This window comes from Streptomyces sp. NPDC006743 (assembly GCF_040703815.1).
GTDB lineage: Bacteria > Actinomycetota > Actinomycetes > Streptomycetales > Streptomycetaceae > Streptomyces.
In genome coordinates, this window is sequence record NZ_JBEYJA010000002.1 from 57,090 (window position 1) to 114,760 (window position 57,671).

Sequence of the window (57,671 nt, forward strand, 5' to 3'; positions counted from 1 at the left end):
ACTGACCGCGGACAGCCCCTGAGCCCGCGCGCCCCGGCCTCCTGAGCCCCGGACGCCCGCTCCGCTCCCCGCCCCTCGAGCGGAACCCGGCGCGCCTCAGCCGCCCTGCGCCGACGTCATGCCCTGCACACGGCCCACGACCGACACCTTCTTGCCGCCCGCACCCGCACCCGCGCCGGTGCCCGTGGCCGGGTCGAGAGCCACTTCGCTGGAGACGAACTCCATCGTCAGCGACTGCTTGATCTCACCCCTGGTGAGCGCCCGCACCCCCTTGTTCGGGGTAGGCACCGAGGCGCCGGAGGCGGCCGTCTGCTTCTGGTAGTGGTGCGTGGCGAAGAACACCAGGGCCCCGCCGTCGGCCGTGCGCAGCGCCAGCGGGGCGTAGTCGCCGCCGGTCAGCGGCTCGTCGATGTACTGCGTGGCCAGCCCAGGACGCACCGCGTTCTTCGCGCGCAGCGCACGCCAGCCCGAGGTGTGCACCCCCGCGGCGAACGTGTCACCGCCGTCCTTCAGGTACGTCGCGTAGCCGCGGCTCAGTCCGCCCGGAGCGGCGGCCAGCCCGGCGGCGCCGGCGGGTACGGCCTCCGCCCAGCCGTCCTCGTCCTCGCGGAACTTCGGCACCTCTTCGGGAGCCACCAGCGTCAGGTACGCCACCTGCCACTTCTCGGTGAGCGCGTGCCGGGTGAAGACCAGCAGCCAGCGTGCGCCGCCGCCCTTGTTGGCCTTCGCGTCGGCGAGGAACCAGCGCGGCCAGCCGGCCTTCTTGGGGATCGTGAACTTCGGGTCCGTCAGCTTCAGCGGCGCGTGGGCGGTGTTGCCGCCCGGGCTGTTGATGTGGCCCGCCTTCAGCCGGGCCGCGTCGATCGCGCCGAACGCGCCGGTGACGTGACCGGCGTCCAGCGAACTGTCGTACGCCTTGTCGGCCTTGTTGTACGCGGCCGTGAACTGCGCCAGCGCCGTCGCGGCCTCGGCCCGGGTGGCCGAGGGGAGCACCTCGCGCTCCCCGTGCACCACCACGCACCCGCCGGCGGTCAGCGCCAGCGCGGTCACCGAGGCCGCCAGCGCGGCCGTGCGCTCAAGCCTGCGAAGCCTTCGAGGGCCGCGACCCCTGCTCATCAGCTACCGTCACCTTCCCCTTCCCGGAGGCGAACCCTACCGGGGCGAAGAACACGGTGAGCGTCGGGACCAGGTACAGCAGCCACACCGTGACCTGGAGGACGGTCGGGTCCGGCTGGAAGTTGAACACGCCCTTCAGGAGGGTGCCGTACCAGCTGTCCGGCGGGATGGTGCCGGAGACGTCGAAGGCCAGGTTCGTCAGCCCCGGCAGCCAGTCCGCCTCCTGGAGGTCGTGGAAGCCGTACGCGAGCACGCCCGCCGCGACCACGACCAGCATGGCGCCGGTCCAGGTGAAGAACTTGGCCAGGTTGATCTTCAGCGCGCCCCGGTAGAACAGCCAGCCGAGCAGGACCGCGCTGGCGATGCCGAGGGCCACGCCGATCAGCGGGCGCGGGGTGCCGTCGGAGGCGGCGTGCACGGACGCCCACACGAACAGCGCCGTCTCCAGACCCTCGCGGCCCACCGCCAGGAACGCGGTGGCGACCAGCGCGCCGGTGCCCATCGCGAGGGCCGCGTCCAGCTTTCCGTGCAGCTCGGACTTCAGGTGCCGGGCGGTGCGCCGCATCCAGAACACCATCCACGTCACCAGGCCGACCGCGATGACGGACAGCGAACCGCCCAGCGCCTCCTGCGCCTCGAACGTCAGCTCCTGCGAGCCGAACTCGAGGACGCAGCCGAAGCCCATCGCGATGGCGACCGCGATGCCGATGCCGGTCCAGATCGGCCGCAGCGCGTCCCTGCGGCCGGTCTTGACCAGATAGGCGATGAGGATGCACACGACGAGGCTGGCCTCCAGCCCCTCGCGCAGACCGATCAGATAGTTGGAGAACACGGACCTACGCCTCCTCGGACAGCAGTGTGCGGCCCCACCAGTCGTCCGCGTCGCGGACGCCGGGCGGGATCGCGAAGACCGCCGAACCCACGTGCTGGATGTATTCGTTGAGCGCGTCGTGCGCGGCCAGCCTGCGCTGGAGCGGGATGAACCCCGTGCGGGGGTCGCGCTGGTAGGCCAGGAAGAACAGGCCCGCGTCGAGGCGGCCCAGGCCGTCGGTGCCGTCGGTGAAGGAGTAGCCCCGGCGCAGGATCGTGATCCCGCCGTTGGCGTCGGGGTGCGCGAGCCGGACGTGCGCGCCGGGCTTCATCGCCTTCAGGAACGGCTCGTCGTGCTCCTTGGCCTTGCCGGCCGGCGCGCCCTCGCCCTTGTCCCGGCCGAAGACGTCCTCCTGCTCCTGCAGCGAGGTCCGGTCCCAGGTCTCGATGTTCATCCGGATGCGCCGGGCGACGAGGTACGAACCCCCGCTCATCCAGGCGTCCTGGGCGCCGCCGTCCCCGTCCCCGGCCCACACGAACTTCTCCAGCCGGTCCGTCTCGGTCCCGGCGATGTTGCGCGTGCCGTCCTTGAAACCGAAGAGGTTGCGCGGGGTCTGGGAGCCGGGGGTGGTCGAGGAGGTCTTGCCGAAGCCGAGCTGGGACCAGCGGATGGCGACCTTGCCGAAGCCGATGCGGGCCAGGTTGCGGATGGCGTGCACGGCGACCTGCGGGTCGTCCGCGCAGGCCTGGATGCACAGGTCGCCGCCGGTGCGGGTCCGGTCGAGGTTGTCGCCGGGGAACTTGGGCAGGTCGACGAGGGCCGCCGGGCGCTTGTGTGGCAGCGCGAACTTCTCGAACAGGGAGGGCCCGAAGCCGAGGGTGAGGGTGAGCCGGGAGGGCGGCAGACCGAGCGCCTCGCCGGTGTCGTCCGGGGGCGCCTCGGCGAGCCCGCCGTAGGCGCCCTCGCCGACCGCCTTGCCCGCGGTCATCCGGCGCGCGGCGGCCGTCCAGTCCTTCAGCAACTGGACGAACTCGGCGCGGTCGTCGGTCTTCACGTCGAACGCGGCGAAGTGCAGCCGGTCCTGGACGGGCGTGGCGATGCCCGCCTGGTGGGCGCCGTGGAACTCCACCGCGCCGGACTCGTCGGGGCCGGAGCCGTCCGCGCCGTCCCCGTTCTTCGCCAGCGCCACCGCGCCGCCGGCCGCGACGGCGCCGAGCGCGAGGCCGGCCCCGCCCCAGCCGATCAGCGCCCGCCGGGAGGGCGCGGTGCCCTGCGTCTGTTCCTCTGCCATGACCCCGGCCCCTACTTCTTCACCACGGCGGCGGCGAGCTTGGACAGCGGCTCGGCGAGCGCGTTCACCGCGTCCGACAGGTCCTTGCGGCCGTCCTTGCCGACCGTGTCGTAGGAGACGAAGTCGTACTGCGTCTTGTCCGAGCCCTTGGTGCGGTAGCTGTCGAGGAGGGTGTCCAGCGCGCCGAACTGTTTGTCGAGTTCCTTGGTGAGCGCCGGGTCGTTCTTCGCCGCGACCGGCTTGAGCAGGTCGTACGCCTTCTGCGCGCCCTCGACGTTGCCCTTGAAGTCGACCAGGTCGGTGTGGGCGTAACGGTCCTCCTCGCCGGTCACCTTGCCGGTGGCGACCTCGTCGAGGAGTTCCTTGGCGCCGTTGGCCATGGAGGTCGGGGTGATCTCGGCGGTGCCGACCCGCTTCTGCCAGTCCTTGAGGTCGCTGACGAGCCGGTCGGCGAGGGTCTTCTCCTCGGCGCCGATCTTCCCGTCCTTGAACAGCGACTTCTCCAGCCGGTGCCAGCCCGTCCACTGCTGGCCGTCCTCCAGGCCGTCCTCGCGCACGTCGACCTTGGGGTCGATGTCGCCGAAGGACTCGGCGACCGGCTCGGTGCGCTCCCAGCCCAGGCGCGAGGGGGCGTAGGCCTTCTTGGCGGCGGCCAGGTCCCCCGCCTTGACGGCCTTCACGAACGCCTCGACCCGGGGCAGGGTCTCGTCGGCCTGGTCCTGCGCGTACTGGCGGTAGTCGGCGACGGCCTTGTCCAGCCGGGGGTCGCGCGCGGCGGCGGCGCCCTTGCCGGTCACGGTGAGCTTCTGCCGTACGCCGTGGCCCTTCATGCCGGGACGGCAGGCGATCTCGTACGAGCCCGCCTTGACCTCGGCGGTCAGCGTGTACTTGGTGCCGGGGCCGATGTTCTCCTTCTCGGAGACGATCCGGTCGTCCGGGAAGACGATCTCCACCTCGGTCGCCCGGGACCCCTTGTTCTCTATCTTCAGCGTGACCTGGCCGGCCGGGACGCTCTTCGCGGACGTCTCGCACGTGGAGTCGGCCGCGGTCACCTGGATCGCGTCGCCGTCGGAGGCGTCGCTCTTGGCGGTGCAGGCCGTCACGGCGGTCAGAGCGGCCGCGGTGGCGGCGGCGGTGACGACGGAGAGTCGGACGGCTCGCATGCAGGCTCCAGGTGAGAACAGTTGGTGAGGCTGCCCTAACTTACCCGAGGCTTACCTCACCTCCACCCGTCCGGTCCGTGATTCAGCTCGCATCGGCCGCCCGGAAAGATCACAGGCACGGCTTGGTCTCGCCCCGGCAAAGGGAAGGTCACGCCAGGGCAAACCGCCGGTAACGCCGGTCCGGCGCCGGGCCCCCGGCCATGCTGGTGCTTCAATTCCCCGGTGACTGACTACGACGTGCTGCGCGTCTTCTGCGGCCCGCGCGGCGGCTACGGCAACGAACTGGGCGTGGTCCGCGACGGCGCCCTGCTCCCCGGCCGCGCCGACCGCCAGGCGTTCGCCGCCAAACTCGGCTTCAGCGAGACGGTGTTCGTCGACGACCCCGAGCGCGGCGTCATCGACATCTACACCCCCACCCTGCGCCTGCCCTTCGCCGGCCACCCCTGCGTCGGCACCGCCTGGCTGCTGGACGTACCGGAACTGGTCACCCCGGCAGGCCGGGTCGGCGCCCGCATGGACGGCGAGTTCACCTGGATCGAGGCCCGCCCCGAGTGGGCCCCGCCCCGCACCCTGCGCCAGTACGCCACCCCCGCCGAGGTCGACGACCTTCCCGTCCCGCCGCCCGGCGAGTGGATCTACGCCTGGTCCTGGGAGGACGAACCGGCCGGCCGCGTCCGCGCCCGCGCCTTCCCCGGCCGCGACGACGGCATCGACGAGGACGAGGCCACGGGCGCGGCGGCCCTCCTCCTGACGGCCCGCCTCGGCCGCGCCCTGAACATCACCCAGGGCTCCGGCTCCCAGATCCTGACGGCACCCCAGCCGGAGGGGTGGGTGGAGGTGGGGGGACGGGTGTCCCTGGAAGGGCAGGAACGCTGAGGGGCACGGGCGGCGCCTGACGACCCGACTGCATCGGCTGCCGCCGTCGCGCTGCGGGGCGGACGGGTCCGCGGGCGGACGTCAGATGTCGAGCAGGTCGGTCACGTATTCCCGAAGCTCGCCCGGCACTCCGGCGAGATCGACCTCACGCAGCTGCAGGTCCAGCGCCACCCCGCACGGCACGCCGGCGGCCGGTACGGCAGCCTTCCGGATGCCGGTCGCCTACTCTCCGGGCGGCCTGCGACAAGTGGGGGGATTACGGCAGCGTCAGGATGTCCGCGCCCGTCTCCGTGACGACCAGGGTGTGTTCGAACTGGGCCGTGCGCCTGCGGTCCTTGGTGACGACCGTCCAGCCGTCGTCCCAGACGTCGTACTCGATGGTGCCCAGCGTCAGCATCGGCTCGATGGTGAACGTCATGCCGGGCCGCATGACCGTGGTGGCGTGCGGGCTGTCGTAGTGCGGGACGATCAGGCCGGAGTGGAAGGACGTGCTGATGCCGTGGCCGGTGAAGTCGCGGACCACCCCGTAGCCGAAGCGCTTGGCGTAGGACTCGATGACCCGGCCGATGATGTTGAGCTGCCGGCCCGGCCTGACCGCCTTGATCGCCCGGTTCAGGGCCTCGCGGGTGCGCTCCACCAGCAGGCGGCTCTCCTCGTCGACGTCACCGACGAGGTACGTGGCGTTGTTGTCGCCGTGCACGCCGCCGATGTACGCCGTCACGTCCAGGTTGACGATGTCGCCGTCGCGCAGCACCGTCGAGTCGGGGATGCCGTGGCAGATCACCTCGTTGACCGACGTGCACAGCGACTTGGGGAAGCCGCGATAGCCCAGGGTGGACGGATAGGCGCCGTGGTCGCACATGTACGCGTGGGCCACCCGGTCCAGTTCGTCGGTGGTGACGCCCGGCGCGATGTGCTTCGCCGCCTCCTCCATCGCCTGCGCGGCGATCCGCCCGGCGACCCGCATCGCCTCGACGGTCTCCGGGGTCTGCACCTCCGGCCCGGTGTACGGCTTCGGCGCGGGCCTGCCGACGTACTCGGGGCGGCGAATGTTTCCGGGCACGGAACGGGCGGGGGACAGCTCCCCGGGGACGAGCAGCGACTGGCCAGACATGCCGGTGAGTCTATCGAGCGCCGATGGGGGAACATGTCGGTGGCGAGAGGAGCTGGTCATGGCCCTGTTCAAGAAGCGCACCGCGGGCAAGCCGGGCGAGTGGTTCTACTGCCTGGAGCACCAGAAGGTCGAGGAGGGGCCCGAGTGCCCGGCCAAGGACCGGTTCGGCCCGTACGCCTCCCGGCAGGAGGCGCAGCACGCGATGGACACCGCCCGCGAGCGCAACCTCCAGTGGGAGACCGACCCCCGCTGGCACGACGCGCCGGCCGGCGGCGAGGGGGAGGACGGCGGGCGGGGCCCGCAGAGCTGACCGGACGGCACCGGGGCGGGCCCCCGGCGGCACCGGTGGTGACGGCGGCGGGGCGCGCCTGGCGGGGGCGGTCGCTCAGGCCGGTGCCCGTACGGCGGCCGCGCGGTCCTCGCGCAGCCGCACCGCGTGCTCGTCGGTGCGCGCGTCGTACCTCATCAGCCCCGGCAGGCACAGCGCCAGCAGCCCCACCGCCCCCGCGCACAGCACCCCGCCGGACCACACGGACGCCCGTACGCCCCACCAGGCGGCGACCGAGCCGGAACGGACCTGGCCGAGCTGCGGTCCCACTGAGTACGACAGCAGTTCGATCCCGGCCAGCCGGCCGCGCAGCGCGTCCGGGATGGTCTGGTTCCACATGGCGCCCCGGAAGATCCCGCTCACCATGTCGCAGCCGCCCGCCACCGTGAGACACAGCAGCACCAGCCAGACGTCGCCGGCGAGGCCGGCGGCGGCCACGGAAAGCCCCCACAGCAGCGCCGCCAGCACCACCGTCCGGCCGTGCCGGTGCACGCGTGAGGTCCAGCCGCTGGTCACGCTGACCAGCAGCGACCCCAGCGGCACCGCCGCGTACATCAGGCCCAGCGACCAGCGGGCGTGCAGTTCGTCCGCGAGGAACGGCAGCACCGCCAGTGGCATCGCCAGGAACATCGCGGCCAGGTCGACCGCGTACGTCCCGAGCAGTTCCTTGCGGCCCCACGCGTAGCGGGCGCCCTCGGCGATCGCCCGCAGCGACGGCTTCGCGGCCTCGTGCGCGGCGGGCTGGGCGGCGATCCGGACCACGAGGACCACCGAGACGACGAAGGTCGCCAGGTCGGCCGCGTAGGCCGGGGCGAGGCCCGCGTACGCCACGATCACGCCCGCCACCGCCGGGCCCGCCACCCCGCCCACGGTCCAGCGCAGCGAGTTCAGTGCGGTCGCGGCGGGCAGATGGTCGTGGGCCACGATCCGCGGCCACAGGGAGTCCAGCGCGGGCCGCTGCACGGCGGTCAGCGCGGAGGACAGGGCGGCGACCGCGTACAGCGGCCACACCGCCGGGTGCGGCAGCAGCGCGTCGAACAGCAGTCCGGCGCTGAGCACGCCGAGTCCCGCCTCGGTCCACAGGATCAGCCGCCGCTTGTCCGCCGCGTCGGCGAGCGCCCCGCCGTAGAGCCCGAACACGATCAGGGGCACCAGTTCCACGGCCCCGATCGCGCCCACCGCGGCAGCGGACCCGGTCAGCTCCTTCATCTGCACGGGCAGCGCGACGAAGGTCAGGAACGTGCCGAAGTTGGAGACCAGCCCCGACACCCACAGCCTGCGGAAGTCCCGGGAGGCCCGCCAGGGCGTGAGATCGGGCAACAGCGCCCGGAGACCGGCGGGCGGGGCGGGGGCGTCGGTGACGGCGTCCACGGGGACGTCGGCGGGTGGTGCGAGGGGTGGCCCGGCGGGCGACGCGTCACAGGGCGGTGCGGGGGACGCCGCGGCGGGCGCGGCCGGGGAGGAGGCGGGGGAGGGCGCGGGGCCGTGGTCGGTCACGTCGGGTCATGCTCGGGCGGACGCCGGACGAGGGGCAACCGGTTTTCCGGCAGGCGTACGGGACCCGTGCCTGGCGCGCCGGCCGGCCCCTCACGAGGGGGGCGCTGCCCTCGCCTGCCTTCGCCTGCCCTGACGGACGCGCCGGCCGGCCACGTGCCGGATGTGTCACCCGGCTCCTGTCGGCGCCCGCATCAGCGTGCGGGTGGCGCCCCGTCTCCCGTCCCGATGCCGGTCGTCCCCTCGGCTCGGTCACCAGCGCGCGGGTGGTGGGGCCGTCAGGGTCTCCGCCAGGCTCGACAGGCGGTCCCGCCACCGGCCGCGTCCCCGGGGTCCGGGCAGCGGGTTCTCCCCGGTCGCCGCGCTGACCAGGTGCTGCACGGTGTCCAGGTCCAGCTCCGCGTCGTCCGGCACCGCCAGTGTCTCGTGGGCCATCGCCGCCAGCTCGCCCCCGCCCGTGCCCAGCGTCAGCACCGTCGCCCCGGCCCGCCGCGCCGCGTGCACCCGGGGCAGCAGCGGCCCGGGCTCCCCGGGCGCCACGACGAGCAGCGTCTCGCCGCGCCGGGCGGCCTCCAGCCGGCCGAGCCCGACCGCGAGGTGCGCCGGATCAGCGGGGCACGCGCCGTGCCGCACCAGGGTGGGGACCAGCTCGGGCGTGCCCGACCAGGCGGCCTCGTCCACCAGGTGCGCCGCCAGGTGCCACGGCTCGTGGTCCGGGGTGCCGACCAGCAGCAGCCCGCCCCCGTGCGACACCACCGAGCCGCGCAGCGCCCTCGCGAAACGCCAGGTGGCCTCCAGCCACTCGGTCCCGGCGAGCACCTCGCGCAGCAACGCGACCCGTACGGCGTCCATACGAGCGCATGGTGCCCCAAGCCACCGCGCGGGATGCGGAGTTCGGCCGGGATTCGCCCGCACCGGGGACACCGGCGCTGGGCGCGGTGACGCGGCTCACCTGAGCGGGTGGGGCCCCGGCCACGGACGTAGAGTCGGCCCATGACCTCTAGCGACAGTGCACAGAAGGCCCCCGCCAAGGACCCCTGGGACCTGCCCGACGTCTCCGGGCTGGTCGTCGGCGTGCTCGGCGGGACCGGCCCGCAGGGCAAGGGCCTGGCCTACCGGCTCGCCCGGGCCGGCCAGAAGGTGATCATCGGCTCCCGGGCCGCCGAGCGGGCGCGGGCCGCGGCGGAGGAGATCGGACACGGCGTCGAGGGCGCGGACAACGCCGACACCGCCCGCCGCAGCGACATCGTGATCGTCGCGGTGCCCTGGGAGGGCCACGGCAAGACCCTGGAGGCGCTGCGCGGGGAACTGGCCGGCAAGCTCGTCGTGGACTGCGTCAACCCGCTCGGCTTCGACAAGAAGGGCGCCTACGCGCTCAAGCCCGAGGAGGGCAGCGCCGCCGAGCAGGCCGCCGCACTGCTCCCGGACTCGCGGGTCACCGCCGCCTTCCACCACCTGTCGGCCGTCCTCCTGCAGGACCCGGAGATCGAGCGGATCGACACCGACGTGATGGTCCTCGGCGAGGAGCGCGCCGACGTGGAGACCGTCCAGGCGCTGGCCGGCCGTGTCCCCGGCATGCGCGGTATCTTCGCCGGCCGGCTGCGCAACGCGCACCAGGTGGAGTCGCTCGTCGCCAACCTGATCTCGGTCAACCGCCGCTACAAGGCGCACGCGGGTCTGCGGCTCACGGACGTCTGAGCCGTCCCCGCGCGCCCCGGCACGCCCCCGCACCGGTCCCGGGTACGGATGGGGGACACTGGTCGGCGAAGCAGTCCCGAGCAGTGTCCCCGTGTTCCCGACAGGAGCCCACCGTCATGCCCCGCCTCGCCCTCTACGCCCTGATCGTCTGCGTGCTCGCCGTGGCCGCGGCCGTCGTCTCCTTCGTGCAGGGCAGCTGGCTGGGGGTCGTGTGGATCCTGCTGGCGGGCCTGTCGTCCAACATGACCTGGTACTACGCGCGCCGGGGCCGGGCGGCCCGCGGCGGCTCCGTCACCGGCTGACCGACGGGCCCCCACCGGTCGGCCGGGCATCAGCGGACCGGCGGCAAGGCATCAGCAGTACCGGCCGACCGGGGGCGTACGCAGCACCGGCCGACGGGGGACGTACGCAGCACCGGGCGCCCGCGGCACCCACCCCCCGAAGTCGGCCGTCGCTCGCTGCCCCGCCGTCCGCCGTCCGACGTCCGCCGTCACCCACTGACCGAGCAGAAGTCGCTCGGGCCCTCCCAGAAGCGGTACAGGTCCTGGCCGCAGTACTGCTCCAGGTCCCCGACGCCGAGATGGCGCATGACCGCGTGGATCACGTCGAAGAACGCGCCGTTGACCGCCGGCACCCACAGCAGCGCGAAGACGAACAGCAGTCCGAACGGCGCGAAGGGCTCCACCTGCCGCTTCACCCCGTACGACAGCCACGGCTCGATCACGCCGTAGCCGTCCAGGCCCGGGACCGGCAGGAAGTTCAGGATCGCGGCCGTGACCTGGAGCAGCGCGAGGAAGGCGAGCGCGTAGCGGAAGGCGGCCGGCACGCCGTCCAGCGCGTGCAGCCAGAACGGGGCCGTGCACACCACGGCGAACAGCACGTTCGTCAGCGGGCCCGCCGCCGAGATCACGCTGTGCCGCCAGCGGCCCGGGATCCGGCCCCGCTCGATGAAGACCGCGCCGCCCGGCAGACCGAACCCGCCCATGATCACGAAGATCACCGGCAGCACGATGCTCAGGAGCGCGTGCGTGTACTTCAGCGGGTTCAGCGTGAGGTAGCCCTTCGCCCCGACCGTGATGTCCCCGCCGTGCAGCGCGGTGCGGGCGTGCGCGTACTCGTGCAGGCACAGGGAGACGATCCAGGCGGCCGTCACGAACAGGAACACCGCGACGCCGGGCCGCTCGGCGAACCCGGTCCAGGTGGCCCACCCGGTGACGGCGGTGACGGCCAGGATCCCCACGAAGACGGGACTGATCCGGCGGTCGCTGCGGCGGGCGGTGGCGGTGGTCATGGGCGGGGCGCTCCTGGGGCGGTGTGGGTGCCGCCGTGCTCGGCGGGTGGGATCGACCGTACCGGTGGTGCGGGGGAAACGTCCGGCGGAGAGCGGATCCCCGTCGCCGGCCAGGCCCTGGCGTTCGATTCCTCCCAGTCTGTACGGGTATGGGTCAGGCGCGCCCGGTCGCGGGGAAACCCGGGGCGGCGTTCCGGCGTTCCCGGGGACAATGGACCCCGTGCGCTACCGCATCCTCGGCACCACCCAGGCGTTCCGCCCCGACGGCACCCCCGTCCCGGTCGGCGGGGCGCGGCTGCGTGCCCTGCTGACCGTGCTCGCCCTGCGGCCCGGCCGGACGGTCACGGTGTCCGTGCTCGTCGACGAGGTGTGGCTGGACGAGCCGCCCGCAGACGCCCCGGCCGCGCTGCAGGCACTCGTCGGGCGGCTGCGGCGGGCGATCGGCGCGGACGCGGTGGCCTCCGCGGAGGGCGGGTACCGGCTCACCGCGGCGCCCGACGACATCGACCTGCACCGTTTCGAACGGCTGGCCGACGAGGGTCTGTCCGCGCTGGCCGACGGCGACCCGGCGAAGGCGGCCGTCGTCCTCGACGACGCCCTCGCCCTGTGGCACGGCCCGGCCCTCGCCGACCTGCCCGACCGCACCGCCGAGGCGGCCCGCTGGGAGACCCGCCGGCTGGACGCGCGCCGGGCGCGGCTCGCCGCCGCTCTCGCCCTCGGCGACGCCGAGCGCGCGCTGCCCGAGCTGACCGCCCTGTGCGACACCCACCCGCTGGACGAACCCCTCCAGGCCCTGCGGCTGCGCGCCCTGCACGAGGCGGGCCGCACGGCCCAGGCACTGGCCGCCTACGCGGACGTACGGCAGCTGCTGGCCGACCGGCTCGGCTCCGACCCCGGGCCCGAACTGCGCGCGCTGCACGAGCGGTTGCTGAACCCGGAGGAACCCGCCGGGAGCGGCCGGCGGTACGGCCCCCCGGCCCGCACCGCCCCTGCCGCAGCCGCCGTGCCCGCCGCGAGCACCGCCCCCGGCGCCCCCGCCGCATCCACCCCGTCGGCGCCGCCCGTCGCGTCCACGCCACGACCTCCCGAGTCCACGACGCCCGACGCATCCCCCGCGTCCACCGCCTCCGCCGTGCCCCCGAGCAACCTCCGCGCCCGGCTCACCTCCTTCGTGGGCCGCGAAACCGACATCGAGGCGCTCGGCGCGGACCTCGGCGCCGCCCGCCTGGTCACGCTGCTCGGGCCCGGCGGGGCCGGCAAGACCCGGCTGTCGCAGGAGACCGCCGAGGCCCTGCGGCCGGCCCCGCGCGACGGGGTGTGGCTGGCCGAACTGGCCCCCGTCGACGACCCGGCCGCCGTCCCCGAGGCCGTACTGACCGCGCTGGGTGCCCGCGAGACCGTGCTCTACGGCGCCGGCGCGGAGGAGATGCGGGCCGCCGTCGCCGACCGCCACGACGACCCGGTCGAACGGCTCGTCGAACATTGTTCCCGGCGCCGGATGCTCCTGCTCCTGGACAACTGCGAACACGTCGTCGACGCCGCCGCCCGCCTCGTCGCCGAACTCCTCGCCCGCTGCCCGGGCCTCACCGTCCTCGCCACCAGCCGCGAACCCCTGGGCGTGCCCGGCGAGGTGCTGCGGCCGGTGGACCCGCTGCCCGAGCCGGTCGCGCTGCGCCTGCTCGCCGAGCGCGGCGCGGCCGTACGCCCCGGGTTCCGCGTGGACGCCGACGAGGAGACCGCCGCCGCCTGCGCCGAGATCTGCCGCCGCCTGGACGGCCTGCCGCTGGCCATCGAACTCGCCGCGGCCCGGCTGCGGATGCTCACCCCCCGGCAGATCGCCGACCGGCTCGACGACCGCTTCCGGCTGCTCACCTCCGGCAGCCGCACCGTCCTTCCCCGCCAGCAGACCCTGCGCGCCGTCGTCGACTGGTCCTGGGACCTGCTGGACGCGGACGAGCGGGACGTGCTGAGCCGCCTGTCCCTCTTCGCCGGCGGCTGCGACCTCGCCGCCGCCGAGGCCGTGTGCGGGCCCGCCGCCTTCGACGCGCTCGGCTCCCTCGTCGACAAGTCGCTGGTGGTGGCCGCGCCCGCCGCCGACGGCGAGATGCGCTACCGGCTCCTGGAGACCGTCGCCGAGTACGCCGGTGAGCGGCTGGAGGAGGCCGGCGGGCGCGCGCCCGCCCGGCGCGCCCACCTCGTGCACTACCGCGAACTCGCCCGCACCACCGACCCGCTGCTGCGCGGCCCCTCCCAGCGCGCCGCCATCGCCCGCTTCGAGCTGGAGTACGAGAACCTGCGCACCGCCCTGCGGCACGCCGTCGCCGCCCGCGACGAGCAGGAGGCGCTGTGCCTGATCCACTCCCTGTGCCGGTACTGGCAGATGCGGGACGTGCGCATCGAGACCCGCAACTGGTGCGCCGAGGTGATGGAGTTCAGCCCCGACCCGTTCACCGAGCCGGTGCGCCGCGCCGGCCCCGTGTGGGAGCGGTGCACGGACGCCCCGCCGCCGATGTCCGACGACGTCCTCGCCGAGGCCCGCCGCGGCCTGCACCTCCTCCACCTCGCCTGCATGGACACCGAGATGGAGGCGTGGCAGACCCCCGAGGCGCAACAGAAGCTGCGCGTCATCGCCCAGGTCTACGAGCCCGGCCTGCCCCAGACCTGCCGCCACCCCGGCATGCTGTGGTTCCTCGCCGTGGTGCTGAGCGGCGACATGCCACGGCTGCGGGCCGTCCTCGACGCCTGCGTGGACACCTGCCGCAACGCCCCGGGATTCGACTGGGAACTGGCCGGCGCCCTGCAGATGCGGGCCAATCTGCTGGCCAACCGCAGCGACTGGACGGGTGACGCCGTCCGCGACGCCGACGAGTCGCTGGAGATCTTCCAGCGGCTCGGGGACGCCTGGGGCACCGCCGAGGCGCTCTCCGCACGCGGCGAGGCCCACGAACGCGCCGGGCACCACCGCAGGGCCGCGGCCGACTACGAGACGGCCGTGCGGCACGCCGACCGGCTCAGCGCCTGGGCGCAGGTGGCGGTGTTGCGGGCCCGGCTCGGCAGCTGCCTGATCGAGGTGGGCGACAGCGAGCGGGGCGAGCGCCTGCTGCGCGAGGTGATCGAGGGGAAGCAGGGAGCCTTGAACGAGGCGATGCCCGCCGCCCGGCTCTTCCTGGCGGGCTGGCTCGGCATGACCGGCCGCCTGTCCGAGGCGCGCGAGCAACTGCGGGAGCTGCGCGGGGAGTTCGGTATCTCGCATTTCGTCCTGTTCGACGCCTTCATCCTCGGCGCCGAGGCCTGGCTCGACGCCGTCGACGGGCAGGCGGAGGAGGCCCTGGCCAAGGTGCGCCAGGCGCTGCGGCACGCCGACGACCCGCTGTCCCGGGCCATCGCGCCGCACATGCGCTCGGCGTACCTGACCACCGGTGCGATGGCCCTGGCCGGGCTGGACGGCGGCGGCCGGGTCCGCGACGCCGCCCGCTGCCTGGCCGTCGCCGACGCCCTGCTGCCGGCCGGTCACCCGTCCTCCGGCCTGGAGCGCCACGTCCGCGACCTGGTCGTGGAGCGGATCAGGAGCGTCCTCGGCGAGGCGGAGTTCGCGGTGGTGTACGCCGAGGGCGGCGGCCTGACCCCGGAGGAGGCCGCCGCCCTGGTCTGAGACCCCGTTCCCGGGTCGCGGTGCGGACGCTCAGGTCTTGGTGCGGAACTTGTGGATGGCGAGCGGCGCGGCGACGGCGGTGATCGCGACGGACCAGGCCACCGTGATCCACAGGTCGTGCCCGACCGGTCCGCCCAGCATCAGGCCGCGGGCGGCGTCGGCGAGGGTGGAGAGCGGGTTGTAGTCGGTGAAGTGCTGGAGCCAGCCCGGCATCGACTGGGTCGGCGCGAAGATCGACGAGCCGAACTGGAGCGGGAAGAGCACCAGGAAGCCCATCGCCTGCACGGACTGCGCGTTCTTCAGCATCACGCCGAGGGTGAGGAACACCCACATGATCGACGAGGCGAACAGCGCCGACAGGCCCACGGTCGCGAACAGGCCGGGCCAGTTGCCGATGTGGAAGCCCACCAGCACGGCGACGATCATCAGCACGGCCGTGGCGAAGACCATCCGGAACAGCTCGACCGCGATCTTCGCGAACAGCACCGAGCCGCGGCCGATCGGCAGGGACCGGAAGCGGTCCATGACACCGCTGTTGAAGTCCTGGCTGAAGCCGGTGCCGACCCCCTGGGAGAGCGTCATGCTGTTCATCGCCAGCATGCCGGGGATGACGTACTGGACGTACTGCTTCTGCCCGCCGCCCAGCGCCTGCCCGATCGAGCCGCCGAAGACGTACACGAACAGCAGCGTGAAGACGATCGGCATCAGCAGCGCGTCGAACATGGACTCGGGGTCCTGGCGGATCCACAGCAGGTTGCGGCGGATCAGCGCGCCGGTGTGCCGCAGGTGCCCGCGCAGCGGGATACGGACGTCGGGGGCGGGGGCGGTGACGTCGAGAGCGGCGGCGCGAAGCGGCTCGTTCAGGGTGGTGGCGGGAGACGGGTGGGAGCTCATACGGCGACCTCCTCGCGGTCGTCGCTGGGGCGGGCGTCCTGCGGGGCACTGGCGCGGTGGCCGGTGAGGGACAGGAAGACCTCGTCCAGACTGGGGAGTTCGGTGGTGATGGAGCTGATGGTGATGCCGCGCGCGGTGACGGCGCCGACCACGGCGGTCAGCTGTTCGTCGCTGAGGACCGGTACCAGCAGGGAGCCGTTCTCGGAGTCGACGACGGTCGTCGCCAGTCCGGTGATGCCCAGCTCGTCGAGCATTCCGGCGAGCGGGCGCAGTTCCCCCGCGTCGGCCGGCTTCACCCGCAGGGTGCGTCCGCCCACCTTCGCCTTGAGTTCCTCGATGCCGCCGTTCGCGATGACCTTCCCGCGGTCCACGACGGTCAGCTCGGAGGCCAGTTGCTCGGCCTCCTCCATGTACTGGGTGGTCAGCAGGACGGTCACCCCGTCGCCGACCATCGCCTTGACCTCGTCCCACACCTCGTTGCGGGTGCGGGGGTCGAGGCCGGTCGTCGGCTCGTCCAGGAAGAGGACGGCGGGCCGGCCGATCATCGAGGCGGCGAGGTCGAGACGGCGCCGCATGCCGCCCGAGTACGTGCGCGCCGGGCGCCGGGCCGCCTCGGTGAGCGAGAACCGCTCCAGCAGCTCGTCGGCGCGGGCGCGGGCGTCCTTGCGGGACAGGTCGAGCAGCCGCCCGATCAGGTAGAGGTTCTCCCAGCCGGGCAGCTTCTCGTCGACGGAGGCGTACTGACCGGTGAGCCCGATCACCCGGCGCAGTTGCCGGGGCTGCCGTACGACGTCGTAGCCGGCCACGGTGGCCTGGCCCGCGTCGGGTGAGAGCAGGGTGGACAGGATCCGCACGAGGGTCGTCTTGCCGGCCCCGTTGGGCCCGAGCACACCCCTCACGGTGCCCTCGCGCACGTCGAGGTCCACACCGTCGAGCGCCTTGGTCTCGCCGTAGTGCTTGACCAGTCCCCGTACCGTCACGGCGTCGCCCGCGCCGCCGGGGTTCTTGTCGATTCGCGTCATGCCGAAGACGATCCCACCCGCCACCGACAAACCACCGACAGTCCACCGACGCCTGCGCCCGGCCCCGACAGGGCACCGACACGACGACGTGCTGCGACGGGCCCCGTGGGACCCCAGGGGCCGTGGCTTCCTTGCTCGTGTGGCTCCTGTGCGGGTGCCCAGGCGTGGCGGTGTCCGGCCGCAGTGGGCGCCCGGCCGTAGCGGGCGCCCGGCCGCAGTGGGCGCGCCCGGCCGTGCCACGGCCGGGGACCGCGCCCACGGGTTCCTCAGCGGTGCAGTGCCTCCGCCGGTTCCGGGACGTGGCCGGTGACGACCCGGGCGGGGTGCGCCGGTTCCGGACGCCGGCGGTCGACGGCGTAGGAGACGGCGGCCACGGCCAGGCCCAGCACGGCCAGGACGGCACCGGCGAGAGCCGGGGAGGTCGCGCCGAACCCGGCGGCCAGGGCGAGGCCGCCGATCCACGCGCCGCCCGCGTTGGCCAGGTTGAACGCGGCCTGGTTGGCCGAGGAGGCCAGGGACGGCGCCGCCGACGCCTTCTCCATGACCATGAGCTGGAGGGGCGAGCCGGTGACGAAGGCGGCCATGCCGAGCAGGGCCACCGCCAGGGCGGCGCTCCACTCGGCCCGCATCAGCAACGGGAAGAGGAACAGGACCACCGCCAGCGAGGCGAGACCGCCGAACAGGGTGCCCCGCAGGGAGTGGTCGGCCAGCCGCCCGCCGAGCAGGTTCCCGGCCGTCGCGCCGACGCCGAACAGCGCCAGCAGCAGCGTCACGCTGGTCTCGGCGTAACCGGCGGCGCCGGTGAGCATCGGGGTGATGTAGCTGTAGGCGGCGAACAGCGCGCCGAAACCGGCCACGGTGGTCAGCAGGGCCAGCCAGACCGGGAGCGAGCGCAGGGCGGCCAGTTCGCCGCGCAGGCCGGAGGCCGGGGCGGCGTGGGCGTGGTCGCCGGGGACGAGCAGGGCGAGGGCGGCGATGGCCGCCACGCCGATCGCGCTCACGCCGAGGAAGGTCGCCCGCCAGCCCAGGTGCTGGCCCATGAGCGTGGCGACCGGGACCCCGGCGACGTTGGCGACGGTGAGGCCGAGGAACATCAGCGACACCGAGCGGGCCTTGCGCTCGGGCGGCACCATGCCTGTCGCGACCACCGCGCCGACGCCGAAGAAGGCGCCGTGCGGCAGACCGCTCAGGAAACGGGCGGCCAGCAGCCAGCCGTGCCCGGGGGCGAGCGCGGAGAGCGCGTTGCCCACGACGAACAGGGCCATCAGGCCGATCAGGACGTACCGGCGGGACATCCGGGCGGTGAGCGCGGCCAGCAGCGGTGCGCCGATGACCACGCCCAGCGCGTACGCGGACACCAGGTGCCCGGCGGTGGGGATCGAGATGTGCAGGTCGTCCGCGACGTCGGGCAGCAGGCCCATCATCACGAACTCGGTCGTGCCGATGCCGAAGGCGCCCACGGCGAGGGCGAGCAGGGCCAGGGGCATGAGAGACCTTTCGGGGTGGGGTTCCGTACAGCGTGCGCGTTTTATGTTCAGCTGCGGAACAAAGTCTCTCGGGCCTGGTATTCCAGCGGGTTACGAGCCGGTTGCCGATGTGGTGACCTTCACACGCGCCGCGATCGGCAGGTGGTCGCTGCCCGTGCGCGGCAGCGTCCAGGAGCTTACCGGTTCCACACCCCTGACCATGATCTGGTCGATGCGGGCCATCGGGAACGACGCCGGCCAGCTGAACCCGAAGCCGCTGCCCGCCGCACCCTGCGTGGAACGCATCTGCGAGGTGACCGCGCCCAGCGAACGGTCGTTCATCGTGCCGTTGAGGTCACCGAGCAGCACCACCCGGGGCAGCTTCTCGTGCGCGATGGCCGCGCCCAGCGCGTTCGCGCTCTGGTCGCGCTGCTGGGCGGTGAACCCGGCGTTCATCTTCACCCGGACGGAGGGCATGTGGGCGACGTACACCGCGACCGCCCCCTCGGGCGTCGCCACCGTGGCGCGCATCGCCCGGGTCCAGCCGAGCCGGATGTTCACCGGCCGGACCGCGCTGAGCGGATACCTGCTCCACACGCCCACCGTGCCCTCCACGGCGTGGTACTTGTACGCCGACGCCAGCGCCCTCTCGTACACGGGCACCGCCGAGGCCTTCAGCTCCTCCAGCGCGAGCACGTCCGCGCCGGAGGCCGCGACCTTGCGGGCGGTGGCGGTCGGATCGGGGTTGTCGGCGTTGACGTTGTGCGTGGCCACCGTCAGGTCGCCGCCCGAGCCGGTCTTGCCGGTGACCAGGCCGCCGAAGAGGTTCAGCCAGACGGCGACGGGCAGCACCAGCGCGATCAGCGCGGTCGCCGACCTGCGCACCAGCGCCAGGACGAGCAGCACCGGGACGAGCAGCCCGAGCCAGGGCAGGAAGGTCTCGGTGAGACTGCCGAGGTTGCCGACGCGGTTGGGGATGTGCGAGTGCAGCAGCATCACCAGCGCCAGCAGCACCGCCAGCACGGCCGGCACGATGCCCCGCCGCCAGATCCGCCGGTCGCCGCGCCAGCCGCCGAAGAGCCGGTCCACCAGGCGCCGAATCCGGTTCTTCGCACGCTCGGGTCCCGAGCCGTCGTCGTCCGTCTCCGTCAAGAACGCCTGCTGCGCCATACCGTCGCCTCACTGCCTGCCGTGCACACCGTTCACCCCGTGGGCTACGACCCTAGGGGATGATCGGTTCCGATCCTGCCGTCCATGACGGCCGTACGGGCACGAGGACGAACGGGGCGGCGCGGGGAGTTCCGGTTGGGGCGCCCAGGACGTGGTCTGTGACGAAACGGGCACATTACGGGGGGAGCGGCCGGTTCAGGGCCGAGTGACCGGCGTGGCCCCTTTCGCCGTCCCGGCCGGGCCCGCAGTGCCCGCCGCGCCGGGCGTGTCGGCCGGGTCCCGCGGGGAGCCGACGTGCCGCGGCAGGGGCCGGAGCCCTTCGAGGACCGTGTCCACTATCCGCTCGGCCAGCCCCTCGGGCAGGTCCGCGTCGGGCCGCATGACGCTGCGCACCAGCATCGGGCCGACGAGGAGGTCGGTCAGCAGTTCGATGTCGACGTCCGTGCGCAGTTCGCCGTTGAGCTGGCCGCGGCGCAGGACCTCCATCTGGAGTCTGCGCCGGGGTTCGACGACGGTGGTGTGGTAGGCGCACCAGATCTTCGGGCTGGACTTCATCTGGGCGTACACGTTGTGCAGGATCGCCGAGGAACGGCTGACCAGTCCGCGGCGGCGCAGTTGCTCCAGGAGGGCGACGAGGTCGTCGCGCATCGAGGTGCCGGGCAGGTCCGCGTCGGGCGGCTCGGCGGCGCGCACGACGTCGACGAACAGCTCGTCCTTGCCGCTCCAGCGGCGGTAGATGGTGGCCTTGCCCACGCCGGCCGTGCGGGCGATGCGCTCGATGGAGAGTTCGGCGAGCGGCACCCCCTCCTCCAGGAGCTTCATCACCCCCTCGACGATGGCGCGTTCCACCGCCTCGCTCCGGGGCCGGCCCCGTGCGGGGAGGCCGGGAGCGGTCTGGCTGTCGGCGAGGCTCACCTGAGACGTCCTTTCGTCGTACCGGGTCATTGTCCCCCGCCGGCGTTGCCGTCCCGCAGGCCCTGCCGGGCCGGCCCTCCCTTCCCGCCGCTCCTGTAGCGCCGGCCCTCCCTTCCCGCCACCGCTCCTGTCCCGCCGGTCAGTCGGCCGCCGCGACCAGTTCCGCCTCCTCCCGGTCCCCGGGACGCTTCGGCGGCCGGCCGGGCAGGAACACGGCGACCACGACCGCGCCGATCAGCGCGACCACGGTGCCGCACAGCGAGGTCACGTGCATCGCGTGCAGGAAGGCGTGGTTGGCCGGGTCGACCAGTGCCTGCCCGCGCGGGCCGAGCTTCGCGGCGACGCCGAGCGTGGCCTCGATGGACTCCCCGGCGGTGTCCCGCAGCGCGGGCGGCAGCATCCCGAGCCTGCCCTCGATGGAGTCGCGGTACGCCGTGGAGAGCACCGAGCCGAGCACCGCGATGCCGAGCGCGCCGCCGACCTGGCGGAAGGTGTTGCTCAGCGCGGAGGCCGAGCCGGCCTTCTCGCGGGGCAGGGCCTGCATGATGACCACGCTGGTCGGGGTCATGATGTGGGCCATGCCGGTGCCCATGAGGAAGAAGACGACCTCCAGCACCCAGATGGGCGTGTCCGCCTCGAAGCCGGCGAACGCGGCCAGCATGCCGGCCAGCACGACGAGACCGGCCGTCGTGGTGGCCTTGTAGCCGAAGCGGTCGACGACCAGCCGGGCCCGCGGTGCGAAGATCATCTGAGCGGCGGCCAGCGGGATCATCAGCAGGCCGGACTCCAGCGGGGAGTAGCCGCGCACGCTCTGCGTGTAGAAGACGGAGAAGAAGGTGACGCCCATCAGGGCGAAGAAGACCAGCGCGATGGCGGCCATGGCGGCCGAGAACACCTTGTTCCTGAAGTAGGTCACGTCCAGCGACGGGTGGTCGCTGCGCTTCTCGAACACGATGAACGCCGTGAGGACGGCGAGACCGGCGACGATGGCCGCCAGGACGGTGCCGTTGGTGAAGTCGGCCAGTTCGCCGCCCTTGATGATGCCGTAGACCAGCAGGACCAGGCCGACCACGGACAGGACGACGCCGACGGGGTCGAGCCGCCCGGGGCGCGGGTCGCGGGAGTCGGGCACCAGCCAGACCATCAGCACCAGCGCGGCGATCACGATCGGCACGTTGACGAGGAAGACCGAGCCCCACCAGAAGTGGTCCAGCAGCAGTCCGCCGGTGATCGGGCCGATGGCGATGGCCAGGCCCACCCCGCCGGCCCAGATGCCGATGGCCTTGGGCTGCTCCTCGCGCTCGAAGACGTTCATGAGGACGGCGAGGGTGGCGGGCATGACGAACGCGGCACCCAGCGCCATCAGGGCGCGGTAGGCGATCAGCTGGCCCGGGGAGCCGGACTCGGCGGCCAGTGCCGAGCCGATGCCGAAGACCACCAGGCCGCCGAGCAGGACCTTCTTGCGGCCCACCCGGTCACCGACGAGGCCGGCGGTGAAGAGCAGGCCGGCGAAGACGAGCGTGTAGGCGTTGATCGCCCACTCCAGCTCGCTCTGGGTCGCGCCGAGACCGGTCGGGGCCGGAGTCGAGATCGTCTTGATGGCGACGTTCAGGATCGAGTTGTCGAGCACCACTATCAGCAGGCTCAGCATCAGCACGCCGAGGATCGCCCAACGGCGGCGGTGCACCGCTTCCGGCGTCCGGGGGCCGCCGTCGGCGCGGTCGGCAGGAGTAGTCATGCCACCGAGCGTAGAACACTTTCGATACGAGACCGTCTCGTATCGGAATTTTTTACTCGTACCTTACGGGCGGGGCGCTCGCCGGGACCGCCCACCGGGCCCGCGCTCGCCGCACGCACGCACGCACGGACCGCCGGCCGGCCGGGACGCGGAGCACAGGGGGGCGCTCTGGTCCACCGCGGCGGGAGGTGCCACCATGGAGGGGAGTCCGGGGACGCCGTCAGGGCGCCTCGAGATGACTGAAGGAGCCGTTGCAATGACGCAGCTTCCGGCTGCCCAGCCTGCACAGAAGAGCACCTCCGACGGCAGTGGCAAGACGCTGTACGGAGGCAAGGGCACCCGCCGCATCACCGTCCGCGACCTCGCCCTCGCCAAGGAGCGCGGCGAGAAGTGGCCGATGCTCACCGCCTACGACGCGATGACCGCGTCCGTCTTCGACGAGGCCGGCATCCCGGTCCTCCTGGTCGGGGACTCGGCGGGCAACTGCCACCTCGGGTACGAGACGACCGTGCCCGTCACCCTCGACGAGATGACCATGCTGTCGGCCGCCGTCGTGCGCGGCACCCGGCGCGCCCTGATCGTCGGCGACCTCCCCTTCGGTTCCTACCAGGAGGGCCCGGTGCAGGCGCTGCGCTCGGCCACCCGCCTGGTGAAGGAGGCGGGCGTCGGCGCCGTGAAGCTGGAGGGCGGCGAGCGCTCGCACGAGCAGATCCGCCTCCTGGTGGAGTCCGGCATCCCGGTCATGGCGCACATCGGCCTGACCCCGCAGTCCGTCAACGCCATGGGCTACCGCGTCCAGGGCCGCGGCGAGGAGGCCGCCCAGCAACTGCTGCGCGACGCCAAGGCCGTGCAGGACGCGGGCGCGTTCGCCGTCGTACTGGAGCTGGTGCCCGCCGAACTGGCGGCCGAGGTGACGCGGGTGCTGCACATCCCGACCGTCGGCATCGGCGCCGGCCCCGAGACGGACGCGCAGGTCCTGGTCTGGACCGACATGCTCGGACTGACCGGCGGGCGGGTGCCCAAGTTCGTCAAGAAGTACGCCGACCTGCGCACGGTCATGGGTGACGCGGCCAAGGCCTTCGCGGAGGACGTCGTCGGCGGGACGTTCCCGCTGGAGGAGCACTCCGTCCACTAGGACAGCCGTGGACCCTCGCGGTGACACCGAGGAGCCCCGGCCGATCTTCCCCCGTCGGCCGGGGCTCCTGCCGTGCGCCGCTGCGCCCGCCGGGCCGTCAGGCGTGCTCGTGCCAGCCGTTGGTGATGGGCAGCCTGCGGTCCTTGCCGAAGCCCTTCGCGGAGATCTTGGTGCCCGGCGGGTACTGGCGGCGCTTGTACTCGGCCCGGTCGACCATCCGCAGCGTCTTGACGACCAGCTCACGGTCGTAGCCCGCCGCGACGATCTCGTCGGCGCCCCGGTCCCGGTCGACGTACAGCTCCAGGATCGCGTCGAGCACCGGGTAGTCCGGCAGCGAGTCCGTGTCCACCTGCCCCGGTCGCAGCTCCGCGCTCGGCGGCTTGCTGATGGAGTTCTCCGGGATCGGCGGTGTCTGGCCACGCTCGGCCGCGGCCCGGTTGCGCCACTCGGCGAGCCGGAAGACCGACGTCTTGTACACGTCCTTGATGGGACCGTACGCGCCCACCGAGTCGCCGTACAGCGTGGAGTACCCCACCGCCAGCTCCGACTTGTTGCCGGGGGCGAGGACGATGTGGCCCTCCTGGTTGGAGACCGCCATCAGCAGTGTGCCGCGCAGCCGCGACTGGAGGTTCTCCTCCGCCAGGCCGGTCAGGCCCAGCGAGCCCATGTACGCGTCGAACATGGGCTCGATCGGCACGGTGCGGAAGTGCAGACCGGTGCGCCGGGCCAGCTCGGCCGCGTCGTCCCGGGAGTGCTCGGAGGAGTACTTGGACGGCATGGAGATGCCGTACACGTTCTCCGCGCCGACCGCGTCGCAGGCGATGGCCGCGACGAGGGCGGAGTCGATGCCGCCGGACAGGCCGACGAGGACGGAGCGGAATCCGTTCTTCTGCACGTACGCCCGCAGGCCCACGACCAGCGCCGTGTAGACCTCCTCGTCGTCGTCCAGGTGGGCGGCGTGCCCGCCGGCGCGCTCCGGCGCGTAGGCGGGCAGCGGCTCCTCGGACAGGACGACGCGGTCGATGCGCAGCCCGTCGTCGACCACGCCGTCGGGCGCGTCGGCCGCCGCGGCCGGCAGGTCGAGGTCGAGCACGACGCAGCCCTCGGTGAACTGCGGGGCCCGCGCGATCACCTCGCCGTCCGCGCCGACCACGATCGAGTCGCCGTCGAAGACCAGTTCGTCCTGCCCGCCGGTCATGGCCAGGTAGGCGGTGGTGCAGCCGGCCTCCTGGGCCCGCTTGCGCACCAGCTCCAGGCGGGTGTCGTCCTTCTCCCGCTCGTAGGGGGAGGCGTTGACGGAGAGCAGCAGACCCGCGCGCGCGGTACGGGCGGCCGGCACGCGCCCGCCGTCCTGCCACAGGTCCTCGCAGATCGCGAGGGCCACGTCGACGCCGTGCACGCGCAGGACGGGCATGGTGTCGCCGGGCACGAAGTAGCGGAACTCGTCGAAGACGCCGTAGTTGGGCAGGTGGTGCTTGGCGAAGTTCAGCACCATCCGGCCGCGGTGCAGCACCGCCGCCGCGTTCTGCGGGGCGCCGGCCGGCATGCCGTACTTCGGCTGGGCCGTCTCGCAGCGGTCGAGGTAGCCGACGACGACCGGCAGCTCGCCGAAGCCCTCCTCGGCGAGCCGGGCGGCGAGGGCGCGCAGCGCGGCGCGGGACGCCTCCACGAAGGACGACCGCAGGGCCAGGTCCTCGACGGGATACCCGGTCAGCACCATCTCCGGGAACGCCACGAGGTGCGCTCCCTGCTCGGCGGAGTGCCGGGTCCAGCGGACGACCGCCTCGGCGTTCGCGGCGAGGTCACCGACACGTGAGTCGATCTGGTTCAGGGCGAGACGTAGTTGAGGCACGCGCACCAGTGTAATCGTCAGAGCGACGCGATGGGGTGCCGAGCAGTGTGTGCCGCCCCACGCCCACCGCACCAGGCGGCCGCGCACCGCGCACCGCGCACCGCGCAGCGCGCGCCGCGCACCTCGGACTGCGCACCTCGGACCGTCGCACCGGCAGCCCCCCGCCCTGCCCGGCCGTCCCGCGCGCCACGCCCGAGTCCAGCCCGCCACGTCCGCGTCCCTCCCCGCGCGGTCGGGCGCGCCGTACGGCCGGCCGCGCCGCGTGCCGTCGCTTCCGGCCGCTGCCCCGGGGTGCGCGGTGGCCCGTCCGGCAGCGGTGGCCGGCCGGCGTCTTCCGTTCCGCTCCCGCGGGTCACCCGCTCCTGCCCGGGCGTCCCGGGGACGTGCCCGGCGCCGCGTCCCGGGGCGCGCGGGTGCCGTACACGCACGCGCGCCCGCCCCTGGGTGCAGGAGCGGGCGCGTGACCGGTGCCGGTGCGGGTCAGTGACGGCGACCGTAGGAGTCGACGTAGCCCTTCGCGGGCGAGCCGACGCCGGTGACGTCGTCGTAGCCCTTGACGGCCTTGAGCGAGCTGTCCTTGCCGAGGCTGCGGACGGAGACGCTCAGACCACCGGTGGCGTCGATGCCGTTGACGAAGTCGACGCGCGCGACCGCGAGGTCCTTGCCGGTCGGCTGGTCCACCACGTCGTGGTACAGCTTCGAGCCGTACTTCGAGTAGATCGCCGGGTTGGCGAAGCCGATCGCCTTGCCGCCCTGGGCCTGCTGGGCGAGGGCCTGGACGGCGGCGATGACCGGGGCGGCCAGCGAGGTGCCGCCGATGCGGTACTCGGCGTACTGCTGCGACCCGTCGGGGAAGGTCTGCGTCTGGCCGACGAGGAAACCGGTGTTCGGGTCGGCGATGGCCGCGATGTCCGGGACGACGCGGTTGCCGGCGGCGTTGTTGGCGGTGGCCAGCGCGTTCGGGACGACGCCCTTCTGGTAGTACGGCTGCGGAACGGTCTTGCTGGTGCCGCCGCCCGCGCCGGAGGTGTAGGCGCCGGGGAAGCCCTCCCAGCTCTTGCCGTCGGCCGACAGGGTCGCCTTGTCGGTGCCCCAGCCGGTCTCCCACAGGTACTTGTCGCCCTTGCCGACGGCCAGCGAGGTGCCGCCGACCGCGGTCACCCAGGCCGAGTTGGCCGGGGTGTCGACCTGCTTCGTGCCGGTGTTGGCGACCTCGTCGCCGTTGTCACCGGAGGAGAAGTAGAAGCCGATGCCCTCCACCGCGCCGAACTGGAACACCTGGTCGTAGGCGGCGGCCAGGTCCGGCGTCTGGTTGGCCTCGATGTCGCCCCAGGAGTTGGAGACGATGTCGGCCAGGTGGTTGTCGACGACCTTGCTCAGCGAGTCGAGCAGGTCGTCGTCGTAGCAGGAGGCGGCACCCACGTAGGTGACGTCCGCGTCCGGCGCGACCGCGTGCACGGCCTCGACGTCGAGGGTCTCCTCGCCGTACCAGCCGGCCGCCCCGCACTCCTCGGTCTTGGTGTAGGTGCCGGGGAGCACCTGGCGCAGCTGGCTGGTCCGCCACGCCTTGTCACCGTTCTTCTTCGCGTACGCGGCCGCGTCGAAGGCGATGGTCGGGGAGGCGTAGGCGTCGGTGATGGCGACGCGGACGCCCTTGCCGGTGTACTTGCCGGCGCCGTAGGCCGAGCGAAGCTGCTTGCCCGTGTAGCCCTTGACGGCGTACGGGATCTTCTCGCCGTAGGCGGACGGCAGCGTCTTCGCGATGTTCGAGCCGTAGTACGAGGAGAACGGCCCGGAGTTCTTGAACACCGCGTCCGGCGGCGGCAGCTGGTCCTTGTGGTCGGACTTGTGCGGGGCGTTGTCCAGGCCGGTGACGGTCAGGACCGTGCTCCGCAGGCCCGCCGGCACGGACGCCGACTGCGCCGGCGCGCGGTAGGTCTTCGAGCCCTTGGCGAAGTTGTGCATCTGGGTGCCGAACGCCTTCTCGGCGGCGGCGACGTCACCGGAGACGGCGACGTAGTGAGCAGTGACCGAAGTGACCTTCAGGCCCGCCGACTTCAGCCACGACGTGACGGCGGCCACCTGGGCCTTCGTCGCACCGAAACGCGCCTGCGCCTCCTGGGCGCTCAGGTACTTGCCGTACTGCGGCGAGGACGGGTCGGCGACCGCCTTGGCGTACTCGGCCAGGCCCGCGGCGTCGCGGCCGGCCAGGTACACCCGGGCGTTGACCGGGGCGCTGTTCGCGGTGGCGCCCTTGTCCGCCTTGGCCGTCGCCCACGCGGGCTTGGTGCCCGCGATCGCGTGGCGGGCGTCCGGGTGGCCCGCGGCGTGGGCCGCGGGTATGCCGAGCACCAGCGCACCGGCGACCATCGGCAGTGTCGCTGCCAGGCTCACTCCGGTACGCACGGTGGCGCGGTTGGATCTCATATAACCCCCTGCGATGCGGATCGCATGTAACGCAATGAGTGGTGGGACCTCGCGTGATCCGCATGCCGGCCGCGGCGGTTCGGCCCCTGAATGGATCACACGATCGAGTGCCACTCTTCCCGAAGAACCGTTCATGCCAGGGGAATGGGCAGGCCAAGAGAAGCCCAAGGAAGCGTCAGGACCGGTGTATAGCGCATGAATTGCGGTCTTCGTTCCCCGGATTCCGGTCGCCCGTCGTCAGGAAACGGGCGCCGTACGGCCGTGGGACTGGAGTCGTACGGACCCTAACGGGACGTCGCCCCGCGCTCCTCGAGCATGTCGGCCATGAGCCGGATCTCCGACTGCTGCGCGTCCACCATGCCCTGCGCCAGCCGCTTCTCCACACCCACCGTGCACTGGGCCGCGCACGCCTGCGCCATGTGGATGCCGCCGCGGTGATGGGCCGTCATCAACCGGAGGTAGAACACCTCGGCCTGCCTGCCCCGGAGCCGGCCGAGCTTCTTCAGCTCGGTGTCGGTGGCCATGCCGGGCATCAGCGCCCCGTCCGCCCCGTCCGCTCCGTCCGCCCCGTCGGCCTCGTCCCTGCTGTCCGCCGCGGCCGTACCGCCTCCGGCGGAAGGGGTGCTGCCCGTTCCCATCCACGCCATCGGCGGGTCCGCCGACACCTTCGGCAGCCCCCACAGGTCCAGCCAGCCCAGCAGCATGCCGCGCTGGTTGGCCTGGGTCTGCGCGATGTCGTAGGCGAGACGGCGCACTTCGGTGTCGTTCGTACGGTCGCGCACGATGTACGACATCTCCACGGCCTGCTGGTGATGGACCGCCATGTCCCGGGCGAAACCGGCGTCCGCGGACGAGGCGGCCGGGACGGCCGGGGCCGCCGGGGCCTGTCCCCGTGCCTGGGCCGTCGCCGCCGGGACGGCCGCGCCGCCGCCGGACCCGCCGTCCTCGCCCGCGGCGACCGCGTAGGTGACCGCCCCGGCCGCGACCACCGCCGTGGCGACGGCGCCCGCGACCAGCCCGGCGACCCTCACTGGCCCACCCCGCCCGTGCAGGCGGCGCCCGGCTCCGGCGTCTGCGGGCCCTGGACGAACTTGGCGAGGAACGCGTCCACGGCAGGGTCGGCCGCGCCCGTCACCGTGCGCTGGTGCGCCCAGGCCGACAGCATGACCGGGTCCTTCTGGCCGGGCACCGGGCTCATCAGCGTGTACGGCGTGCGGCGGACCTTCGCCGCGAGCGCGGCCACATCCGCCTTGGACGCCTTGGCGTTGTACGTCACCCAGACCGCGCCGTGCTCCAGGGCGTGCACGGCGTGCTCGTTCTTCAGCGGGGCGGTGTAGACGTCCCCGTCGCAGTTCTGCCAGACCGGGTTGTGGTCGCCGCCGACCGGGGGCTCCATCGGGTAGGTCACCGGGGCGGTGGTGTGGGTGCGGCCGAGCGTGCCCTGCCAGGTCCGCACGCCGTCCGCGCCCGTGACGAAGCGGCCGGAACCACCCTTGCCGTCCTTGCCCTTCCCCCCGCTCGGGTCCGCCGCGTCCTGGCCGTTCCTGCCGCTCATGCCGCTCACCCCGGTCGGGGTGGCCGCGGACGCGCTCGCCTTCGCGACCGGTGCGGTGTCGTCGGACCGCGACTGGACCAGCACCACACCGCCGACCGCCAGGCCCGCGACGACGACCACGCTCGCCGCGATGGCCAGCAGGCGGTTGCGGCGCTCCCGGGACCGGTCGGCACGGCGCATCTCCTCGATGCGGGCCTTGCGCTGCCCGGCTGCGGTGCTGTCCGGCTTCTTGGCGGAGCCCATGGGGGAGCCCTTCGTGTCACGGTCGGATGGAGCGGGGCGGGAGGAGCGGGGAGCGGGCGTGCCGAGGGTGGGGCGTGCTGATGGTAGTGGGGAGGGCGGGGCGCGCGGGAGACCGGGCAGCGCCAGAGGTGGGCGCCGTCGGGCTGCGCGGCGGAGGCGAACGCCGGTGGGCTGCGGCCCAGGTGAACGCCGGTGGGCTGCGCGGCCGAGGTGGGCGCCGGATAAGTTGAACCGCAGATGCGCATTATCTAGGCTTGCCGCATGCGGCTGCTGCGCTCCACCGACATGGCGCTGCGCGTCCTGATGAGGCTCGCCGTCGCGGGCGGGTCCAGCCCCACGACCCGGGAGGTCGCGGCGGACATGGGCGTGCCGTACACGCACGCCGCGAAGGTCGTCGCCGAACTCCAGCACCGCGGGCTGCTCGCGGCCCGCCGCGGCCGGGGCGGCGGCCTGACCCTCACGGAGGCGGGCCGCGGCGCGTCCGTCGGCGCGATCGTGCGCGCCCTGGAGGGCGAGGGCGACGTCGCGGACTGCGAGGGCCCGAACCCGTGTCCGCTGAACTCCGACTGCCGGCTGCGGGGTGCCCTGCGCCGGGCCCAGGAGGCGTTCTACGCCGCCCTCGACCCGCTCACCGTCGCCGACATGGTCGCTTCCCCGACGGGCCCGCTGCTGCTGGGCCTGCCGAGCGCGCGGCGACCGGCCGGCACGGGGGACTGACCGGCCCCGGCAGACGCCCCGGCGGGGGAGAGGCCGGCGAGCAGGAGGCCGGCCAGACGGACGGGAACGGAAAAAGCCGGCCGGAGGCGGTCGGGGGAACCGCTTCCGGCCGGCGGCTTTCACACCGGGCCGGGCCGCGCAGCCGTCGGGTCGGGCGGCCGTCCGGCCACGCGACCGCCGGGCGGTACCGCTCTCAGGCCGCCGCGGTGGCCTCCTTGGCCAGCCACAGGTCCGGGCCGAAGACCTCGTAGTGGATGTCGGCCGCGGCCACGCCCTTGGCCAGGAGCTGCTCGCGCACCGCGCGCATGAACGGCAGCGGGCCGCACAGGTAGGCCTGGGTGCCGGCCGGGACCTCGACGTCGCCGAGGTCGGCCAGGCCGGGCCGGCCGGCGCCCGCCGCGTCCTCGTCGTACTGCTCGTAGAAGAAGACCGTGCGCGCGTCCGCCAGCTTGGCGGCGTACGCCTCGTGGTCGGCCCGCAGGGCGTGCGACGCGGGGGAGCGGTCGGCGTGCACGACGGTCACCGGGGCGCTGTGGCCGGCCTCGGCGAGCTGGTCCAGCATGGCGATCATCGGGGTGACGCCGATGCCCGCGGAGGCGAGCAGCAGCGGCGCGGCGGTGTCCTCGAGGACGAGGTCGCCGTAGGGGGCGGACAGCTGGAGGACGTCGCCCTCGCGCACGTGGGCGTGCAGGTGGTTGGAGACCTCGCCGTCGGGGGTCGTGGCGTCGCCGCTCACCCGCTTGACGGCGAACTGCCGCTCCGGGGAGCCGGGCGCCGCGGTCAGGCTGTACTGGCGGATCTGCCGGGCGCCGTCCGCGAGGGTGACGCCGACGGAGACGTACTGGCCGGCGCGGTAGCCGGGGACCGGGCCCCCGTCGGCCGGGCGCAGCCTGAAGGTGGCGACGTCGGCGGTCTCCTCGATCCGCTCGACCACCTTCCACTCGCGCCAGCCGGTCTGCTCGCTCTGCTCGTACAGGCGCTTCTCGATCGCCATGAGGGCGTTGGCCATCAGCCAGTAGACCTCGGTCCAGGCGGCGGCGACCTCGGCCGTCACGGCCTCGCCGAGGACCTCGGCGATGGCGGCGAACAGGTGTTCGTGGACGATCGGGTACTGCTCGGGGACGATGCCGAGGGAGGCGTGCTTGTGGGCGATGCGGTGCAGCATCAGGTCGGGGCGCTGGTCCGGGTTGTTCACCAGGTACGTCGCGAAGGCGGCGATGGAACCCGCGAGGGCCTGCTTCTGGGCGCCGGAGGCCTGGTTGCCGCGGTTGAACAGGTCGCGCAGCAGTTCGGGGTGAGCGTCGAACAGCTTGGCGTAGAACAGCTCGGTGATCTCGCCGATGGCACCGCCCACGGCGGGCAGGGTGGCGCGGACGGTGGCTGCTGACTGTTCGGACAGCATCGTGACTCCTCGAAGGCTCGACCGGATCGCTCGACAGTTCGATCGCTCGACTGAGGTGAACGGTATTGAAACTTGCATTTGAGATGCAAATTAAACGGGCGTGGCGTCGCTCACTCGCGAGACGACTCGGCCATTACGAGGGGGCCGCTCAGGAGGCAAGATGGGCGGCAGGGCAGTACACCGCCCGTCCGCGCGGCGTTCGGCCCGGCGGCCACCGGACGATCAAGGTCCGCAACGCGCGTGAAACGCTGGTGTGGTGTGATGCTCGCGTGCCCGACCGCCTCCCGTGCCGACGTACGGACACAGGCGGCCTGACCAGCAAGGATGGGGAAGCGGAAGATGGACAAGCAGCAGGAGTTCGTGCTCCGGACGTTGGAGGAGCGCGACATCCGGTTCGTACGCCTGTGGTTCACGGACGTGCTGGGCTTCCTCAAGTCCGTGGCCGTGGCCCCCGCCGAGCTGGAACAGGCCTTCGACGAGGGCATCGGCTTCGACGGCTCCGCCATCGAGGGCTTCGCGCGCGTCTACGAGTCCGACATGATCGCCAAGCCGGACCCGTCCACGTTCCAGATCCTGCCCTGGCGGGCGGAGGCCCCCGGCACGGCCCGCATGTTCTGCGACATCCTCATGCCGGACGGCTCCCCGTCCTTCGCCGACCCCCGCTACGTCCTCAAGCGCGCCCTCGCCCGCACCTCCGACCTGGGCTTCACCTTCTACACCCACCCGGAGATCGAGTTCTTCCTGCTGAAGAACCGCCCGCTGGACGGCTCCCGCCCCACGCCCGCCGACAACTCCGGCTACTTCGACCACACCCCGCAGGCCATCGGCATGGACTTCCGCCGCCAGGCGATCACCATGCTGGAGTCGATGGGCATCTCGGTGGAGTTCTCCCACCACGAGGGCGCGCCCGGCCAGCAGGAGATCGACCTGCGCTACGCCGACGCGCTCTCCACCGCCGACAACATCATGACGTTCCGCCTGGTCATGAAGCAGGTCGCGCTGGAGCAGGGCCTGCAGGCGACCTTCATGCCGAAGCCCTTCTCGGAGTACCCGGGCTCCGGCATGCACTCCCACCTCTCCCTCTTCGAGGGCGACCGGAACGCCTTCTACGAGTCCGGCGCCGAGTACCAGCTCTCCAAGGTCGGCCGTTCCTTCATCGCGGGCCTGCTGCGCCACGCGGCGGAGATCTCGGCGGTCACCAACCAGTGGGTCAACTCCTACAAGCGCATCTGGGGCGGCAGCGAGCGCACGGCGGGCGCCGGCGGCGAGGCCCCGTCCTACATCTGCTGGGGCCACAACAACCGCAGCGCCCTGGTCCGCGTCCCGATGTACAAGCCCGGCAAGACCGGCTCGGCCCGCGTCGAGGTCCGCTCGATCGACTCCGGCGCGAACCCGTACCTGACCTACGCCGTCCTGCTCGCCGCCGGCCTCAAGGGCATCGAGGAGGGCTACGAACTCCCGCCGGGCGCCGAGGACGACGTCTGGGCCCTCTCCAACGCCGAACGCCGTGCCATGGGCATCGAACCCCTCCCGCAGAACCTCGGCGAGGCCCTGACCCTCATGGAGAACAGCGACCTCGTCGCAGAGACCCTCGGTGAACACGTCTTCGACTTCTTCCTGCGCAACAAGAAGCAGGAGTGGGAGGAGTACCGCAGCGAGGTCACGGCGTACGAGCTGCGGAAGCATCTGCCGGTGCTGTAGGGGCGCGGTGGCGGCGCACGGTGGGGGCGGCGGGTCCGGGGCGCCGCTCCCGCCGGCCGGTCCGGCCGCGGCAGGGCCGGGGGAGGGCGGGAAGCGGCCCGCCCGTCAGTGCCCGGAGTGCGGGGCCGGGGCCGCCGGCCGGCCGGTGAACGCAGGGGACACCGCCGCCGTGCTGATGCGGCGCGAGTGGCCCGTGCCGTCGGCGGGGACCGCGTACAGGTCCGCGCCGTAGTCGCCGGGCAGGGCGTAGACGATGGTCCGGGGGTCCTGCCAGACCGCCTGGTCGTCCACGCTCCTGGGTTCCGCCAGGGGCGTTTCGCGCATCGTCCGCAGGTCCAGGACGTACAGGTGCCAGGGGGCGTCCCGGGGGAGGCCCGGTACTCGTTTCTTGTAGGCGATGCGCGTGCCGTCCGGCGACAGGGACGGGCATTCGACGTTCTGGTGGACCGTGGTGAGGGTGTTCGCGGCCAGGTCGCCTCGCACCAGGTAGGTCCTGCCCTTCGTCGCCAGCGTGGCGTAGAAGGTGCGGTCGTCGGCTGCGAAGGTGACGCCCCAGAAGTTCACGTCGGGGGACGTGTAGGGCCGGCCGTCCTTGACGACGCGGAACTTCTCCAGGGTGGGGATCAGCCTCCCCGTGCGGACGTCCACGATCGCCGCGCGGGTCGAGAAGTCCGTGCCCGCGTACGAGTCTCCGCCCACGAACGCCGTCCACGCCGCGAAGTGGCCGCTGGGGGAGACGCGGGCGCGCGAGGGGATGCCGGGGACGTCGTAGCGCGCGCGCTCCTCGAGGCGGGCGTCCAGGATCAGGGCGCGGTAGGTGTCCGAGACCGGGCCGTGCACCGCCTGGAGGCACACTCCGGTGCCCGCGGCGGCGTGGAAGCGCAGGCACTTGAGGCCCGAGGCGGTGCGCGGGGCGGCGGGGTCGGCGGACGGGACCGTCGTCAGTTCGTCGCGGTGCGGGCCCCACGCCATGTTGCGGAAGACCATGCGGCCGGGGGCCGTCAGGGTCACCTCGGCCGGCGACACCCGGGGGCCGCCCGCCTGCGGCAGGCCGCGGCGGTCCGCGCGGGCCGTGGCGTGCAGCACGGAGGTCACCGCCACCGCCGCCAGGACGAGGACCGCCCCGAGCAGGGTCAGGATGCGGGCGCGTGCCGTCATGCCGGTGCCGTGCCTTTCGGGCGGGGGCGCAGCGAGCAGGAGAGCACCGCGCACGCCGCCAGGATCAGTGTCGATGCCGTCAGAGCCGTGCGGTCGCCCCACACGGTCCACGCCGCCCCGAAGGCCAGCGAGCAGACGAAGCGGGTCGTGGCCTGGCCCGTCTGGACCAGGGCCAGGCCCGAGGAGCGCAGGTGCGGTGGTACGCCGTCCGAGGCCGCCGCCATCAGGACGCCGTCCGTCGCCGCGTAGAACGTGCCGTGCAGGAGCAGGACGGCGTACGGCAGCGCGGTGCCGTGCCAGGAGGTGAGCAGCAGGGCGTAGGCGAGGAGCAGGGCGCCGTGGCCGGCCACGAAGACCGTCCAGCGGCCCACCCGGTCCGCCAGCCGGCCCAGCGGGACCGCCAGCAGCAGGAACGCCGCCGCCGTGCCCAGCGGGAGCAGCGCGAACCAGCGGTCGGGGACGCCCAGGCGGCGCTGCAGCAGCAGGTAGACGAAGGAGTCGCTGACCGTGGCCAGGCCCAGGAGGAGGGCGCAGAGGGTGATCCGGCGCAGGTCGCGGTGGCGGAGCAGGGCGAGGGCCGCGCGCAGGGTGGGGGGCGTGGAGGCGGTGAGAGGCGTGGGCGTGGCGGGCGCCTCACGGGTGGCGGGCGCCACACAGGTGGTGGGTGCCTCACGGGCGGAGGGCGCCTCACCGGTGGCGGGCGCCTCACGGGCGGTGGGCGCCTCACTTGTGGCGGGTGCCTCACGTGGGGCGGGTGCCTCACGGGCGGTGGGCGCCTCACTTGTGGCGGGTGCCTCACGTGGGGCGGGTGCCTCACGGGCGGTGGACGCCTCACGCGTGGCGGGCGCCTCACCTCGGCCGGGTGCCTCACGCGTGGCGGGGTGTTCGCGCGGGGCCTCCGCCGGGGGACGCCCGGCCCGGCCGGACGGTACGAACAGGACCAGGACCGTCACCCCCACCGCCGCCACGCAGAAGCTCACCGTGAAGACCGCGTCGTAGCCGTCCACCGTCGCCCGCAGGATCCAGAACGCCGCCAGCGGGCCCAGCAGCGCGCCCGCCGTGTCCATCGCGCGGTGGACGCCGAAGGCGCGGCCCCTCGTTTCGGGGCTGCTGGACAAGGAGATCAGCGCGTCGCGCGGGGCGGTGCGCAGGCCCTTGCCGGTGCGGTCGGCGGCCAGGACCAGGCCGATCGGGGTGAGGCTGTGCACCACCAGCAGCAGCGGCTTGCACAGCGCCGAGATGCCGTAGCCCAGCCCGGCCACCCACTTGTGGCCGCCCCTGCCGCGGTCGGCCAGGTGGCCCCCGGCCAGCCGGACCAGGGCCGAGAAGCCGTTGTAGACGCCGTCCAGCAGGCCGAAGCCCAGCGGGGAGAGTCCGAGGCCCGTGACCAGGTACAGCGGCAGGACCGCCGTCACCATCTCCGAGGACACGTCGGTGATCAGGCTGACCGTGCCCAGCGCGAGGACCGTGGGCGCGACCGCGGCGCGGCGCCGCCCGGGACCCGGCCGGGCGGCGCCTTCCGCGGACGCCGGTGCGTGCGCGGCACCCGGGGTGCCCGCGCGGCTGTCCGCTACGTACATGTCAGGAGGCCCAGACGCCGGTGATGTCGTGGGCGTTGGCCGCGTTGCCCGCGTGCGTGCTCAGGCGCTGTGTGTCCTCCAGGGTGCGCAGCAGGTCGTAGTGGTTGTAGGTGGTGGCGCTGGTCGAGCCGGCGGCGACCGGCTGGCCGTACAGGACGGTGGGGATGCGGTTGCCGCTGAGCTTGTCGTCCTCGTCGAAGGTGACGACGAGCAGGCTGTTGTGCGTCTTCGCCCAGGTGGCGTACGCGCCGAGGTTGTTCTTCAGCCACGTGTCGCCGGTGGAGACCGAGCAGTCGTGCATGTCGCTGCACAGGTTCGGGACGACGAAGGACAGCTGGGGGAGCGTCGAGTAGTCCGTCGGGAACTGCGCGAAGGTCTTCGCCGACGACGTCGGTACGTTGCTGAAGCCGAACCACGGGTTGTGCTTGCGGGCGTACTTGCCGCTGCTGCACGTCGTCGAGCCCTGGCTGGGCAGCGTCTCGTTGTAGCTGGCCCAGCTGCGGCCGGCAGCGAGCTGCTCGGAGGCCAGGTTCGGGGCCGAGGAGAAACCGGGCGTGTAGCAGCTGTCGTCGGTGACGCCCTGGGTGGAGCCGGAGAACAGGGCGAAGTAGTTGGGCTGGCTCGGGTGGGTCTCGCCGTAGGACTGGGTGAGGTTCGCGCCGCCGGACTTGAGGGAGTTCAGGTACGGGGCACTGGAGGAGCCGATCACCTGGCCGTAGGCGTGGTTCTCGAAGACCACGACGACCACGTGGTCCGGAGCGGGCACCGCGGTCGCGGCCTGCGCGGACGGGGCGCCGCCGCCCAGGCCCGTCCACAGGCCGGCCGCCGCGGCCGCGAGGGCCGCGGCGGACGCCAGGGCGGCGCGGCCGCGGCGCAGCGCCCGCCTGCCGGGGCCGAGGGGACTGCCGGAACGGCTGTCGGCAGCGAGGGGAGTGTCGGACACGGTTACCTCCGGGAATGAGGAGACTCGGCGGAGGAGAGCATGCACACGCCAAAATGATGCCGCGCCGCCCGGCCCGGCCCAGCGGGTGAAGAGCAGGTGAACTGCTGCCGCACGGCCCTCGCCCGGGCCGCCGGCGCCCCGCAGCCTCGGGAGCTCCGGACAGAAGGGGGCCCCGGCGCCCGGCACGCGCCCTCGCCGCCTTGCCGGAAGGCCCTGGCAGCTCCGCCGCAAGAACCTTCCGGCGCCCCGCGACCGCACGCACCGGGCACCGCCCGCCGATCGGAACCCACTTGTGTTCGCAGCTCTCGGCGGGCGTCTCCCGCTACGCTCTGGCCAGGACCACCTAGATCCGACGGGAGGCCGGGATGACGGCGCCGGGGCGCAGAAGCAGTACCTTCACTCGGCTGCTGCGGCACGGCTTCACCGATGCCCTGGCCGCCGAACGGCTGCTGGACAGCGCCGAGCTGGCGCCGGTGCGCAACGACCCGGTGCTGCTGGAGGCGCTCGGCGCCACCGCCGACCCGGATCTCGCCCTGGGCGGGCTGGTGCGGCTGCTGGAGGCGCAGCCCTCCCCGACCGCCCGGCGCGAACTGCTCGACACGCTGATAGCGGCCAAACCGCTGCGAGACCGGCTGCTCGGCGTGCTCGGCGCGTCCGCCGCGCTCGGCGACCACCTCGCCCGGCACGCCGGCGACTGGCGCGCCCTCGTCACCTACGAGCCGCAGGACCTGCACCCGGGCCTGGCGGAGTTCGAGCGCGGCCTCGCCGAGGCCGGTGACCCGGTCGCGCTGCGCGTCGCCTACCGCCGCTGCCTGCTGTCGATCGCCGCGCGCGACGTGTGCGGCACCACCGGCGTCGCCGAGACCGCCGCCGAACTGGCCGACCTCGCCACCGCCACGCTGCGCGCCGCGCTGCGCATCGCGGCCGCCGAGGCACCCGAGGACGCCGCGCTGTGCCGGCTCGCCGTGATCGCCATGGGCAAGTGCGGCGGCCACGAGCTGAACTACGTCTCCGACGTCGACGTCATCTTCGTGGGGGAGAGCGCGCACGAGGACGGCGGCGACGAGACCGCCGCGCTGCGCGCCGCCACCCGGCTCGCCTCGCGGATGATGCGCGTCTGCTCCGAGACGACCGTCGAGGGCAGCATCTGGCCCGTCGACGCCAACCTGCGGCCCGAGGGGCGCAACGGACCGCTCGTACGGACGCTGAGCAGCCACGTCGCCTACTACCAGCGGTGGGCGAAGACCTGGGAGTTCCAGGCGCTGCTGAAGGCCCGCCCGGTCGCCGGGGACGAGCGCCTGGGCGCGGAGTACGTCGCCGCGCTCTCCCCGCTGGTCTGGCAGGCCGCCGAGCGGGAGAACTTCGTCGCCGACGTGCAGAAGATGCGCCGCCGGGTCGTCGAGAACATCCCCGTCGGCGAGGTCGAGCGCGAGCTGAAACTCGGGCCCGGCGGGCTGCGCGACGTCGAGTTCGCCGTGCAGCTCCTCCAGCTCGTGCACGGCCGCGCCGACGCCTCCCTGCGCAGCGGCACCACCCTGGACGCCCTCCAGGCCCTCGCCGCCGGCGGCTACGTCGGCCGCGCGGACGCCGGCCGGCTCGACGAGGCGTACCGCTTCCTGCGCTTCATGGAGCACCGCATCCAGCTCTACCGGCTGCGCCGCACCCACCTGCTGCCCGAGGACGACGCGGACCTGCGCCGCCTGGGCCGCTCGCTCGGCCTGCGCGCCGACCCGGTGGCCGACCTGACGCGCGAGTGGAAACGGCACACCGGTGTCGTACGGCGCCTGCACGAGAAGATCTTCTACCGGCCGCTGCTCGACGCCGTCGCGCAGCTCGCCCCCGGCGAGGTCCGGCTCAGCACCGAGGCGGCCCGCGAGCGGCTGGTCGCGCTCGGCTACGCCGACCCGGCCGCCGCCCTGCGCCACCTGGAGGCCCTCGCCTCCGGCGTCACCCGCAAGGCCGCCATCCAGCGCACCCTGCTGCCCGTGCTGCTGGGCTGGTTCGCGGACTCCGCCGACCCGGACGCCGGGCTGCTCAACTTCCGCAAGGTCTCCGACGCGCTCGGCAAGACCCCCTGGTACCTGCGGCTGCTGCGCGACGAGGGCGCCGCCGCCGAGAACCTGGCCCGCGTGCTGTCCGCCGGGCGCCTGGCCCCCGACCTGCTGATGCGGGCACCGGAGGCGGTGGCGCTGCTCGGTGACGGCGGCGGCGACGCGGGCGGCCTGCGGCCGCGCGGCCGGGCCCAGCTGGAACAGGAGATCCTCGCCGCCGTCGGCCGCGCCGAGAGCGCCGAGCAGGGCGTCACGGCCGCGCGCGGGGTGCGCCGGCGGGAGCTGTTCCGCACCGCCGCCGGCGACATCGTCGGCTCCTACGGCACCGAGGCCCAGCCCGCCGAGACCGACCCGGGCCCGCTCGTGGACCGGGTGGGCGCCGCCGTCTCGGACCTGACGGCGGCGACGCTCGCCGGCACCCTGCGGGCGGTGGTGCGCGACGGCTGGGGGGACACGCTGCCGACCCGGTTCGCCGTCATCGGCATGGGCCGCTTCGGCGGTCACGAACTGGGCTACGGCTCCGACGCCGACGTGCTGTTCGTGCACGAGCCGCGTGAGGGCGCCGACGAGCGGGAAGCCGCCGACGCCGCTGGCCGCGTGGTCGCCGAGATGCGCCGGCTGCTCCAGATCCCGAGCGCCGACCCGCCGCTGCTCATCGACGCGGGCCTGCGCCCCGAGGGCAAGTCGGGGCCGCTGGTGCGCACCCTCAAGGCGTACGAGGCCTACTACCGGCGCTGGTCGCTGGTGTGGGAGTCGCAGGCGCTGCTGCGGGCCGAGCCGGTGGCCGGGGACGAGGACCTGGGACGGCGGTTCACCGCGCTGATCGATCCGCTGCGGTACCCGGCGGGCGGCCTCGGCGAGGACGCGGTGCGCGAGATCCGGCGGCTGAAGGCCCGCATGGAGTCCGAGCGGCTGCCGCGCGGCGCCGACCCCAAACTGCACACCAAGCTCGGACCCGGCGGCCTCTCCGACGTGGAGTGGACCGTGCAGCTGCTGCAGCTGCGGCACGGAGCCGAGGTGGCGGGCCTGCGCACGACCCGCACCCGGCAGGCGCTCGCCGCGGCACGGGCGGCCGGCCTGGTCACCGAGGAGGACGCCGTCGTCCTGGACGAGGCGTGGCTGCTGGCCACCCGGGTGCGCAACGCGGTGATGCTGGTACGCGGCCGGGCGGGCGACACGTTCCCCACCGAGTCGCGGGAACTGGCCGCCGTGGGCCGCTACCTCGGCTACGGACCCGGTCACGTCGGTGACATGCTCGACGCCTACCGGCGCACCGCACGCCGGGCCAGGGGCGTGGTGGAGTCGCTCTTCTACGAGATGTGAGCCGAGGGGGCCGGGCCCCCGTCCCGGCCCACGCCCAGACCCCCCGGCGCCTACGCCCGCGCCCCCGCCGCCTGCCAGGCCGCCCTCGGCAGGGCGTGCGGCAGGACGCCGTACCAGGCCCGCGCGGCGGTGAGGCCGAGGGCGAGACAGAGGACCCCGCCGACCGCGTCCAGCCAGAAGTGGTTGGCGGTGGCGACGATGACGACCAGGGTCACCGCGGGATAGAGGGCGGCGAGGACCCGCACCCACGGCACGGTGGCCAGGGCGAGCAGGGTCAGACCGCACCACAGGGACCAGCCGATGTGCATGGACGGCATCGCGGCGTACTGGTTGGACATGTGCTTGAGGTCGCCGGAGGCCATGGAGCCCCAGGTGTGGTGCACCTGGACGGTGTCGACGAAGCGCCCGCCCGCCATCAGACGCGGCGGCGCCAGCGGGTACAGGTAGTAACCGAGCAGGGCCGTGCCGGTGGTCGCGAAGAGGGCGAGGCGGGCCGCCGCGTACCGGCCGGGATGGATGCGGTAGAGCCACACCAGGACGCCCACGGTGATCACGAAGTGCAGCGTCGCGTAGTAGTAGTTCATGCCGACGATCAGCCAAGTCACCGAGTCCGCGGCGTGGTTGACGGCCTGCTCGACGGCGATGCCCAGGCGGTGCTCGGTGTGCCAGACCCAGTCGGCGTTGCGCAGGGCGGCCGCCTTCTGCTCCGGGACCGCGTTGCGGATCAGGGAGTACGTCCAGTAACTCACCGCGATCAGCGCGATCTCGAACCAGAGGCGGGGCCGGCGCGGGGCCCGCGGCCGGCGCGCGGGCGGGGCGCCCCCGCCGACCGTGATGGGGTACGGAAGGCCCTTTCCGGGACCTTCCGGTCGAGTCACGGCCGTATCACCCATAGGCACAGAGTCTGCCAGAAAAGCCCTCTTCCGCCGGTGATCCCCCGGCCGGGTCCCGCGCGCATGTTCCGCGGCGGGCGCGGCGACGGGCGCGGGCGCGGGGGCGGCGGCGAGGGTGAGGGCGGGGTCAGGAGCGGGGCTTGGGCGCCGACGCCGTCGAGCCGCGGACCACCAGCTCGGGCATGAACACGAACTCGCTGTGCGGCGCGGGCGTCCCGCCGATCTCCTCCAGCAGCGTGCGCACCGCCGCCTGGCCCATCGCCGGGACCGGCTTGCGGACCGTGGTCAGCGGCGGGTCGGTGAAGGCGATCAGTGGGGAGTCGTCGAAGCCGACGACGGAGAAGTCCCGGGGGACCGCCATGCCCTGCTGCCGGGCCGCGCGGATGGCACCGAGCGCCATCATGTCGCTGGCGCACACGATCGCGGTGCAGTCCCGCGCGATGAGCGCCGTCGCCGCGGCCTGGCCGCCCTCCAGCGTGTACAGGGAGTGCTGGACCAGCTCCGTCTCCACGGCGTCGGGCGCCAGGCCCAGCTGGTCCTGCATCGTGCGCACGAACCCCTCTATCTTGCGCTGCACCGGCACGAACCGCTTCGGCCCGAGGGCCAGACCGATCCGGTGGTGGCCCAGGGAGACGAGGTGGGTGACGGCCAGCGTCATCGCGGCCCGGTCGTCGGGGGAGATGAACGGCGCCTGCACCTTCGGTGAGAAACCGTCGACCAGGACGAACGGCACGCCCTGGGCTCGCAGCCGCTCGTAGCGCTCCATGTCGGCCGTGGTGTCCGCGTGCAGTCCGGAGACGTAGATGATGCCCGCGACCCCGCGGTCCACCAGCATCTCGGTCAGCTCGTCCTCGGTGGACCCGCCCGGCGTCTGGGTGGCCAGCACCGGGGTGTATCCCTGCCGGGTCAGCGCCTGCCCGATCACCTGGGCGAGCGCCGGGAAGATGGGATTCTCCAGCTCCGGGGTGATCAGGCCCACCAGGCCCTCACTGCGCTGGCGCAGCCGCACCGGACGTTCGTAGCCCAGAACGTCGAGTGCGGCCAGCACGGACTGGCGGGTGGTGGCGGCGACGCCCGGCTTCCCGTTCAGGACGCGGCTGACGGTCGCTTCGCTCACCCCCGCCTGCGCAGCGATGTCGGCAAGCCGTGTGGTCACAGGAGTGGACTGTACCGGCTGCATCTCAGACTGCCCACCAGACGGCGCAGTCCCCGGGAAGTTGCGTCAAGTCGGTGCCGGGCTCCACGTCGGAACTGGCGAGCAGGAGAGTGCCCGGTGTGGCCACCGTGACCGGTGTGGCGGTCAGGTTGACCGTGCACACGAAGGAGCCCTCGTCGGTGTCGCGACGGAAGGAGAGCGTGCCCTCGGGGCCGTCCAGCCAGGTGATCTGGCGGCCGGCGCCCAGGGCGGGGTGCTCGCGGCGGACGGCGAGCGCACTGCGGTAGAACTCCAGCGTGGAGTTGGGGTCGCCCTCCTGCGCCTCGACGGTCAGGGCGCGCCAGCTCGCGGGCTGCGGCAGCCAGCTCGGGCCGCCCTCCACGGGACCGAAACCGAACGGCGGCAGCTGCCCGGACCACGGCAGGGGCACCCGGCAGCCGTCGCGGGTGCCGTCCTGGCCCGAACTGCGGAAGAACGCCGGGTCCTGGCGCACCTCGTCGGGCAGGTCGACGACCTCGGGCAGGCCCAGCTCCTCGCCCTGGTAGAGGTACGCCGACCCGGGCAGCGCGAGCATCAGCAGCGTCGCCGCCCGGGCCCGGCGCAGACCACGCGCCTCGTCCCCTTCCGCGAGGCGCGTGGAGTGCCGTACGACGTCGTGGTTGGACAGCACCCAGGTCGCGGGCGCGTGCACGGCGTTCATGGCGCGCAGCGAGCGGTCGATGACGTCGCGCAGCTCGGCCGCGTCCCAACCGGTCGTCAGGTAGGAGAAGTTGAACGCCTGGTGCAGCTCGTCGGGGCGCAGGTACAGGGCGCTGCGCTCCACGGTCGGCGTCCAGGCCTCGGCGACGGCGATCCGGTCGCCGGCGTACTCCTCCAGGATCCGGCGCCAGCTGCGGTAGATCTCGTGCACGCCGTCCTGGTCGAAGTACGGGACGGCCTGCGTGCCGAGCAGCTTGACCTGCTCGTCGTGGCCGATGTCGGGCAGCCCGGCGGCCTTGACCAGGCCGTGCGCCACGTCGATGCGGAAGCCGTCGATGCCCAGGTCCAGCCAGAACCGCAGGATCGAGCGGAACTCGTCGTGCACGGCCGGGTGGTCCCAGTTGAAGTCGGGCTGCTCGGGCGCGAACAGGTGCAGGTACCACTGGCCCGGGGTGCCGTCCGGCTCGGTGACCCGGGTCCAGGCCGGCCCGCCGAAGATGGACTCCCAGTCGTTGGGCGGCAGTTCGCCGCTCTCGCCCTTGCCGGTGCGGAAGTGGAAGCGGTCGCGCAGCGGGGAGCCGGGGCCCTCGCGCAGCGCCTGCTTGAACCACTCGTGCTGGTCGGAGCAGTGGTTGGGGACCACGTCGACGATGACCCGCAGGCCCAGCGCGTGGGCGTCGCGGACCAGGTCGTCGGCGTCGGTCAGGGTGCCGAACATCGGGTCGATGGCCCGGTAGTCGGCGACGTCGTACCCGGCGTCCGCCTGCGGGGAGGCGTAGAACGGCGAGAGCCAGACGGCGTCGACCCCGAGCTTCTTCAGGTACGGCAGACGGGCGCGGATGCCGGGCAGGTCTCCCATGCCGTCGCCGTTGCCGTCGGCGAAACTGCGCGGGTAGACCTGGTAGATGACCGCGTCGCGCCACCACTCCCGGCGCCCGGAGGCGGCGGCGGAGGCTTCGGTGGGGACTGTGTCGGTGACGTGCTGGGTCATGGATTCCCTTAAGGGGTACGAGGGGAACGACGAAGGCGCTGGTCCGGCGGGCGGGGCCGGGGTGGCGGCCGGGCGCACCGGTGCCCGGTCCGGCGGGCGGCCGGGGAGCCGGGTGCGCTCAGGACTTGGTGCCGCCGGCCGTCAGCCCGGAGACCAGGCTGCGCTGGACGAGCATGAACACGAGGGCCGCCGGGATGGTGATGATGATGGCGGTGGCGGAGGTCCACGCCCAGTCGGGGCGCTGGTCCTGCGCGAAGGTGCGGATGCCGACGGCGAGCGTGTAGTGGTCGGACTGCATGAACTGCGTCGCGTAGGCGACCTCGCCCCAGGCGGTGAGGAAGCTGTAGAACGCGGTCACCGCCAGGCCCGGCTTGGCCAGCGGCACGATCAGCCGCCAGAAGGTGCCGATCGGGGTGAGCCCGTCCACCCGGCCCGCCTCGTCTATCTCCTTGGGGATGGTGTCGAAGTAGCCCTTCATCATCCAGGCGCAGAACGGCACCGCCGTGGTCGCGTACGCCAGGATCAGCCCGAAGTAGTTGTCGAGCAGGTGCAACTCGGACATCAGCAGGTACAGCGGCACGATCAGTACGATACTGGGGAACATCTGGGTGACCAGGAACGTCCACATCAGCTGCCGGCTGCCCGGGAACCGCATCCGGGACACGGCGTACCCGGCGGTCGAGGCGAGGAAGACGCCGAGCACGGTGGTGCCGCCCGCCACGATGACGGTGTTCAGGAACCACTTGGCCAGGTCCGAATGGGCCAGTACGTCGCTGTAGTTGTGCAGGCTCAGGTGCTTGAACACCTGCCCCGGCTCCTGCCAGGCGTTCTTCGGGCCGAGCGAGATGAACAGGATCCACACCACGGGGAACGCGGCGATCACGGTGGCGAGGATCAGCGTGCAGTGCAGGACCACGGAGGCCCAGGGGCTGCGCTCCTCGCGCCCGCGCACCTTGCGCGGGCGCGCGTCGGCGGCGGTGGGGCGGGCGGGGGCGGCAGCGGGCGCGGCGGCGCCGGTCTCGTGCGTTGCTGCGGTCATGGCGGTGGCTCCTTACGCCTGCTCGGACTTCAGGGTGCTGCGGCGGTAGAAGGTCGAGAAGGCCAGCAGGAGAGCGAGGATGATGATGCCGTAGGTGGCCGCTCCCGCGTAGTCGGAGATCCCGTTGAAGGCCTTGTGGAAGGCGAAGGTGACGAGGATGTCGGTGTCGCCGGTGGTGTTGTTGCCCAGCAGCAGGTAGATGACGTTGAACATGTTGAACGTCCAGATGCAGCCCAGCAGGACCACCGTGCTGGAGACCGGCTTCAGGCCGGGCAGCGTGACGTTGACGAAGCGCTGCCAGGGCGAGGCGCCGTCCATCTCGGCGGCCTCGTACAGCTCCTTGGGGATCGACTGGAGTCCGCCGAGCAGGGCGACCATGTTGAAGGGGATGCCGATCCAGACGTTGACCATGATGACGGCGATCTTCTGGGCCAGCGGGGTGCCCAGCCAGTTCTGCGCGGGCAGGCCGAAGGCCGTGATGATGTCGTTGAAGACGCCGTACTGGGAGTTGAGCATCAGCCGCCAGGCGAAGACGCCGATGAAGGACGGGACGGCCCAGGGCAGGATCAGCATCGCCCGGTAGAAGCCGCGCAGCCGCATCTCGCGGTTGAGCAGCACGGCGAGCGCCATGCCGAGACCCACCTGGAGCACCACGCAGGACACGGTCCACACGACCGTCCACACCAGGCGCGGGTAGAAGTCGCCGTCCGCGCCGGACAGGACGTGCCAGTAGTTGTCGAGGCCGACGAAGTCGTAGGTGGCCGGGCGGTGGAAGGCGCCGATGGTGGTGGCGACGTTCGACTCGTTCGCGTTCGTCAGCGACTGGTAGAAGCCGTACCCCAGCGGATACAGGACGAGCAGGGTGATGACGATGGCGACCGGGGCCACCATGGCCCAGGCGTACCAGTACTTGTCCCAGGATCGCCTGAGCGCCGAGGGGCGGCCCTGGCGCGGGGACCTGTCGCCGCTCGCTGTCTTGTGGGTCTGTCCGGTGCTCGCTGCGGTCGTCATACTCATCGGCTCTTTCGCGGACGAAGTCGGGTGGTTCCGCAGCCCCGGGGAGCCCCGGTCGGGGCGGCAGCGGGGAGGTCCTTCCCCGGGGCTGCGTGTCCTTCGGTTGCCGTAGGGCTACGGCGGGCCGCCGCGCGGCCACGGCCGGCCGCCGCAGGGCGGCGGCCGGGCCTGCGGCGGGTGCGGGTCAGCCGATGGAGAAGCCGGGCAGGAGCTTCTGGAACTCCTTGGCGGTGGCGTCGAGGCCGCCCTTGACCGACTGGTCGCCCTGGAGGATCTTCACGTAGTTCTGCTGCAGCGGGGTGAAGAGCGAACCGACCTGCGGCAGGGCCACGCGCGGGCGGGCGGTCTGCTCCAGGATCGGCTTGAAGCCGGCGATCTTGGCGTTGGCGGTGACCTCGCCGGTGTACGCCGACTTGCGGGTCGGCAGCGTGCCGGTGCCCTTGGCGATGGCGATCTGGCTCTCGGTGGAGGTCATGAACTGCGTGAACAGGTAGCTGGCGTCCAGGTTGCCGGAGCCCTGGTAGACCGTGAGGTTGTGGCCGCCGGTCGGGGCCTGGGCCTTGCCGCCGGCGCCGGCCGGGACGTTGGCGAAGCCCAGGTTGGACTCGTCGCCCTTGAACGCCGAGCCGGTCAGGTCGTCGCTGACGGACCAGGGGCCCTGGATCAGCATGGCGACCTTGCCGTTCTTGAAGGCCGTCTGCATGTTCTGGTAGGCGTTCGCGAAGTCGACCTTCATCGAGGCCTCGTCGTTGATCTTCTTCGCGGTGGTGAGCGCGGTGACGGCGGCGTCGTTGCTGATGGTGATCTTCTTGCCGGACGGGTCGGCCAGGTCCGCGCCGTTGCTGTAGAGCAGCGGCAGCAGGAAGTAGGAGTCCGGGTTGACGTAGGTGCCGTAGGCCCCGGTCTTCTGCTTGATGGTCTTGGAGTCGGCGACGAACTCGTCCCAGGTGGCCGGCGGCTTGTCGATGCCGGCCTGCTTGAGCAGCTTCTTGTTGTAGAGCAGGCCCAGCGTGTCGGTGACCGACGGGACGCCGTACGTCTTGCCGTTGTACTTGGCGGTGTTCAGCGGCGTCGCGTTGAAGTCGGAGGCGTCCTTGAGGGCCGGGGTGCCGTCCAGCGGGGCGATGTAGCCCAGCGAGGCGTACTCCGCCATCAGGCCGACGTCGGTGCGGACCACGTCGGGCGCGCCCTTGCCGCTCTTGGCGGCCGACTTGAACTTCTGCTCGACGTCGGTGAACGGAACGCTCTGGTAGTTCACCTTGATCTTCGGGTACTTGGCCTCGAACTGCTTGACCAGGGCCTTGTACGTCGGGGCTTCGGTCGCCGCGTCCGAGGTGTCCCAGTACGTGATCGTCCCTGAGATGTCCTTGGGGTCCTTCGGCTTGCCCGACGAGTCGCTGTCCGACCCGCCGCAGGCCGAGGCGGCCAGCGCGACCACGGTGACCGCGGCGGCGATCGATATGCCACGTCGCATATGAACTCCCTAGAAGTGGGGCCCGGATCATCCCTTGGGAGACCGCGGGTGCCGTCTGTCCCAATCGACGGCCGCCGGGCGCGGGAGGAACGTAGCAAGGCTGCAATCCCTTGCGAAAGACGTTGCAAGAAAATTTCCGCAAGATCCTGCAAGCGTGACGTTTTCGTTACCGCCAGGTGTCGGGATCGGTCGCGGGCGGTCACCTGCCTCGCACGATAGCGGGCGGCGGGACCGCCGGGGAGGGTTCGCGGCGCGGCGGCCGGCGAGAGGCCGTGCCGTCGCCGCTCCCGCTCTCCGCCCCCGCCTCCCGCGTGCCGTCGCCGGTGCCTCTTCGAAGGCGGTTCCCTCCCGCGGCGCGCACCCGCGCGCGGGTGCGCGCGCCCCTGTCGGTGGACGGGCCGTCAGTGGCCGCCGTTCGCCCGCCCCGCACGGGTCTGCCGGGCGGCCGGAGCCGCCGTCCGGAAGGCGCGCGAGCTTCGGGCCTCCGCCGTGAAATTTCTTGCCACGGTTTTCAAGACCCTTGCTGTAAACGATTCGTCAGGGATACGGTCACGCCCGGCGTCCGGCCACGAAGCCGTACCGCGGCGCGGGCACGGACCCGATCGAGCCGTCATCGCAAGGAGTTCACGCTCGTGATACCCAGATGGCCGGCGCCCCTCGGGCGCCGCTTCCGCCAGGGCGGGCAGAGCGGACGGGGCAGACGCGTCGCGGCCCTCGCCGTCGCCGCACTCGCCGCCACCCTCGTCCAGCCGCAGACCGCCGGGGCCGCCGCGCCCGCCCCGCCCCCCGCGCCGCCCTCCGACGCGCGACTCGCCGCCGTGCCCGCCCGGCACGACGCCACGCGCGAGCAGTTCTACTTCGTCATGCCGGACCGTTTCGCCAACGGGGACCCGTCCAACGACCGGGGCGGACTGACCGGTTCCCGCCTCGCGACCGGCTACGACCCCACCGACAAGGGCTTCTACCAGGGCGGTGACCTCAAGGGCATCACCCAGCGGCTCGACTACATCAAGGGCCTGGGCACCACCGCCATCTGGCTGGCGCCGATCTTCAAGAACCGGCCCGTGCAGGGCACCGGCAGCGCCGCCTCGGCCGGGTACCACGGGTACTGGATCACCGACTTCACCCAGGTCGACCCGCACTTCGGCACCAACGCGGACCTCTCCGCCCTCATCGCCAAGGCGCACGCCAAGGGCATGAAGGTCTTCTTCGACGTCATCACCAACCACACCGCCGACGTCCTCACCACCACCGACGCGTCGCACGCCTACCTGTCCAAGGGCGCCTTCCCGTACCTGACCGAGGACGGCAGGCCCTTCGACGACACCGACTACGCGGACGGCACCAGGAAGTTCCCCGCCGTGGGCACCTCCTCCTTCCCGCACCCCCCGGCCGTCGCCGCCGCCGAGAAGAACCTCAAGGTCCCCTCGTGGCTCAACGACCCGGCGATGTACCACAACCGGGGCGACTCCACCTTCGTCGGCGAGAGCGCCCAGTACGGCGACCACACCGGCCTGGACGACCTGTGGACCGAGCGTCCCGAGGTCGTCAGCGGCATGGAGAAGATCTACGAACGCTGGGTGCGCGACTTCGACGTCGACGGCTTCCGCATCGACACCGTCAAACAGGTCGGCATGGAGTTCTGGACCCAGTGGGCCACGGCGCTCGACGCCTACGCCGCCCGGCACGGCCGCAGGAACTTCTTCATGTTCGGCGAGGTCCTCTCCTCGGACGCCTCCGTGACGTCCCCGTACGTCACCCAGGGCCGCCTGGACGCCACCCTCGACTTCCCCTTCCAGGACGCCGCCCGCGCCTACGCCTCCCAGGGCGGCAGCGCGGGCAAGCTCGCGGCCGTCTTCGGTGACGACTACAAGTACACGACGGACAAGGCCAACGCGTACGAGCAGGTCACCTTCCTCGGCAACCACGACATGGGCCGCATCGGTTCCTTCCTCAAGCAGGACGACCCGAAGGCCTCCGACGCCGAACTGCTGCGCAGGGACCGCCTCGCCAACGAGCTGATGTTCCTCAGCCGCGGCAACCCGGTCGTCTACTACGGCGACGAACAGGGCTTCACCGGCGCGGGCGGCGACAAGGACGCCCGCCAGACCATGTTCGCCTCCAAGGTCCCCGACTACCTCGCCGACGACGAGATCGGCACCGACCGCACCCACGCCGGCGACTCCTACGACACCACGGCGCCGCTCTACCGGCAGATCGCCGAACTGTCCAGGCTGCGCAAGGACAACCCGGCCCTCGCGGACGGCGTCCAGACCGAGCGGTACGCGGCCGACGGCGCCGGCGTCTACGCGTTCACCCGCACCGACGCGAAGAGCGGCGCCGAGTACGTCGTCGCCTTCAACAACGCGAGCGAGGCGAAGACCGCCACCTTCGCCACCGGCTCGGCCGGCATGAGCTACCGGGGCATCCACGGCACCCGCGCCACCGTGACCTCCGGTGCCGACCGCCGGGTCACCGTCACCGTCCCGGCCGGATCCGCCGTCGTCCTCGAGGCGGCCGGACGGCTCGACGCGCCCGCCGCGAAGCCCGCCCTCACCCTGACCGCCCCGGCCGCCGGAGCCACCGGCACCGTCGACCTGAGCGCCGGCGTCACCGGCGGACAGCTCGACCGGGTCGTCTTCGCCGCCCAGGTCGGCAACGGCCCCTGGAAGGTGCTCGGCTCCGCCGACCACGCCCCGTACAAGGTCACCCAGCCCCTCGGCAAGGACGTACCGGCCGGGACCGCGCTGCGCTACAAGGCGGTCGCCGTCGACTCGGCGGGACACACCGCGAGCGCCACCGCCGCCTCCGCCACCGGCACCCCGCCGCCCCCGGAGGTCCCCACCGCCTTCTCCCGCGACTACGCGGTCGTCCACTACAAGCGCACCGACGGCGACTACGCCGACTGGGGCCTGTACGCCTGGGGCGACCTCGCCGACGGCGAGGCGACCACCTGGCCCGCCACCCACCCCTTCACCGGCCGGGACGCCTACGGCGCCTTCGCCTACGTCCGGCTGAAGCCGGGCGCATCCAGCGTCGGGTTCCTGGTCATCGACAAGGACGGCGACAAGGACGTCTCCGCCGACCGGACCGTCGACGTCACCAGGACGGGCGAGGTCTGGATCCAGCAGGGCGACGCGACCGTACGGACCGAGCGGCCCACTGCCGACTACCCGGAGCAGGACCGCACCAAGGCCGTCCTCCACTACCACCGCGCCGACGGCGACTACGACGGCTGGGGCCTGCACGTGTGGACCGGCGCCGCACAGCCCACCGACTGGTCCAAGCCCCTCACTCCGGTGCGCACCGACGCCTACGGCGCGGTCTTCGAGGTGCCCCTCGCGGACGGGGCCACCAGTCTCAGCTACATCGTCCACAAGGGCGACGAGAAGGACCTGCCCAACGACCGCTCGCTCGACCTCAAGGCCGCCGACGGCCATGAGGTGTGGCTGATCGCGGGCCAGGACGGCGCTCTGCTGCCGCAGCCCGCGGGCAGCGCCACCGCCCTGGACCTGTCCACCTCCAAGGCCGTCTGGATCGACCGCGACACGGTCGCCCTCAACGGCTCCGCCGGTGCCGCCTCCACTCAGCTCCTCTCCTCCCGCGACGGCTCGATCACCGTCAAGGACGGGACGCTGACCAGCGACGACGAGCGCTGGCTGCGACTGGAGAAGACGACACTGAGCGACGCCCAGAAGGCGAAGTTCCCGCACCTGTTGGACTACACCGCCTGGTCGGTCGACCCGCGCGACCGCGGCCGGGTCCGCGAGGCGCTGCGCGGCCAGGTCGTCGCCTCCCAGCGGGCCGCCAACGGGGCCGTGCTCACCGCGACCGGCGTCCAGCTCGCGGGCGTCCTCGACGACGTGTACGGCACCGCCGCGGCCGGGACCCGGCTCGGCCCGGTCTTCCACCACGGACGGCCTACCCTGAGCGTGTGGGCGCCGACCGCGCAGAGCGTCGCCCTGGAGCTGGACGGCAGGACCGTCGCCATGCGCCGCGACGACACCACCGGCGTGTGGTCCGTGACCGGCCCGGCCTCCTGGAAGGGCAGGCCGTACCGGTACGCGGTGAAGGTGTGGGCGCCCAGCGTCCGCGCGATCGTCACCAACAAGGTCACCGACCCCTACTCGCTCGCCCTCACCGCCGACAGCGAGCGGAGCCTCGTCGTCGACCTGGACGACCGCCGGCTCGCCCCGAGCGGCTGGTCGCACCTGGCCAAGCCCAAGGCGGTACCGCTGCGCGACGCGCAGATCCAGGAACTGCACATCCGCGACTTCTCCACCGCCGACAAGACCGTCCCGGCCCGGGACCGGGGCACGTACCTCGCCTTCACCGACCGCTCCGGCGACGGCTCCCGGCACCTGCGCGAGCTGGCGAAGGCGGGCACCTCCTACGTCCACCTGCTGCCGGCCTTCGACATCGCCAACGTGCCGGAGAAGAAGTCCGAGCAGGCCACCCCGGCCTGCGACCCGGCCTCCTACCCGGCCGACTCCGACCAGCAGCAGAAGTGCGTCGCCGCCACCGCCGCGAAGGACGCCTACAACTGGGGCTACGACCCGTACCACTACACGGTCCCGGAGGGCTCCTACGCCACCGACCCGGACGGCACGGCCCGCACGGTCCAGTTCCGGCAGATGGTCCAGGCCCTCAACCAGGACGGGCTCCGGGTCGTCATGGACGTGGTCTACAACCACACCGCGGCCAGCGGCCAGGCCTCCGCCTCCGTCCTGGACAAGGTGGTGCCCGGCTACTACCAGCGGCTGCTGGCCGACGGCTCGGTGGCCAACAGCACCTGCTGCGCGAACACCGCGCCCGAGAACACCATGATGGGCAAGCTCGTCGTGGACTCGGTCGTCACCTGGGCCAAGGAGTACAAGGTCGACGGCTTCCGCTTCGACCTCATGGGCCACCACCCCAAGGCCAACATCCTCGCGGTCAGGAAGGCACTGGACGCCCTCACGCCCGAGAAGGACGGCGTGGACGGCAAGAAGATCATCCTCTACGGCGAGGGCTGGAACTTCGGCGAGGTCGCCGACGACGCCCGGTTCGTGCAGGCCACGCAGAAGAACATGGCCGGCACCGGCATCGCCACCTTCTCCGACCGGGCCCGTGACGCGGTGCGCGGCGGCAGCCCCTTCGACACCGACCCCGGCGTGCAGGGCTTCGCCTCCGGCCTGTACACCGACCCCAACTCCTCCACGGCCAACGGCACCGAGGCCGAGCAGAAGGCGCGCCTGCTGCACTACCAGGACCTGATCAAGGTCGGCCTGAGCGGCAGCCTCGCCGCGTACCGCTTCACGGACTCCGACGGCAAGGAGGTCACCGGCGCGCAGATCGACTACAACGGCGCGCCCGCCGGTTACGCGGCCGCCCCGGGTGACGCCGTCGCCTACGCCGACGCCCACGACAACGAGACGCTGTTCGACACCCTCGCCTACAAACTGCCCAAGGACACCTCCGCCGCCGACCGCGCCCGGATGCAGGTCCTGGCGATGGCGACGGCCGCCCTCTCGCAGGGCCCCGCGCTCTCCCAGGCCGGCACCGACCTGCTGCGCTCCAAGTCGCTGGACCGCGACTCCTTCGACAGCGGCGACTGGTTCAACGCCGTCCACTGGAACTGCGCGGACGGCAACGGCTTCGGCCGCGGCCTGCCGATGGCGGCCGGCAACCAGGCCAAGTGGCCCTACGCCAAGCCGCTGCTGACCTCCGTCAAGGTCGGCTGCCCGCAGATCCGGGGCGCCTCGGCCGCCTACCAGGACCTGCTGCGGATCCGGACGGGCGAGAGCGCCTTCTCCCTCGCCACGGCGGCCCAGGTGCAGTCCCGGCTCTCCTTCCCGCTCTCCGGCAAGGAGGAGACGCCCGGCGTGATCACCATGCGGCTCGGCCACCTGGTCGTCGTCTTCAACGCCACACCGCAGCGGCAGGACCAGCGGGTCTCCGCCCTGGCCGGCGCCCCCTACCACCTGCACCCGGTGCAGGCACGGGGCACCGACCCGGTGGTGAAGACCTCGTCCTACACCCCGTCGACCGGCACGTTCACCGTGCCGGCCCGCACGGTCGCGGTCTTCACCGACCAGGGCAGGGCGTAGCGGCTCGGCACGGTCCGGACGCGAGGCCCTAGGGTGACCCCGTCACCGTAGAAGCAGAACAGGAGTGCTCATGCCGCAGATCACCGTCGACTACTCCGAGCAGTTGGCGGAGGCCTTCGACCGGCGTGCCTTCGCGCGGGACGTGCACGCACGCACCGTCGAGATCGCGGACGCCAGGCCCCAGGCCTGCAAGACGCAGTTCCGGCGCACCGAGGACACCACCGTCGGCCCGGACACCGAGGGACACGCGATCGTGCACGTGAGCGTCGGGCTGCTGGCCGGGCGCACGGAGGAGACCAAGGCGCGCCTGGCCGAGGCGGTGCTCGACGCGGTGCGCGCCCACGTGAAACCGGCCGGGGACCTGGCCCTGCACGCCTCGGCCGAGATCCGCGACCTGGAGGCCTCGTACCGCAAGTTCGACAGCTAGGGCTGTGGCCGGGAAGGGTTGCCGAGCCGGTGAACCTTTCCGGCCGCAGCTCTTAGAGCTGCGAACAAAAGGGGCGCCCGGCTCGCGACGTCCGGCACGCACGCTCGCGGCGTTGCCGAAAGGCCCTGGTAGCTCCGCTACAAGGACCTTCCGGCGCCTTGCGATCGCACGCACCGGACGCCGCGAGCTGATCGGACTCCCCTTTTGTTCGCCGCTCTTAGGGCGCAGCCAGTTCCAGGAGCCGGCCGAGCAGGTCCCCGAAGGGGCCGTCGGCCGGCTCCGCCGTGAAGACGCCGCGCAGCAGCGCGGCCAGCTCCCCGTCGTGGGCGGCGGCGACGGCCATGAGCGCGGCGAAGTCGTGCACCAGCTGGACCTCCAGCTCCGCGCGCGGGATGCGGCGCCCGTCCAGCCAGATCAGCGCCGTCGACTCCGCCAGCGAGATCCAGGAACGCACCACCAGCTCCAGCCGCGCGGGCGGCACCCGGACGTCGAGGTGGGCGAGGATCTGGTCGTAGGCGGCCTGCCGCACGGCGTCGACGAGGGCGTCGGCCGTGCTCGAACCGGCCGCCGGACCGCCGCGCAGCAGGGCCGAGAAGCCGGGCCCGTGCTCGTCCACGAAGTCGAAGAAGCGGCGCATCACGCGCAGCAGCCGCGCGCCCAGCGGCCCCTCGCGCGGTTCCGTGAACCGGCCGGCCAGATCGTCGGCGGCGCGCTGCAACGCGGCCTCGTACAGGCTGCTCTTGCCGGGGAAGTAGTGGTAGACCAGCGGGCGCGATATGCCCGCCGCGGACGCTATCTCGTCGATGGAGACGTCCTCGGGGGAGCGCCGGCCGAACAGTTCGAGGGCGACGCCGATCAACTGCTGCCGTCGCTCCTCGACTCCCATCCTGCGGCGCACCCCGGTAGTCATGAACCCACCCTACCGATCGGGTCCGGCCGCGAACGATCAGGACCGGACCAGGTGTTCGTCCCGGCGGTCCGGGGTCCGCGCCGCCAGGGCCCAGGCCCTGCCGTCACATTCCCGCCTGCCTCCGGGCGACGACGGGAAGGTGACGACAGGGCCTAGTGCAGTGCCTCCAGCGGGCCGCCGTCCTCCAGCGTGCCCTTCAGCTGCGCCCGTGCGCCCTGCCGGGCCCGGGCGGTGAGCAGGTTGCCCCGGGCGGTCGCCTCGACCCCGCCGGTCGCGGTGACCGAGGCCGTGTCCTTGCCGCCGGCCGCGAGCAGGTACCAGGTGCCGGCCCGCGACTTCCACAGCACCCCGGCCAGGACGTGCGGGTCACGGGCGCCGCACGCCGGTACGTCCTCGGCCTTGGCGGTCACCGCCCCGTACGCCGCGCCGGGGACGCGGACCTGGGCGAGCACCCGCGTCTCGGCGCCCCGCCAGGTCTCGGCCCGGGTGCACACCCAGGCGGCCGTGCCGTTCGCCCCGGGCAGCGGCTGCTCGGCGAACCGCCAGGCGTTGACCGACCGCACGCCCTGCCCGCGCACCGCGCCCAGGGAACAGGCGAACGGTGCCCAGGTGCGCAGGGCCGCCGTGCCCGCGGCCCCGTGCGGGGCGGTCGGCCTGCCCGTGGTGAGCCGGGCGGGCACCAGCTCGCCCAGGTCGCTCAGCACCTGCGCACCGCCGTCGCCGGTCAGCTGGAGCACCCGCCACGACGTGCAGGCCCCGGTCTGCTGCGCCGCGTCGGCCAGCGGCCCGGTCACCCCGTCCGCCGACAGGCCCAGGTCCAGGGCGGCCGAGGCGGGCTTCAGCAGATCGCGCTGGGCCGCCTTGCGGACCCAGGGCGCCGTCAGGTAGCGGACGTTGCCGTCGGAGCGGGCCAGCACCACCGCGGACGCCTCCGCGCCGCTCGCCCCGTCGGCGCGGGCGAAGTCGAGGGCCGCCCCGGCCGTGGAGCCCTCGGGCTCGGCGTAGCGGACGACGCGCAGGCCGTCGTAGAGGATCACCACGTGCGCGGCGTCGACGTCCCCGGCGTACAGGAGCTGCGGCGGTCCGGCCGGGGCGCCGGACGCGGTGCCGGGCGTGGCCGAGACCCGGACGGAGCCGCCGGGGCGGGCCCAGACGGCCAGCGCCCGGCGCAGCAGGGCCGTGTCACCGGTCAGGTTCCCGCGCGCCGGCCACACCGAGAAGTCCAGCCGGCTGGAGGTCCGCCAGGCCTGCGGTGCCACCCTGGTCAGCCGGCCCGGGTCCAGGGCCGCCTCGGCGGACGGGTTCCGCGCGTAGGCGGGGGCGGCGGCGCCGTCCGGGCCCCAGCCGCCGCCCGGCAGCGCGAGGAGCGCGCCGCACACGGCGAGCGCCGCGGCGGCGGCGAGCGCGGCCCTGGTGTGCTGCCTGCGCCGCACCAGGTCGGTGGGCCGCGCCTGCAGCGAGCACGGGTCGAACTCGGGGGACTCCAGCAGCGCGTGGTGGGCGGGCACCTGGTCCGCCTGGCGCAGCGCGGCCCCGGGATCGGCCACGCCCGCGGCCGACAGCACCTCGCGCACGGCGGTGTCCGGCAGCCGCTCCAGGCCGCGCAGGACGTAGGCCGCGCGGGCCGGGCCGGTCAGGGACGACAACTGCTGGTCGAGCAGGAGTTCGTCGGCGCCGCCCGAGCGCGGGAAGAGGCGCAGGCCCCACACCTGCGGCAGCAGCGGCGGCAGCGGGCGGCGCCGGGGCCACCGGCCGCGCCCGGCCGCCCGGCCCGCCTCCAGGGCCGTACGGAGCACCTGGAGGCGCAGGTAGGTGTAGCCGGGGTCGCCGGCGGGGCCGGTGGACTGCGCCGGGATCGCGGACGCGCGGGAGCGGCCCCGGGGCAGTGCGCGCTGCACGAGGGAGTGTGCGAGCAGGACGCGCCGGCCGCGTCCCCGGCCCGACGGCAGCACCAGGTAGGCGAGCCGGACCAGCCGGGGGTAGTGCTCGACGAGGGCGGCTTCGGCCTGTTCGACGCCGACGGCGGGGCGGGAGGCGGACGAGGGGCGGTGCGGGGCGACATCCTGTGACTGCACGTTCAGCAGAACGAGCGAACCGGCGGTTGGTCACCGCCGCCCGGTGGGGTCAGGCGTGGTGCCCGTCGTCCGGATCCACCAGGAGGCGGGCGTAGTTGGCCATGGACCGCTGGTAGCGGGGCAGGTGGGGCGCGAGGGCGCCCAGCACGAGGGACAGGCCTTCGCGGTCGCGGCCCAGATCCGACAGGCACAGCGCGAGACACGCCCGCACCGCGTCGTCCAACTCGTCGCCGGGCGCGTCCAGTTCGGGAGTGAGCAGCTTGACGCCCTCCGCCGGCTGTCCCAGGTTCCGCAGTGAGCTGGCCAGCTGGATCTTCGCGCGGCGGCCCCGGTAGCCGTCCAGCCCGCGCGCCAGGGCCTCCCGGTACAGCGGCACGGCCCGGTCGGGGTGGCCGGTGGAGTCCCAGGCACTGGCCTGTTCGAACGGCCCGACCGGGCTGTCGCCCGGCAGTTCCGCGACGAGCGCGTCGATCTGCGCGCGGAAGGCGGGGGCGCCGCTCTCGGGGAGGTGGTCGATGCGGTCCCAGACGGCGGCCACGCGGTCTTCCCAGTCCTGGTTCACCGGCCCACTTTCGCACATGTGTGCCTGGCGGGCCGGGGATTCGAGCGGTGGCGCGGCCCCCGGGCCCGTGAACCGCCGTGTGCCGTCGGCGGACCGGGGCGGTGTCAGCGGTCGCGGTCGAGGTGGGCGAGGACGGCCAGCACGCGCCGGTTGTCGTCGTCGGAGACCTCCAGGCCGAGCTTGGCGAAGATGTTCGAGGTGTGCTTGGCGATGGCC

At 73.0% G+C, this 57,671-nt stretch carries 43 protein-coding genes (1 of these 43 only partly in view); 11 read left to right on the forward strand and 32 right to left on the reverse strand.

The features are described 5' to 3' along the window. Positions 1-96 precede the first annotated feature (96 nt). From ABZ719_RS01795 to efeO, 4 genes are read right to left on the reverse strand one after another with little or no spacing between them, the layout of a single operon-like run. Positions 97-1,116 (reverse strand): hypothetical protein, encoded by a 1,020-nt coding sequence (locus ABZ719_RS01795; protein WP_366723280.1) that lies wholly within the window; start codon positions 1,114-1,116, stop codon positions 97-99. Further along, positions 1,076-1,948, reverse strand: coding sequence for an iron uptake transporter permease EfeU (gene efeU / locus ABZ719_RS01800; protein WP_037855717.1), 873 nt, complete (start codon positions 1,946-1,948; stop codon positions 1,076-1,078). Before efeU ends, ABZ719_RS01795 begins: the two co-directional genes overlap by 41 nt. Before the next feature lie 4 nt (positions 1,949-1,952). After that, entirely contained in the window at positions 1,953-3,218 is a 1,266-nt protein-coding gene (gene efeB, locus ABZ719_RS01805; protein ID WP_366723281.1) for an iron uptake transporter deferrochelatase/peroxidase subunit, read from the reverse strand. A gap of 11 nt (positions 3,219-3,229) precedes the next feature. Further along, positions 3,230-4,381, reverse strand: coding sequence for an iron uptake system protein EfeO (gene efeO / locus ABZ719_RS01810; RefSeq protein WP_366723282.1), 1,152 nt, complete (start codon positions 4,379-4,381; stop codon positions 3,230-3,232). Positions 4,382-4,603: 222 nt separating this feature from the next. Between efeO and ABZ719_RS01815 the strand changes: the two genes are divergently transcribed. After that, positions 4,604-5,257, forward strand: coding sequence for a PhzF family phenazine biosynthesis protein (locus ABZ719_RS01815; protein ID WP_366723283.1), 654 nt, complete (start codon positions 4,604-4,606; stop codon positions 5,255-5,257). Between the two features lie 256 nt (positions 5,258-5,513). Here ABZ719_RS01815 and map read toward each other — a convergent pair whose 3' ends face one another. Beyond that, positions 5,514-6,371, reverse strand: a complete 858-nt coding sequence (gene map / locus ABZ719_RS01820) for a type I methionyl aminopeptidase (protein ID WP_366723284.1) — start codon at positions 6,369-6,371, stop codon at positions 5,514-5,516. Positions 6,372-6,429: 58 nt separating this feature from the next. On the opposite strand from map, the gene ABZ719_RS01825 reads away from it, so the two are divergent. Further along, positions 6,430-6,681, forward strand: a complete 252-nt coding sequence (locus tag ABZ719_RS01825) for a hypothetical protein (protein ID WP_366723285.1) — start codon at positions 6,430-6,432, stop codon at positions 6,679-6,681. Positions 6,682-6,756: 75 nt separating this feature from the next. On the opposite strand, the gene ABZ719_RS01830 is transcribed toward ABZ719_RS01825, so the two are convergent. Both ABZ719_RS01830 and ABZ719_RS01835 read right to left on the reverse strand, forming a co-directional pair. Beyond that, entirely contained in the window at positions 6,757-8,070 is a 1,314-nt protein-coding gene (locus tag ABZ719_RS01830; RefSeq protein WP_366723496.1) for an MFS transporter, read from the reverse strand. A gap of 375 nt (positions 8,071-8,445) precedes the next feature. Beyond that, positions 8,446-9,045, reverse strand: coding sequence for a hypothetical protein (locus ABZ719_RS01835; protein ID WP_366723286.1), 600 nt, complete (start codon positions 9,043-9,045; stop codon positions 8,446-8,448). Positions 9,046-9,186: 141 nt separating this feature from the next. Here ABZ719_RS01835 and npdG point away from each other — a divergent pair, with 141 nt between their 5' ends. Then, a complete protein-coding gene (npdG, locus tag ABZ719_RS01840; RefSeq protein ID WP_366723287.1) occupies positions 9,187-9,891 on the forward strand; it encodes an NADPH-dependent F420 reductase in 705 nt (234 codons plus the stop codon). A gap of 116 nt (positions 9,892-10,007) precedes the next feature. Further along, a complete protein-coding gene (locus tag ABZ719_RS01845) occupies positions 10,008-10,193 on the forward strand; it encodes a hypothetical protein (RefSeq protein ID WP_037855740.1) in 186 nt (61 codons plus the stop codon). 188 nt (positions 10,194-10,381) lie between these two features. Here ABZ719_RS01845 and ABZ719_RS01850 read toward each other — a convergent pair whose 3' ends face one another. Continuing rightward, entirely contained in the window at positions 10,382-11,182 is an 801-nt protein-coding gene (locus ABZ719_RS01850) for a site-2 protease family protein (protein WP_366723288.1), read from the reverse strand. Between the two features lie 211 nt (positions 11,183-11,393). On the opposite strand from ABZ719_RS01850, the gene ABZ719_RS01855 reads away from it, so the two are divergent. Next, positions 11,394-14,834 (forward strand): BTAD domain-containing putative transcriptional regulator, encoded by a 3,441-nt coding sequence (locus ABZ719_RS01855; protein ID WP_366723289.1) that lies wholly within the window; start codon positions 11,394-11,396, stop codon positions 14,832-14,834. A 30-nt stretch (positions 14,835-14,864) separates the two neighbouring features. On the opposite strand, the gene ABZ719_RS01860 is transcribed toward ABZ719_RS01855, so the two are convergent. The 6 genes from ABZ719_RS01860 to ABZ719_RS01885 form a co-directional block, all read right to left on the reverse strand. Then, positions 14,865-15,728: an ABC transporter permease gene (locus tag ABZ719_RS01860; RefSeq protein ID WP_366723290.1), complete on the reverse strand. Its 864-nt coding sequence runs from the start codon at positions 15,726-15,728 to the stop codon at positions 14,865-14,867. Beyond that, positions 15,725-16,750 (reverse strand): ATP-binding cassette domain-containing protein, encoded by a 1,026-nt coding sequence (locus ABZ719_RS01865; RefSeq protein ID WP_366723291.1) that lies wholly within the window; start codon positions 16,748-16,750, stop codon positions 15,725-15,727. The genes ABZ719_RS01860 and ABZ719_RS01865 overlap by 4 nt, the downstream gene beginning before the upstream one ends. 266 nt (positions 16,751-17,016) lie before the next feature. Beyond that, entirely contained in the window at positions 17,017-18,237 is a 1,221-nt protein-coding gene (locus ABZ719_RS01870) for an MFS transporter (protein WP_366723292.1), read from the reverse strand. A gap of 90 nt (positions 18,238-18,327) precedes the next feature. After that, positions 18,328-19,386 carry an endonuclease/exonuclease/phosphatase family protein gene (locus tag ABZ719_RS01875; protein ID WP_366723293.1) on the reverse strand — a complete coding sequence of 353 codons (1,059 nt, stop codon included), beginning with the start codon at positions 19,384-19,386 and terminating at the stop codon, positions 18,328-18,330. A 195-nt stretch (positions 19,387-19,581) separates the two neighbouring features. Beyond that, complete coding sequence (locus ABZ719_RS01880) at positions 19,582-20,301, reverse strand: TetR/AcrR family transcriptional regulator (RefSeq protein ID WP_366723294.1); 720 nt, start codon at positions 20,299-20,301, stop codon at positions 19,582-19,584. A 139-nt stretch (positions 20,302-20,440) separates the two neighbouring features. Next, on the reverse strand, positions 20,441-22,039 hold the full coding sequence (locus ABZ719_RS01885) for an MFS transporter (RefSeq protein ID WP_366723295.1): 1,599 nt from the start codon (positions 22,037-22,039) through the stop codon (positions 20,441-20,443). Between the two features lie 256 nt (positions 22,040-22,295). On the opposite strand from ABZ719_RS01885, the gene panB reads away from it, so the two are divergent. Continuing rightward, a complete protein-coding gene (gene panB / locus ABZ719_RS01890; protein WP_366723296.1) occupies positions 22,296-23,174 on the forward strand; it encodes a 3-methyl-2-oxobutanoate hydroxymethyltransferase in 879 nt (292 codons plus the stop codon). A gap of 97 nt (positions 23,175-23,271) precedes the next feature. Here panB and ABZ719_RS01895 read toward each other — a convergent pair whose 3' ends face one another. From ABZ719_RS01895 to ABZ719_RS01910, 4 genes are all read right to left on the reverse strand, one after another. Continuing rightward, positions 23,272-25,026 (reverse strand): NAD+ synthase, encoded by a 1,755-nt coding sequence (locus ABZ719_RS01895; RefSeq protein WP_366723297.1) that lies wholly within the window; start codon positions 25,024-25,026, stop codon positions 23,272-23,274. Between the two features lie 480 nt (positions 25,027-25,506). After that, entirely contained in the window at positions 25,507-27,453 is a 1,947-nt protein-coding gene (locus ABZ719_RS01900; protein WP_366723298.1) for a S53 family peptidase, read from the reverse strand. Between the two features lie 284 nt (positions 27,454-27,737). Continuing rightward, the gene (locus ABZ719_RS01905) at positions 27,738-28,484 is read right to left on the reverse strand and encodes a DUF305 domain-containing protein (protein ID WP_366723299.1); all 747 of its coding nucleotides are present in this window, start codon (positions 28,482-28,484) and stop codon (positions 27,738-27,740) included. Continuing rightward, positions 28,481-29,251, reverse strand: a complete 771-nt coding sequence (locus ABZ719_RS01910) for a DUF3105 domain-containing protein (protein ID WP_366723300.1) — start codon at positions 29,249-29,251, stop codon at positions 28,481-28,483. The genes ABZ719_RS01905 and ABZ719_RS01910 overlap by 4 nt, the downstream gene beginning before the upstream one ends. Before the next feature lie 261 nt (positions 29,252-29,512). Here ABZ719_RS01910 and ABZ719_RS01915 point away from each other — a divergent pair, with 261 nt between their 5' ends. After that, entirely contained in the window at positions 29,513-29,968 is a 456-nt protein-coding gene (locus ABZ719_RS01915; protein WP_366723301.1) for an Rrf2 family transcriptional regulator, read from the forward strand. A 193-nt stretch (positions 29,969-30,161) separates the two neighbouring features. On the opposite strand, the gene ABZ719_RS01920 is transcribed toward ABZ719_RS01915, so the two are convergent. Beyond that, positions 30,162-31,370, reverse strand: coding sequence for a globin domain-containing protein (locus ABZ719_RS01920; RefSeq protein WP_366723302.1), 1,209 nt, complete (start codon positions 31,368-31,370; stop codon positions 30,162-30,164). 339 nt (positions 31,371-31,709) lie between these two features. Here ABZ719_RS01920 and glnA point away from each other — a divergent pair, with 339 nt between their 5' ends. Further along, the gene (gene glnA, locus ABZ719_RS01925) at positions 31,710-33,071 is read left to right on the forward strand and encodes a type I glutamate--ammonia ligase (RefSeq protein WP_037855769.1); all 1,362 of its coding nucleotides are present in this window, start codon (positions 31,710-31,712) and stop codon (positions 33,069-33,071) included. A 105-nt stretch (positions 33,072-33,176) separates the two neighbouring features. Here the strand turns inward: glnA and ABZ719_RS01930 are convergent, their stop codons facing one another. Genes ABZ719_RS01930 through ABZ719_RS01940 form a run of 3 tightly spaced genes read right to left on the reverse strand, consistent with a single transcriptional unit; the run spans position 33,177 to position 36,686 of the window. Beyond that, entirely contained in the window at positions 33,177-34,229 is a 1,053-nt protein-coding gene (locus ABZ719_RS01930) for a TolB-like translocation protein (RefSeq protein WP_366723303.1), read from the reverse strand. Beyond that, a complete protein-coding gene (locus tag ABZ719_RS01935) occupies positions 34,226-35,809 on the reverse strand; it encodes an MFS transporter (RefSeq protein ID WP_366723304.1) in 1,584 nt (527 codons plus the stop codon). The genes ABZ719_RS01930 and ABZ719_RS01935 overlap by 4 nt, the downstream gene beginning before the upstream one ends. 1 nt (position 35,810) lies before the next feature. After that, positions 35,811-36,686: an alkaline phosphatase family protein gene (locus tag ABZ719_RS01940; protein ID WP_366723497.1), complete on the reverse strand. Its 876-nt coding sequence runs from the start codon at positions 36,684-36,686 to the stop codon at positions 35,811-35,813. Between the two features lie 431 nt (positions 36,687-37,117). Between ABZ719_RS01940 and ABZ719_RS01945 the strand changes: the two genes are divergently transcribed. Next, positions 37,118-40,126 (forward strand): bifunctional [glutamine synthetase] adenylyltransferase/[glutamine synthetase]-adenylyl-L-tyrosine phosphorylase, encoded by a 3,009-nt coding sequence (locus ABZ719_RS01945; protein ID WP_366723305.1) that lies wholly within the window; start codon positions 37,118-37,120, stop codon positions 40,124-40,126. A gap of 50 nt (positions 40,127-40,176) precedes the next feature. Here the strand turns inward: ABZ719_RS01945 and ABZ719_RS01950 are convergent, their stop codons facing one another. The 6 genes from ABZ719_RS01950 to ABZ719_RS01975 form a co-directional block, all read right to left on the reverse strand. Then, the gene (locus ABZ719_RS01950; protein WP_366723306.1) at positions 40,177-41,019 is read right to left on the reverse strand and encodes a phosphatase PAP2 family protein; all 843 of its coding nucleotides are present in this window, start codon (positions 41,017-41,019) and stop codon (positions 40,177-40,179) included. Between the two features lie 127 nt (positions 41,020-41,146). After that, complete coding sequence (locus tag ABZ719_RS01955) at positions 41,147-42,175, reverse strand: LacI family DNA-binding transcriptional regulator (protein ID WP_366723307.1); 1,029 nt, start codon at positions 42,173-42,175, stop codon at positions 41,147-41,149. A gap of 25 nt (positions 42,176-42,200) precedes the next feature. Next, the gene (locus ABZ719_RS01960) at positions 42,201-43,865 is read right to left on the reverse strand and encodes a glycoside hydrolase family 13 protein (RefSeq protein WP_366723308.1); all 1,665 of its coding nucleotides are present in this window, start codon (positions 43,863-43,865) and stop codon (positions 42,201-42,203) included. 118 nt (positions 43,866-43,983) lie between these two features. Next, the gene (locus ABZ719_RS01965; protein ID WP_366723309.1) at positions 43,984-44,904 is read right to left on the reverse strand and encodes a carbohydrate ABC transporter permease; all 921 of its coding nucleotides are present in this window, start codon (positions 44,902-44,904) and stop codon (positions 43,984-43,986) included. Positions 44,905-44,916: 12 nt separating this feature from the next. Next, the gene (locus tag ABZ719_RS01970) at positions 44,917-45,915 is read right to left on the reverse strand and encodes a sugar ABC transporter permease (protein ID WP_366723310.1); all 999 of its coding nucleotides are present in this window, start codon (positions 45,913-45,915) and stop codon (positions 44,917-44,919) included. A gap of 187 nt (positions 45,916-46,102) precedes the next feature. After that, positions 46,103-47,392 carry an extracellular solute-binding protein gene (locus ABZ719_RS01975; protein WP_366723311.1) on the reverse strand — a complete coding sequence of 430 codons (1,290 nt, stop codon included), beginning with the start codon at positions 47,390-47,392 and terminating at the stop codon, positions 46,103-46,105. A gap of 632 nt (positions 47,393-48,024) precedes the next feature. Between ABZ719_RS01975 and pulA the strand changes: the two genes are divergently transcribed. Both pulA and ABZ719_RS01985 read left to right on the forward strand, forming a co-directional pair. After that, positions 48,025-53,481 (forward strand): pullulanase-type alpha-1,6-glucosidase, encoded by a 5,457-nt coding sequence (gene pulA / locus ABZ719_RS01980; RefSeq protein WP_366723312.1) that lies wholly within the window; start codon positions 48,025-48,027, stop codon positions 53,479-53,481. Positions 53,482-53,551: 70 nt separating this feature from the next. Further along, positions 53,552-53,908 carry an isomerase gene (locus ABZ719_RS01985; RefSeq protein ID WP_366723313.1) on the forward strand — a complete coding sequence of 119 codons (357 nt, stop codon included), beginning with the start codon at positions 53,552-53,554 and terminating at the stop codon, positions 53,906-53,908. Between the two features lie 217 nt (positions 53,909-54,125). Here the strand turns inward: ABZ719_RS01985 and ABZ719_RS01990 are convergent, their stop codons facing one another. The 4 genes from ABZ719_RS01990 to ABZ719_RS02005 all read right to left on the reverse strand — a co-directional run. Further along, entirely contained in the window at positions 54,126-54,818 is a 693-nt protein-coding gene (locus ABZ719_RS01990) for a TetR/AcrR family transcriptional regulator (protein ID WP_366723314.1), read from the reverse strand. Between the two features lie 152 nt (positions 54,819-54,970). After that, a complete protein-coding gene (locus ABZ719_RS01995; RefSeq protein ID WP_366723315.1) occupies positions 54,971-56,893 on the reverse strand; it encodes a hypothetical protein in 1,923 nt (640 codons plus the stop codon). A 49-nt stretch (positions 56,894-56,942) separates the two neighbouring features. Continuing rightward, positions 56,943-57,473 (reverse strand): tetratricopeptide repeat protein, encoded by a 531-nt coding sequence (locus ABZ719_RS02000; protein ID WP_366723316.1) that lies wholly within the window; start codon positions 57,471-57,473, stop codon positions 56,943-56,945. A gap of 86 nt (positions 57,474-57,559) precedes the next feature. After that, a protein-coding gene (locus ABZ719_RS02005; RefSeq protein ID WP_366723317.1) for a response regulator transcription factor crosses the window boundary here: on the reverse strand, positions 57,560-57,671 show its 3' portion. Its footprint extends 542 nt past the window's final position; only the last 112 of its 654 coding nucleotides appear in the window; its start codon lies beyond the right edge, outside the window — the gene reads right to left on this strand; its stop codon occupies positions 57,560-57,562.

Coding starts and splice junctions, on each gene's coding strand:
- ABZ719_RS01845 (WP_037855740.1), top strand. CDS start 10,008: ATGCCCCGCCTCGCCCTCTACGCCCTGATCGTCTGCGTGCTCGCCGTG.
- ABZ719_RS01865 (WP_366723291.1), bottom strand. CDS start 16,750: ATGACGCGAATCGACAAGAACCCCGGCGGCGCGGGCGACGCCGTGACG.
- npdG (WP_366723287.1), top strand. CDS start 9,187: ATGACCTCTAGCGACAGTGCACAGAAGGCCCCCGCCAAGGACCCCTGG.
- ABZ719_RS01915 (WP_366723301.1), top strand. CDS start 29,513: ATGCGGCTGCTGCGCTCCACCGACATGGCGCTGCGCGTCCTGATGAGG.
- efeB (WP_366723281.1), bottom strand. CDS start 3,218: ATGGCAGAGGAACAGACGCAGGGCACCGCGCCCTCCCGGCGGGCGCTG.
- ABZ719_RS01970 (WP_366723310.1), bottom strand. CDS start 45,915: ATGACGACCGCAGCGAGCACCGGACAGACCCACAAGACAGCGAGCGGC.
- ABZ719_RS01870 (WP_366723292.1), bottom strand. CDS start 18,237: ATGCCCCTGGCCCTGCTCGCCCTCGCCGTGGGCGCCTTCGGCATCGGC.
- ABZ719_RS01910 (WP_366723300.1), bottom strand. CDS start 29,251: ATGGGCTCCGCCAAGAAGCCGGACAGCACCGCAGCCGGGCAGCGCAAG.
- ABZ719_RS01960 (WP_366723308.1), bottom strand. CDS start 43,865: ATGACCCAGCACGTCACCGACACAGTCCCCACCGAAGCCTCCGCCGCC.
- ABZ719_RS01975 (WP_366723311.1), bottom strand. CDS start 47,392: ATGCGACGTGGCATATCGATCGCCGCCGCGGTCACCGTGGTCGCGCTG.
- ABZ719_RS01920 (WP_366723302.1), bottom strand. CDS start 31,370: ATGCTGTCCGAACAGTCAGCAGCCACCGTCCGCGCCACCCTGCCCGCC.
- ABZ719_RS01835 (WP_366723286.1), bottom strand. CDS start 9,045: ATGGACGCCGTACGGGTCGCGTTGCTGCGCGAGGTGCTCGCCGGGACC.
- ABZ719_RS01795 (WP_366723280.1), bottom strand. CDS start 1,116: ATGAGCAGGGGTCGCGGCCCTCGAAGGCTTCGCAGGCTTGAGCGCACG.
- ABZ719_RS01985 (WP_366723313.1), top strand. CDS start 53,552: ATGCCGCAGATCACCGTCGACTACTCCGAGCAGTTGGCGGAGGCCTTC.
- ABZ719_RS01825 (WP_366723285.1), top strand. CDS start 6,430: ATGGCCCTGTTCAAGAAGCGCACCGCGGGCAAGCCGGGCGAGTGGTTC.
- glnA (WP_037855769.1), top strand. CDS start 31,710: ATGGACAAGCAGCAGGAGTTCGTGCTCCGGACGTTGGAGGAGCGCGAC.
- ABZ719_RS02000 (WP_366723316.1), bottom strand. CDS start 57,473: ATGTGCGAAAGTGGGCCGGTGAACCAGGACTGGGAAGACCGCGTGGCC.
- map (WP_366723284.1), bottom strand. CDS start 6,371: ATGTCTGGCCAGTCGCTGCTCGTCCCCGGGGAGCTGTCCCCCGCCCGT.
- ABZ719_RS01850 (WP_366723288.1), bottom strand. CDS start 11,182: ATGACCACCGCCACCGCCCGCCGCAGCGACCGCCGGATCAGTCCCGTC.
- ABZ719_RS01930 (WP_366723303.1), bottom strand. CDS start 34,229: ATGACGGCACGCGCCCGCATCCTGACCCTGCTCGGGGCGGTCCTCGTC.
- ABZ719_RS01860 (WP_366723290.1), bottom strand. CDS start 15,728: ATGAGCTCCCACCCGTCTCCCGCCACCACCCTGAACGAGCCGCTTCGC.
- ABZ719_RS01990 (WP_366723314.1), bottom strand. CDS start 54,818: ATGACTACCGGGGTGCGCCGCAGGATGGGAGTCGAGGAGCGACGGCAG.
- panB (WP_366723296.1), top strand. CDS start 22,296: ATGACGCAGCTTCCGGCTGCCCAGCCTGCACAGAAGAGCACCTCCGAC.
- ABZ719_RS01965 (WP_366723309.1), bottom strand. CDS start 44,904: ATGACCGCAGCAACGCACGAGACCGGCGCCGCCGCGCCCGCTGCCGCC.
- ABZ719_RS01945 (WP_366723305.1), top strand. CDS start 37,118: ATGACGGCGCCGGGGCGCAGAAGCAGTACCTTCACTCGGCTGCTGCGG.
- efeO (WP_366723282.1), bottom strand. CDS start 4,381: ATGCGAGCCGTCCGACTCTCCGTCGTCACCGCCGCCGCCACCGCGGCC.
- ABZ719_RS01885 (WP_366723295.1), bottom strand. CDS start 22,039: ATGACTACTCCTGCCGACCGCGCCGACGGCGGCCCCCGGACGCCGGAA.
- ABZ719_RS01900 (WP_366723298.1), bottom strand. CDS start 27,453: ATGAGATCCAACCGCGCCACCGTGCGTACCGGAGTGAGCCTGGCAGCG.
- ABZ719_RS01875 (WP_366723293.1), bottom strand. CDS start 19,386: ATGGCGCAGCAGGCGTTCTTGACGGAGACGGACGACGACGGCTCGGGA.
- ABZ719_RS01950 (WP_366723306.1), bottom strand. CDS start 41,019: ATGGGTGATACGGCCGTGACTCGACCGGAAGGTCCCGGAAAGGGCCTT.
- ABZ719_RS01935 (WP_366723304.1), bottom strand. CDS start 35,809: ATGTACGTAGCGGACAGCCGCGCGGGCACCCCGGGTGCCGCGCACGCA.
- ABZ719_RS01855 (WP_366723289.1), top strand. CDS start 11,394: ATGGACCCCGTGCGCTACCGCATCCTCGGCACCACCCAGGCGTTCCGC.